44 protein-coding genes and 4 pseudogenes (2 of these 48 only partly in view) are annotated in these 57,671 nt (G+C 61.0%); 18 read left to right on the top strand and 30 right to left on the bottom strand.

Going from position 1 to position 57,671, the window contains the following annotated elements; all coding sequences use genetic code 11:
• On the top strand, positions 1 to 108 hold the 3' portion of the coding sequence (locus tag J2J98_RS24660) for an ABC transporter ATP-binding protein (RefSeq protein WP_207603742.1). It extends 705 nt beyond the left edge of the window; 108 of the gene's 813 nt are visible here — the last part of the coding sequence; its start codon lies off the left edge, out of view; it ends in the stop codon at positions 106 to 108.
• A 212-nt stretch (positions 109 to 320) separates the two neighbouring features.
• Here J2J98_RS24660 and J2J98_RS24655 read toward each other — a convergent pair whose 3' ends face one another.
• The 8 genes from J2J98_RS24655 to J2J98_RS24625 all read right to left on the bottom strand — a co-directional run bounded on the left by J2J98_RS24655 (position 321) and on the right by J2J98_RS24625 (position 12,310).
• Positions 321 to 3,446 (bottom strand): sacsin N-terminal ATP-binding-like domain-containing protein, encoded by a 3,126-nt coding sequence (locus J2J98_RS24655; RefSeq protein WP_207603741.1) that lies wholly within the window; start codon positions 3,444 to 3,446, stop codon positions 321 to 323.
• Between the two features lie 2 nt (positions 3,447 to 3,448).
• Positions 3,449 to 6,661, bottom strand: coding sequence for a DEAD/DEAH box helicase (locus J2J98_RS24650; RefSeq protein ID WP_207603740.1), 3,213 nt, complete (start codon positions 6,659 to 6,661; stop codon positions 3,449 to 3,451).
• The gene (locus J2J98_RS24645) at positions 6,658 to 7,188 is read right to left on the bottom strand and encodes a hypothetical protein (RefSeq protein ID WP_207603739.1); all 531 of its coding nucleotides are present in this window, start codon (positions 7,186 to 7,188) and stop codon (positions 6,658 to 6,660) included. The genes J2J98_RS24650 and J2J98_RS24645 overlap by 4 nt, the downstream gene beginning before the upstream one ends.
• 180 nt (positions 7,189 to 7,368) lie before the next feature.
• Positions 7,369 to 9,102, bottom strand: coding sequence for a DUF2326 domain-containing protein (locus J2J98_RS24640; protein WP_207603738.1), 1,734 nt, complete (start codon positions 9,100 to 9,102; stop codon positions 7,369 to 7,371).
• Positions 9,099 to 9,341 carry an ABC-three component system middle component 6 gene (locus J2J98_RS30790; RefSeq protein ID WP_311044220.1) on the bottom strand — a complete coding sequence of 81 codons (243 nt, stop codon included), beginning with the start codon at positions 9,339 to 9,341 and terminating at the stop codon, positions 9,099 to 9,101. The genes J2J98_RS24640 and J2J98_RS30790 overlap by 4 nt, the downstream gene beginning before the upstream one ends.
• Entirely contained in the window at positions 9,341 to 10,240 is a 900-nt protein-coding gene (locus tag J2J98_RS24635) for an ABC-three component system protein (RefSeq protein WP_207603737.1), read from the bottom strand. The genes J2J98_RS30790 and J2J98_RS24635 overlap by 1 nt, the downstream gene beginning before the upstream one ends.
• A gap of 149 nt (positions 10,241 to 10,389) precedes the next feature.
• Positions 10,390 to 11,256, bottom strand: a complete 867-nt coding sequence (locus J2J98_RS24630; protein ID WP_207603736.1) for a sensor domain-containing diguanylate cyclase — start codon at positions 11,254 to 11,256, stop codon at positions 10,390 to 10,392.
• Between the two features lie 151 nt (positions 11,257 to 11,407).
• On the bottom strand, positions 11,408 to 12,310 hold the full coding sequence (locus J2J98_RS24625) for a hypothetical protein (protein WP_207603735.1): 903 nt from the start codon (positions 12,308 to 12,310) through the stop codon (positions 11,408 to 11,410).
• A 135-nt stretch (positions 12,311 to 12,445) separates the two neighbouring features.
• Between J2J98_RS24625 and J2J98_RS24620 the strand changes: the two genes are divergently transcribed.
• On the top strand, positions 12,446 to 12,805 hold the full coding sequence (locus J2J98_RS24620; protein ID WP_207603734.1) for an exonuclease/endonuclease/phosphatase family protein: 360 nt from the start codon (positions 12,446 to 12,448) through the stop codon (positions 12,803 to 12,805).
• Between the two features lie 389 nt (positions 12,806 to 13,194).
• Here the strand turns inward: J2J98_RS24620 and J2J98_RS24615 are convergent.
• The 10 genes and pseudogenes from J2J98_RS24615 to J2J98_RS24570 form a co-directional block, all read right to left on the bottom strand.
• Positions 13,195 to 13,599: pseudogene (locus J2J98_RS24615) on the bottom strand (GGDEF domain-containing protein); the annotation flags it as partial.
• Positions 13,600 to 13,634: 35 nt separating this feature from the next.
• Complete coding sequence (locus tag J2J98_RS24610) at positions 13,635 to 15,041, bottom strand: NAD(P)/FAD-dependent oxidoreductase (RefSeq protein ID WP_207603733.1); 1,407 nt, start codon at positions 15,039 to 15,041, stop codon at positions 13,635 to 13,637.
• 4 nt (positions 15,042 to 15,045) lie between these two features.
• Positions 15,046 to 15,900 carry a PfkB family carbohydrate kinase gene (locus tag J2J98_RS24605; protein WP_207603732.1) on the bottom strand — a complete coding sequence of 285 codons (855 nt, stop codon included), beginning with the start codon at positions 15,898 to 15,900 and terminating at the stop codon, positions 15,046 to 15,048.
• Positions 15,900 to 16,769, bottom strand: a complete 870-nt coding sequence (locus tag J2J98_RS24600; protein WP_207603731.1) for a sugar phosphate isomerase/epimerase family protein — start codon at positions 16,767 to 16,769, stop codon at positions 15,900 to 15,902. The genes J2J98_RS24605 and J2J98_RS24600 overlap by 1 nt, the downstream gene beginning before the upstream one ends.
• A 4-nt stretch (positions 16,770 to 16,773) precedes the next feature.
• Complete coding sequence (locus tag J2J98_RS24595) at positions 16,774 to 17,634, bottom strand: carbohydrate ABC transporter permease (protein WP_207603730.1); 861 nt, start codon at positions 17,632 to 17,634, stop codon at positions 16,774 to 16,776.
• Positions 17,631 to 18,602 (bottom strand): carbohydrate ABC transporter permease, encoded by a 972-nt coding sequence (locus tag J2J98_RS24590; RefSeq protein ID WP_425505001.1) that lies wholly within the window; start codon positions 18,600 to 18,602, stop codon positions 17,631 to 17,633. The genes J2J98_RS24595 and J2J98_RS24590 overlap by 4 nt, the downstream gene beginning before the upstream one ends.
• The gene (locus J2J98_RS24585; protein ID WP_207603728.1) at positions 18,599 to 19,939 is read right to left on the bottom strand and encodes an ABC transporter substrate-binding protein; all 1,341 of its coding nucleotides are present in this window, start codon (positions 19,937 to 19,939) and stop codon (positions 18,599 to 18,601) included. Before J2J98_RS24585 ends, J2J98_RS24590 begins: the two co-directional genes overlap by 4 nt.
• Before the next feature lie 121 nt (positions 19,940 to 20,060).
• Positions 20,061 to 21,074 (bottom strand): SIS domain-containing protein, encoded by a 1,014-nt coding sequence (locus tag J2J98_RS24580; RefSeq protein ID WP_207603727.1) that lies wholly within the window; start codon positions 21,072 to 21,074, stop codon positions 20,061 to 20,063.
• A 277-nt stretch (positions 21,075 to 21,351) separates the two neighbouring features.
• On the bottom strand, positions 21,352 to 22,383 hold the full coding sequence (locus J2J98_RS24575) for a LacI family DNA-binding transcriptional regulator (protein ID WP_207603726.1): 1,032 nt from the start codon (positions 22,381 to 22,383) through the stop codon (positions 21,352 to 21,354).
• 136 nt (positions 22,384 to 22,519) lie between these two features.
• Positions 22,520 to 23,416 carry a GGDEF domain-containing protein gene (locus tag J2J98_RS24570; protein WP_207603725.1) on the bottom strand — a complete coding sequence of 299 codons (897 nt, stop codon included), beginning with the start codon at positions 23,414 to 23,416 and terminating at the stop codon, positions 22,520 to 22,522.
• A gap of 353 nt (positions 23,417 to 23,769) precedes the next feature.
• On the opposite strand from J2J98_RS24570, the gene J2J98_RS24565 reads away from it, so the two are divergent.
• The 7 genes from J2J98_RS24565 to J2J98_RS24535 all read left to right on the top strand — a co-directional run bounded on the left by J2J98_RS24565 (position 23,770) and on the right by J2J98_RS24535 (position 33,561).
• Positions 23,770 to 26,382: an AMP-binding protein gene (locus J2J98_RS24565; protein WP_207603724.1), complete on the top strand. Its 2,613-nt coding sequence runs from the start codon at positions 23,770 to 23,772 to the stop codon at positions 26,380 to 26,382.
• Between the two features lie 139 nt (positions 26,383 to 26,521).
• Entirely contained in the window at positions 26,522 to 29,512 is a 2,991-nt protein-coding gene (locus J2J98_RS24560; RefSeq protein WP_207603723.1) for an ATP-binding protein, read from the top strand.
• Between the two features lie 11 nt (positions 29,513 to 29,523).
• Positions 29,524 to 30,672, top strand: coding sequence for a YcaO-like family protein (locus tag J2J98_RS24555; RefSeq protein ID WP_207603722.1), 1,149 nt, complete (start codon positions 29,524 to 29,526; stop codon positions 30,670 to 30,672).
• Positions 30,662 to 31,423: a TfuA-like protein gene (locus J2J98_RS24550; protein WP_207603721.1), complete on the top strand. Its 762-nt coding sequence runs from the start codon at positions 30,662 to 30,664 to the stop codon at positions 31,421 to 31,423. The genes J2J98_RS24555 and J2J98_RS24550 overlap by 11 nt, the downstream gene beginning before the upstream one ends.
• 45 nt (positions 31,424 to 31,468) lie before the next feature.
• Positions 31,469 to 32,689 carry a gluzincin family metallopeptidase gene (locus J2J98_RS24545; protein WP_207603720.1) on the top strand — a complete coding sequence of 407 codons (1,221 nt, stop codon included), beginning with the start codon at positions 31,469 to 31,471 and terminating at the stop codon, positions 32,687 to 32,689.
• A 19-nt stretch (positions 32,690 to 32,708) separates the two neighbouring features.
• The gene (locus J2J98_RS24540) at positions 32,709 to 33,185 is read left to right on the top strand and encodes a hypothetical protein (RefSeq protein ID WP_064707271.1); all 477 of its coding nucleotides are present in this window, start codon (positions 32,709 to 32,711) and stop codon (positions 33,183 to 33,185) included.
• A 25-nt stretch (positions 33,186 to 33,210) separates the two neighbouring features.
• On the top strand, positions 33,211 to 33,561 hold the full coding sequence (locus J2J98_RS24535; RefSeq protein WP_207603719.1) for a hypothetical protein: 351 nt from the start codon (positions 33,211 to 33,213) through the stop codon (positions 33,559 to 33,561).
• A 133-nt stretch (positions 33,562 to 33,694) separates the two neighbouring features.
• Here J2J98_RS24535 and J2J98_RS24530 read toward each other — a convergent pair whose 3' ends face one another.
• Positions 33,695 to 35,788: a carboxy terminal-processing peptidase gene (locus J2J98_RS24530; protein ID WP_207603718.1), complete on the bottom strand. Its 2,094-nt coding sequence runs from the start codon at positions 35,786 to 35,788 to the stop codon at positions 33,695 to 33,697.
• Between the two features lie 235 nt (positions 35,789 to 36,023).
• Between J2J98_RS24530 and J2J98_RS24525 the strand changes: the two genes are divergently transcribed.
• Positions 36,024 to 36,320, top strand: a complete 297-nt coding sequence (locus J2J98_RS24525; protein WP_138396095.1) for a hypothetical protein — start codon at positions 36,024 to 36,026, stop codon at positions 36,318 to 36,320.
• Between the two features lie 65 nt (positions 36,321 to 36,385).
• Here the strand turns inward: J2J98_RS24525 and J2J98_RS24520 are convergent, their stop codons facing one another.
• The 4 genes and pseudogenes from J2J98_RS24520 to J2J98_RS24505 all read right to left on the bottom strand — a co-directional run bounded on the left by J2J98_RS24520 (position 36,386) and on the right by J2J98_RS24505 (position 40,957).
• Positions 36,386 to 37,585, bottom strand: coding sequence for a mandelate racemase/muconate lactonizing enzyme family protein (locus J2J98_RS24520; protein WP_207603717.1), 1,200 nt, complete (start codon positions 37,583 to 37,585; stop codon positions 36,386 to 36,388).
• 14 nt (positions 37,586 to 37,599) lie between these two features.
• Entirely contained in the window at positions 37,600 to 38,961 is a 1,362-nt protein-coding gene (locus J2J98_RS24515; protein WP_207603716.1) for a mandelate racemase/muconate lactonizing enzyme family protein, read from the bottom strand.
• Between the two features lie 66 nt (positions 38,962 to 39,027).
• Positions 39,028 to 40,194 carry a mandelate racemase/muconate lactonizing enzyme family protein gene (locus J2J98_RS24510; protein ID WP_207603715.1) on the bottom strand — a complete coding sequence of 389 codons (1,167 nt, stop codon included), beginning with the start codon at positions 40,192 to 40,194 and terminating at the stop codon, positions 39,028 to 39,030.
• A gap of 53 nt (positions 40,195 to 40,247) precedes the next feature.
• Positions 40,248 to 40,957: pseudogene (locus tag J2J98_RS24505) on the bottom strand (GntR family transcriptional regulator).
• 208 nt (positions 40,958 to 41,165) lie between these two features.
• On the opposite strand from J2J98_RS24505, the gene J2J98_RS24500 reads away from it, so the two are divergent.
• The 6 genes from J2J98_RS24500 (at position 41,166) to J2J98_RS24475 (ending at position 47,635) form a co-directional block, all read left to right on the top strand.
• The gene (locus tag J2J98_RS24500) at positions 41,166 to 42,644 is read left to right on the top strand and encodes an ABC transporter substrate-binding protein (RefSeq protein ID WP_064707278.1); all 1,479 of its coding nucleotides are present in this window, start codon (positions 41,166 to 41,168) and stop codon (positions 42,642 to 42,644) included.
• Between the two features lie 73 nt (positions 42,645 to 42,717).
• Positions 42,718 to 43,677: a carbohydrate ABC transporter permease gene (locus J2J98_RS24495; RefSeq protein WP_207603714.1), complete on the top strand. Its 960-nt coding sequence runs from the start codon at positions 42,718 to 42,720 to the stop codon at positions 43,675 to 43,677.
• The gene (locus J2J98_RS24490; RefSeq protein WP_207603713.1) at positions 43,674 to 44,564 is read left to right on the top strand and encodes a carbohydrate ABC transporter permease; all 891 of its coding nucleotides are present in this window, start codon (positions 43,674 to 43,676) and stop codon (positions 44,562 to 44,564) included. Before J2J98_RS24495 ends, J2J98_RS24490 begins: the two co-directional genes overlap by 4 nt.
• 11 nt (positions 44,565 to 44,575) lie before the next feature.
• On the top strand, positions 44,576 to 45,673 hold the full coding sequence (locus tag J2J98_RS24485; protein WP_207603712.1) for an ABC transporter ATP-binding protein: 1,098 nt from the start codon (positions 44,576 to 44,578) through the stop codon (positions 45,671 to 45,673).
• Positions 45,674 to 45,706: 33 nt separating this feature from the next.
• A complete protein-coding gene (locus tag J2J98_RS24480; protein ID WP_207603711.1) occupies positions 45,707 to 46,867 on the top strand; it encodes a mandelate racemase/muconate lactonizing enzyme family protein in 1,161 nt (386 codons plus the stop codon).
• A gap of 21 nt (positions 46,868 to 46,888) precedes the next feature.
• Complete coding sequence (locus J2J98_RS24475) at positions 46,889 to 47,635, top strand: ribonuclease activity regulator RraA (protein ID WP_207603710.1); 747 nt, start codon at positions 46,889 to 46,891, stop codon at positions 47,633 to 47,635.
• A gap of 579 nt (positions 47,636 to 48,214) precedes the next feature.
• Here the strand turns inward: J2J98_RS24475 and J2J98_RS30895 are convergent.
• Positions 48,215 to 48,294, bottom strand: a pseudogene (locus tag J2J98_RS30895) (Hsp20/alpha crystallin family protein); the annotation flags it as partial.
• 23 nt (positions 48,295 to 48,317) lie between these two features.
• Between J2J98_RS30895 and J2J98_RS24470 the strand changes: the two are divergent.
• Both J2J98_RS24470 and J2J98_RS24465 read left to right on the top strand, forming a co-directional pair.
• A complete protein-coding gene (locus J2J98_RS24470; protein ID WP_207603709.1) occupies positions 48,318 to 48,554 on the top strand; it encodes a hypothetical protein in 237 nt (78 codons plus the stop codon).
• A 53-nt stretch (positions 48,555 to 48,607) separates the two neighbouring features.
• Positions 48,608 to 48,950: pseudogene (locus J2J98_RS24465) on the top strand (LysR family transcriptional regulator); the annotation flags it as partial.
• A gap of 342 nt (positions 48,951 to 49,292) precedes the next feature.
• Here J2J98_RS24465 and melA (J2J98_RS24460) read toward each other — a convergent pair.
• From melA (J2J98_RS24460) to melA (J2J98_RS24435), 6 genes are all read right to left on the bottom strand, one after another.
• Positions 49,293 to 50,663 carry an alpha-glucosidase/alpha-galactosidase gene (gene melA, locus J2J98_RS24460; RefSeq protein WP_207603708.1) on the bottom strand — a complete coding sequence of 457 codons (1,371 nt, stop codon included), beginning with the start codon at positions 50,661 to 50,663 and terminating at the stop codon, positions 49,293 to 49,295.
• A 22-nt stretch (positions 50,664 to 50,685) separates the two neighbouring features.
• Entirely contained in the window at positions 50,686 to 52,353 is a 1,668-nt protein-coding gene (locus J2J98_RS24455) for an ABC transporter ATP-binding protein (RefSeq protein WP_064707285.1), read from the bottom strand.
• A gap of 10 nt (positions 52,354 to 52,363) precedes the next feature.
• Positions 52,364 to 53,500, bottom strand: a complete 1,137-nt coding sequence (locus J2J98_RS24450) for an ABC transporter permease (protein WP_064707286.1) — start codon at positions 53,498 to 53,500, stop codon at positions 52,364 to 52,366.
• A 1-nt stretch (position 53,501) separates the two neighbouring features.
• A complete protein-coding gene (locus J2J98_RS24445) occupies positions 53,502 to 54,509 on the bottom strand; it encodes an ABC transporter permease (protein ID WP_064707482.1) in 1,008 nt (335 codons plus the stop codon).
• 159 nt (positions 54,510 to 54,668) lie between these two features.
• Positions 54,669 to 56,756 carry an ABC transporter substrate-binding protein gene (locus tag J2J98_RS24440; protein WP_207603707.1) on the bottom strand — a complete coding sequence of 696 codons (2,088 nt, stop codon included), beginning with the start codon at positions 56,754 to 56,756 and terminating at the stop codon, positions 54,669 to 54,671.
• Positions 56,757 to 56,878: 122 nt separating this feature from the next.
• Positions 56,879 to 57,671, bottom strand: the 3' portion of a protein-coding gene (melA, locus tag J2J98_RS24435; RefSeq protein WP_207603706.1) for an alpha-glucosidase/alpha-galactosidase. It continues 674 nt past the right edge of the window; the window shows 793 of its 1,467 coding nt (coding positions 675–1,467); the start codon falls outside the window, past its right edge; its stop codon occupies positions 56,879 to 56,881.

Below are 57,671 nucleotides of genomic sequence, written 5' to 3'. Positions count from 1 at the left end.
ATTGTTGAACGTGGGCGGGCGCGGGCGGTGCTGGATGATCCGCAGCATGCGTATTCGCGGGCGCTGAAGGATGCGGTGCTGGCTGCGGATTTTGGGGCGGTGGGGTAGTTCGCCGCAGAACATATGGCGAATGGCTGCATTGCCCGCGCGCCCCGGCATCGTAGGGGGCGCCGATGGGAATGGTACTCATTCGCTGGATTCAGGTAACGATAAGCCACCGACAAACGGGCGTACTCGTAGGCAACTGGCACCATCATGATGATCTGCTGCGTCCACCCCGTAGTCGAGACGCTTCCACCGTACACCGTTCCCACCACAAATTAGCTGCCAGATGATGCCCGAGACGTGTCGGCTGTTGACGCGAAACCCGGCAGACCGATGCGCGCAACTGTGCGCAGATCATCAAGATGCATCTGAGTGAACCGAACTCTTGAGGATTCACCCGCTAGCTCGACTGTGATCTCCGGCACTGTCGCCGCGCTGATTCTCGCACGCAGATCAATGTCGTCTATAGGGTTGGCATGGCGCCACTTCGCAGCGCAAACTGGACATAATGCTAAATGGTTTTCCGCTTGCTCTCTCTCAAGCGAATCCAGGCATTCCACTGCCTCGAAATAGGGCGAGCCATCGGCAAGATTGAACGGCATCTTTCCGTGGCAGCCCTGGCACACCATCTCACCAACAGGGTTCGTGTAGTGATCTTCTAGATATGCCCGCGCGAGCGTTCGGCTTTCTGTATTGTTGGTACGCACGCTGCGTTCTCTGACCTCGGAGCTCTTGGTCGGCGCCGCTTGTGCGCGCGCAGCGAGCCGCTCAGCCCTTCGCGCAGGATTGCCAGATTCCCTCTCCGGAAATTCGATCGGTTCGAAAGATCGGCTGTTGATAGTTCGAATCATTTCTGCGCTGAAGGCAGCCAAAGCATCCGAGGAAAGGCTTCCCAACTGATCGACAAGTTCGGACGGAAGGCCGATAAGCTCCGCAGCCTGACGCCGTGCCTTGGCTAGCTCGCTACGCTGACGGTCCTGCTCTCCGAAACCAATGGCCCTCAGCCAATCTTCGTTTCCGCCGACCGTATAGCCCTTTGCAAGATCAGACTGGGTAATCTCATTTGGCTTCCGAAGTCGCCCGTCTTTCGTCGGAATCCAAGCGGCGTCCCGTAGAGCGATCGCCATTGACGAAGGCCGCTTACGCGCGGGGTAGGTTTGATTGGGCGAGAAGCTAGCAACCATGGTTGCAGCGCCGAACCGGTTCGCCGCGTCCCATACCAGCTTTGATATTGTCGGGTCTTGCCGTGCGAGGATCTCGGGAAGTTGGTCAATGCGATAATCGGAATTAGCACCCGTTCCGGTAAAGCGAGCCCCTCCCCAGCCGTGTCGAAGTTCGCCATAGTTTGGATGGCCGAATGGAATCGGGGATGACCAAACCACGAGGCGATCCTCCACGCCACATTTTTCCAGAAACGTCAAAAGGTCCTTACGAGGAAGCGACTTGTATCCTTCCCACAACGCCATCCTATCTCGACCTGCTATTTCCCCATCATAAATGCGTTGTAGGCCCGACTCGAGATAAGGCGATCCAAGATAGACGTTGCCGGCAACCTTGTAAGCGCCGTCTTCTCCCGCTCGAATGAAGGCGACGTTGTTGAAGAGGTTCACCTCTCCTGTGTCCTTCCACCACCGAACAAATCGACGCATGTGCCGCAAGTGTTGCTCACGATTGGGCCTTGGACCGTTACCCCTGTATTTGGTTCGGATGATTGCAGTGAGAAAGGCGCGCTCATCAAGATCGCGAACTCCCATCCTCCGAAGGAATTCTTCAACGTCCTTGCCTCGACCACGACCAAGCCTGATCAAGTTCTTCTTAACTAGATATAGCTCATCTTGCTCTGTCTCCTGGCCTAGGTCGCTATCGATCGGGGCAAAAACGGCATGTTTTGGGGAATGGCGCCGGCCATCCTCTAGTCTGACAAACTGCAGGTCCGAAATGTTGACTGACGGCCGTTGAACCTTCAACGCCGCCTCCAATGCGAGATAGAAATGTTGAAGCTGCTCGTCAGGCAATGCGTTGAACCACTTGAGACCACGCTGGCGCCAATCCTTGTCGCCATCGCGAACGAGGGGCTGAGCGCCGAGCACGTGCCGGAACGACGAGAAAAACCCCGACAAGCCGAATTCTTCCAGATTTAATGTGTTAATGAAGGTATCGATGCGGCTGTTCTTCGGCGCAGCAATGACCCAATGACGATCCGGCCGCTGACAGAACTCTGCGAGGCCGAGTTCGCCCAAGAGATCGCGGAGGTCTGCCGGTCCTCGAATCCCGGTGGCCGTCGTCGCAAAGCCGCCCCCGTGAACCGGGATTAATGCCTCGTCGGCAAATTTGGCGATAATCGCATCGAGAATAGGTGCGAATGTGGTTGGGAGTTCATCCGAGGCATTGGGCAAGATACCGAGGGCGGTGCGCTTGAGCATCCCGCGATCGCGCAATGAAGGAAGCGCATCAGCAATCATGCCAGCGATGGCATCAACCAATCCGGCATTCCAGCTATCTTCGCGTTTGATGTTACCGCGGTTATCGGTGAGCTGGAAAGGACCATGAATGATGAAGTGCAAGCCGGTGAGCTCTTCGGTCTCGAAGAACACCATTAGACGCGTTGGGGCTTCCTCGGGGATCAAGTCGCCAGCGCCATTGATCCGAAACGCGGCCTTAACTTCATATTGCTTGCGGTCCTTTTGGTGCTCAACGGCGCGCGCTAACACCAGGAAGCGATCAACGTGGTTGGTTCCGTCGGGCATATGGGAGTGGATCGAACGGATCGATCCATCGGCATCCGTAACTTGCGCACTGCCGCGTAGCGCTCCATCGGTCCATTCGAGCCGCTTTATATTACGAAGGAATAGAAGCGAGCGGGCGCCAGACGCGGTGAGACCCTCCCGCGCTCGCGTCAGCGTGAGATCAGCACGATCGGCTCGCAACGGAAGAACGATCCTTGTTGTGGCCTCCGCATGCCCGGATTCAATGAGACGGGGAACGACAAGATTCTCAATCGCAAAAGCCAAGGACTCATCCTCGACGAAAGAATGAATTTCTGGACGCTCGGTAACGACGTACACCGACTTGAACCCAATCCCGAAGCAACCAATCTTGTGGCCGTCATCCAGCTTCGTCGTATTTCCGATCCCAGTGATGCCCTCAATATCATCACGGTCGAAAGGGCGGCCGTTATGCTCAAATACAATGCGGGTTGGCTCGAGTGCGAACCGAACCCAAGTGGCTCCCGTATCCTCGGCGTTCTGGAGGAGTTCAAAAATGAAGTGGCTAGGGTCGGCATATTTATCGACCGTCGCGTTCCAGATACCACGATCAAAGTTGTTCTCATGATTCGCCAAGACCCACCGTTCACGCTTAGCGCGGAGGTTGTCGAGCCAGTCGTGAAAAGTGGTACCCATATTTAATGCTCCACTCTGAGCGTGCCCGAAGCGACACGGCGGGGAATGATATCAGCGCGGCGCTCTGCGGCAACAAGACCCTCAAGCGCCTCACCGCGATCTGCGTTCGCGCGTGCGAGCTGGCCAGCGCGCATTCGCCGAATACGATCTTCAGAAGCGGCCGCGAGCTGTTCTTCTAAAATTGCGACACGTGCGCGATGGCTGGCCTCCAGACTATCACGCCGGAATCTCGCGATCTCAGCCGCCTCCGCGACGTGCGCGGCACGCCGACGGGTCCAAAGGTCATGATGCCAGCTTTCAAGCCCTTCAATCGTAGCACTGTCCGGAGGCGCCACGTCGGCAGCATCTGCTGCCGACGTAAACACATCCATGAACGCGGCGCCGACAGTTGAGTCTTCTACAACGGGCACGAGCATCGCATCTTCGCGAAGCCCGCGCATCTGCCATTGATAGATCGCAAAAGGGTGATCGCCTAAAGTGAGCTCTGGGTCCTTAACGCGCAACGTGACCACCACCTCCTCATCGCCAGCAAATGACCGCGCGGCAGCCTGAGTGAGCGGGTGTACGGGTGTGATGAAGGCCAACGAACGGTCTTCGTTGGCAGTCTCTCGGTCGAAGGTCAAAGCAAGCGTTTGTTGATCGCCGCGCAGCCATGTTTCCCAATCTCGATCAGCCAGGCTAAGGCGCGTGCCGCGTGCACGTGGTGGGACAAGACGTCGTCGCGCGTCGGCCGCGAGCCGAAGACTCTTCACAGTACCCTGTCCGCTGATCGGATTACGACCGACGTCCAGCTCCCGCTCTAGGTGAAGCCCCACCAAACGCTCGATCGCGACCGGCTCCAGCCAGCGACTTGAAGCCTCGGCGATCTCATCATTCATGCGTGTGCGCTCAATGCGCACGCCAAACAGTTCTGCTTCCCGCTCCTCAAGCGCGTCGGCCTCAATTATCTGGCGGATTTCATTATCGGCAAGTTGCTGTAGGCGAGCCTGGCGCTCCACCTCAGTCAGAAGAAAGTCGTCGGCAACCGCCTGCAGGCGACCAGCGATCTCGCCCAATATCGCCTCGCTCCCTCCGATCGACCGTTCGAAAACGCCAATACGCTGCAAGCAACGCTGGAAGATATCGAAGTCTACGGTGCCAGGCGTGACAAAGTTATATATCGCGACCGTCTGGCTGCTTTGACCATAGCGGTCAATTCGGCCGATACGTTGTTCGATGCGCATTGGATTCCAAGGAATATCGAAGTTCACGAGCGCATCGCAAAACTGGAAGTCGAGACCTTCAGATCCAACCTCCGAGGAAAGAAGGATTTCGATAGCGTCCGGATGCCCCGGCGTTAGTGCGAATGCCTTGCGCAGCGCCCGCCGATCGTCGTCGCCGACTCCACCATGAATAAGCCCTACGCGAACACCGCGCGATCGCAATGCTTCATTGAGGTAAAACAGTGTATGTCGAAATGAACTGAAGATGAGCAAACGGCGGTTCACCATACCGCCCTTCTGACTAACGATGTCAATGAGCGCTGCCAACTTCGGATCATCATCCGGCAATCCGCGCGCGCGATTGACGATTGCCGCGATCTCTTCGCGTATACCGTCAATATCGCCATCGGCGTGGTCTAACGCTTCATCGTCCATTTCGACGAGTTCGAGATCGGTAAGACGCCGCGTTAGTATATCCTCGAGGAAGGGCACCAGTCCGTGCAACGAGCTCGCCGCCTGCCGGCGAATCGTTGTCATCAGAAAACCAAGTGGACCTGCCCCATGCGTTCGTAGATAGATACCCCGCTGAAGCGAGAGCAGATCATCATGAACCGCTTGTTGCTCAGGCGTAAAAGGCACTTCAACGGTACGGGCTTTTCGGCTTGTGAAGTTGCCAATATCGCGCCGCCGCGTACGGCTGATCATCGATGCGAAGCTGTGAAGCGACTCGGCGGGCCTGATAAGACGAACGCGGTCGTCATCGCTTGTGGCAGCACGCGTCGCTGCGATAAGATTGCGAAACTCGGGCGATGGCGCAAGCATAACCCGGCCCCAATCGGTGCTTGCAGCTTTGTTCATTTGTCCGATCGCGGCATCCTGCCATCCGGGGGCTGCCCCGCGAATCGCGGCGATTGCTTCGTTGATGGCTTCGTTGGGTTGGGCCATCCGCTCAAACGTTGGGCGGTCAATCACAAGATCTGGCCGCAACAGGTTGAGTAGCGAGAACAGGTCTCCTGTTCCAAGCTGAACCGGGGTCGCAGTAATCAAAACGACCGCCTCCGCGTTGTCGGCAAGAATGCGGAGGCCCTGATGCAAGCTCGTGTCAGCGTTTCGTGCGTTATGGGCCTCGTCAACGATCAACAGGTCAAAGCGCGGCGGCGTGTCGAGCGTACTGAGACCGGGGCCGCGGCCGCCTCTCCCTAAAGGGTAGCCTTGCAATAGCCTCTCATTAACGAGCGAAAAGGGCAGGATCGCACGCGAATAACGGTCTGGCCACTCGCCTTCGATATCACTCTGATCAAGGCAGTATCGAAGCTCATCACTACCGAGCGTCACAAACTCTTCGTCGAAACGACGCATCTCACGGTGCCATTTTTCTTCCGCCACAAGCGCCTTCGAACAAACGACTAGCACCGAACGCAGCGGCCGGCGCGCCTGCAACTCCCGAAGCAGAAGACCTGCTTCAATAGTCTTGCCGACGCCGACTTCATCGGCAACCAGCAACCTCGGACGATCAGCGCGTATGAATTTCAGAACTGGCCGGAACTGATAGGGGATGAAGTCAATACGACCTGCCTGCAACGAATAGAGATTCGCGATGCTTGGTTCGGCAAGTTGCAGGGCTGTCAGGCGTGCATGGAACTCACTCAGAGTTGCACGCACCGCGCCTGGCGCGAGATTTGCCCGTACAACCTGACTCAAATACAGGGTCTCAAGGCGCCCGTCGATGAACACGTTAAGCCGCGTTTCTCGATTACTTGGTGTGATCCCAGTAATGACGCCAATTCGTGTGGGATCCGATCGCAAAGCGACAGTCTCGCCGATCCGTAGCGATGGTGGCGGCTGGACCTCGGCGACACGGGCTGCGATAATCTCTCGTACCTTTCTCTCCAATGCGTCTACATCAACGCCGTGCGCGCGAGCGGTTTCGATAATTTCATCGTCGGTCGCTTCGAGAATGCTTTCCGCGATAAGTGCAAGAACTTGATCATTGGCAGGGCGGCTGGTCGTCATTTGGTCCATCCTGGTTTGAATCGGCGCCTAAGCGCGCGCGTCATCCGGCGGCGTGCGGTATCGTAACCGGTGGCGTCCAGGCCGAGTGCATCGCACGCCTGCTTGCGGCTCGTCTGGGTCATGATGTGATCGAAAATGCCTGTCGCCACCGGATCACCTGAGAGTGCCGCTCTCATGCGGTGGGCAAGGTCGGCTAAATCGAAGCCATCTTCCATGGCGGCATCGCAGTGCTGGCTGAGTTGATCCGCGACAAGCGGTTCGCGCATATCCTCATGACGCCATTGGCTGGCAATGCTGCGCATCACCTGAGAAAGGAAAGCATGGAGAGAAAGGCTAGCGGGCCACGGCCTGTCCCCTGCTAAAACCCTGGCAAGCGCCTCATTGAGCAAATCCGATGCTTGGCGACGTGGGTTGCCGCGGACCCAGGTCTCCGCGAGGGCGGCAAGGCGCAGCAAATCAGCCTGCCGTTGACGGCCTAGGAGCCGCCCAACCTCCAATAATGATAGATGTTCGACATCGTCTTCCATCAGCTTGCCACATGTCCATTCAACTACATTGCGCGAATGAACGACAAAATGGGAAGGACGGTAGAAATTTTTTTGCCGCGGCCCATAGCGGAGCAGCAGCACCCGTCTAAGATCAACCCATTCTGCTAGGCATTACATCGCGCCAGTTAGAAACCCTAACATCTGGCAGAAAAGTCCATTCTAGAATTTTATTCCAAACAACCCGCCGCCAGTATCATCGGATAGCCTTGTAGGTATAATGAAAGATGAAGGATCAAAAATTGGCTCTCCTCCCGCTATCTCTTCGTTTTTTATCTTGTCCAAATCATCCGAGTTCATCGCGACGATATATTGAACCCCAAGTTTCTTTGCTTTGTCATTTGCATAACTTAACGCCAAACCAACTTGCCGACCATCGACGCCGTCAAAGATATGGCTGTCGTGCACTAAGAAGTCGGGGCCCTTTCCTTGTCGCCTGGCGGCCTGGAGCAAGACCCAATCAAAACAAAACACCTGCATATGGCTTTTGCCGCCGCTCTTCTTCCCAACGATATCAGTGTCAATTTCTAATCCACCGACGCCTTTAGATCGCCCGAGTATCAAGTTTCCGGGGATGTCATAAAGCCATCGGGAAACCTCTGCGAAGGCCTGGACTGCGAACTTACGAGCTTCATCTCGTTCTTGGACATCATGGCCGATCAATTCGACCTGCTCACTGATCTGCCGCTTTAAACGAGCTTGCTCCTCTACGACGTCCCGCAAGCGCGGAATCTGCACATTCAGGTCAGCCATCTCGATCTCGAACGCATGCAGTTCCGATTGAAGTCGGGTCAGGCGATCAATCGCGATGCCAGATTGCAGTATCCCGAGCTTTTCTTTCAATCCCTTTTGAAATCGATCTATCTCCGTCCGGCGTTCTTTGATTCGTTGTTCGGCTCTTCGCTTTTCATCAGTGAGCTGAATATGTCTGTTCTCAGCCAGTTTGCGATGAAATTCCGCAACCTCGCTAAAGCGACGCTTCACCTGATCAGGGAAGAATACTCCAACTTGCTCGTACATCGTACGCACGTCCGCTAGGTTTGCATCCTCAACCTCCTGCAGCGCAAGGTTGATGCTCTCAACAAGATCGAGGTCCTTGAGGTTGGCTTCGTTCAACTCGCGAATGTCATTCGCGAAAGCATTAGCTGCTCTCTCATGGTCCCTGTAGCCGTCGATCACCTCAGAGGACGCAATCTCGCGCCGCTTCCTCTCCACCTCGACTTCTAGAATATCAAGGCGAGATTGCATTTTATTGAGATCGAGAGCACCGTTCGAAAAATACCCTTCTCTTATCATGCCTACTAGGTTGTCGGCCTTCTTCTTCTGCTCCTTAAGTAGCTGTAGCTTTTGAATGAGCTTCCAATCGAAACCGAGGAGGTAAGCAAGATTAATCTGGCTATCCCACGCATTTTGATCAGACGAATTTAGAATCGGGTTATTGAAAGCCCCGTTCCTCGCCTTGCGCACAAAATACGCAAAGAGAGCGCCGAATTTCGGCGCAAAAGTGCCATTCGAATCCTCATCGCTGAGCCCAAACCATTTCAGAGCAAGCTTCGACCGAAGCTCCTTGAATTCGATTGCTTTGCCGTCCAGAGAGGCTTCGTCACGATCCTTGCCGGTATTTGTTTTACGCGAGATCGTGTAATCTCGTCCTTCCTCACGGAACCTCGCCCCGAACGTTCGACCGACGAGCATCTCTTTGTGAAAATCGTCCTCAGGATTCTTCCGGTCTTGAACGAGCAGGTGAAGAAGTTCGACCATGCTGGTTTTGCCGGTGCCATTACGGGTATCTCGCGCTCCAGACGTCTCGTGCCTTTCGGCCAACAGGATGTTAAGACCTGGAGTGAATGTCAAAGTTCGAAAGCTCGCTAGGTCACTGTGGATGTCGGTGATCATTGGTTCAATTTCCTCAATGTACCTGCTTCGAACCGAAGGGCACCGACCGCAAAAAGAAAATCAACCGCCAGCAAAAACCAATCGAAGTGAATAGTCGCCATCCCATTCTCGCGCCTGCGCAGCTGAGTGTCGTGAAATAAGGTCGACACTGTCTTGGGTCGGCTAAGCTCCGCAAGAACCTCCGCTCCTACGCCGACGAGCGAGTTCTCCGTTTTAATGTGTTTCGTCGGCAACAGCATCAAATCACCGGAGCGTTCTGAAAAACGTCACACGAGTCAAAGAAGTAGGTCACAATAATGTGCGACGCCGCCACTTCTTCTGAAGTCGCACCGATTCGCACGTACTCGCAGAGCTTTCCAAAGATCTCATCAGGGTCGTAGCCGAGGCCGATGAGTTGTGCGTATTTCTCTCTCATAGCTGTTTGAATTATGCTGACATTTGCGGGGTTGTTCTGACCATTCAGAAAACGGCTGACCACATCAATTTTCGATCGAGCCCGCCTTATATCAAACTTCGACGCCGGACTTAGCTGGTTGTATTCTAATTTTTCCTCATTTGGAATTTCGCCGAACTCCAACGTGCCGAACTGCTTCGCGCATTCGGTTATGATCTTCTTCAACAGAGGCCGAACGTGCTCCATCTGGACCCCTTCAATGTCGATCGCAGCCCTGGGATAGAGATCGATCATCTGCTGAAGTGACAACTTATCGTGAAGCTCGTCCTTCAAAAATCGGCGAGACACCGCTGAGATAGTGACTTGAGGGTATGCCTCACGGAGTTCCTCTAATTTGTCGCTCGCGGATGTCGGCACTCCATCACGATTGTTATGCACAAAGACCCATGCCTTCATTTTTGGCCAGAAACTGAGAACCTCTGGGAAAGAATCCGCAATTTTCGTGGCGGCATTGCTCGCAAATTTGGCCGGTGATTCAGGTGCATAACACTGGTAGATGGTCTCTATGGAAACTCGGCGCCCGTCGCTCTTTTTGTCACCGCTCTTACCCCCTGCCTTGACGAGCTCGAAGTCCATTCCAAACACACAGGCAGCCAGATCAGCGAACCATTTTTCAAATTCGGTCTGATTCAAGTCTTTGAAGTTAAAATCGAAGAACAGGTCGAAATCGGACTTCTTTTTCATTGATAGCTCACAATTTTTCGTCGATCCAACGAAAGAATAAATGACCTCAATGGTTGTACTTGTGAAGGGCCGAAACTCAATTAACTGTGGAAGAACTCGTAAGTCGGCTCTGACTCTTCTGATACTTGACTCCGGCGCTGGCGACATGCCTACGCCGCCCGCACCCTGTCCCTTCCGCTCATCTTCGCATCATACAGCGCCTGGTCGGCCCGCCGATAGAGCTCGGACACGCTGTCCGTCGGCACACACCCTGCGATACCGGCGGAACAGGTGTAGCTGAAGTCGGGCGAGTCCGGCAGCGGCCGGGAGAAGCGGATCACCGTCAGCATGCGCTCGACCATGGCAAGGGCGTCTTCCGGCTCGGTGGCCGGCATGACGAGGAGGAATTCTTCGCCGCCGACCCGGCCGAAACAATCGTTGCGGCGGACATTCTGGTGGATGCGGTGGGCGAAATCGCGCAGCACGAGATCGCCGGCGTGGTGGCCGAGGCGGTCGTTGATGTGCTTGAAATTGTCGATGTCGAAGACGGCGAGACAGCCGCTGCTGCCATGCCGGGCGGCTTCAAGCATTTCTTCGACGCGCGCCATGACGAAGCGGCGGTTGGCGACGCCGGTGAGTTCGTCGGTATAGGAGGCCTTGATCGCCTGGTCGCGATCCTGCCGGACGGTGCGGCCATGGACCTTGAGACGGGTGATGTCGCTGGCGATGCACAGCATCCAGCCGTTACTCTGCACCGCCTCGGTCATCCACAGCCAGCGGCCGTCGGCAAGATCCGTCTCGAAGGCGCGATAGCCGATCTTGCCACGGCGCGACTGGGTGGAGCGCAGCCATTCCTCGAAATTGTCCGTGCGGATGACGGTGCCGCGGCCGAGCTCGAAATTGCGCCGCATCAGATCCGGCCAGAGCGGCGTCTCCTCCGGCTCGATGAAATAGGCCGCGCGGAAGGCGCTGTTGGCATAGCGCAGCCGGTCATCGCCATCATAGACCGCCATCGCAGTGGGCAGCCGTCGCACCATATTCGCCCACTCAAGGGCAAGACCTTGCGCAAATGTGACCGCCTCCGCAAAATCCAGAATATGGACATCCGTTCTTGTCGTCGGCGCTGGAACGACCTCCCTCGAAGATCCGCAGCACAAATCCACCGAGAGACGCCCCGCCCTTCGCCCCTCAATCGGCGATCAGCGCATAATCCTCATCCGCAAGCTCTAATCTCGGCAGCGTCTGCGGCAGATCATTGATCCCGTACATTTCCGTTATGATCGGGCTTTCGCCGATGATCACTGAGCCGCAGGGTGGGCCGTCGGGCTGGAAGATGGTGATCACGTCGGTCAGTTGCCAGCGCAGCACCAGACAAGCCTGATCGGTATAGGGATTGGTCAGCTCGTCGGCGAAATAGGCGGTGTTCTGCTCGCTCACGGTCACCTGCTGGAAAGAGCGCGAGGTCATGCTCAGGCTGGACGACACGCTTGCCGAGAACGGGCCGAAACCGACGTTCGCGTTCATGCCGAGGCTGGCCGCCAAGGTGCTTTCGTGGGTGGAAGTCTCCTGCCGGCCGGTCGTCACCGTGGTGGTGATCGTCTTTTTCTCGCCGGGCGCCAGGGTGCAGGAATCCCCCTGCCGATCCCAGAATTGTTCGCGCAGGACGGCGTTGCCGTTGGCAAGTGTCGAGCATCCCACCAGCACACGCGGGGAATCGGGCGGGACAAGCATGGTTGCTGTGGGCTGCGGCACCGGGCCGATGTCATTAGGCGAAGTCAGCAGCATGTAGTTGGCGGTGACGATGTCGCCCTCAGTTTGCATTATGATCGAGCACATAAAGGAGCCCGTCTGCGCTGCCTGCAGGATGCAGATATCATCCTGAATGAAGACCAGCTGACCGGGATATCCCGGAGCGAGGTAGGTCTTGCTTGCGGGCGAGAGCACGGAGCTGAGATAGATGGGGATGTCAAAGCCGTTGATGACAGTGAACCCTCCGACCGGCGGCGGCGGGGCGTCCGAGGTTGCCCCCGAATGCAAATCAGCCGGCAAGGGCCAGCTGCTGTACAGCGTTTTCCGATAAAGCGAGCGCATGCATCACCTCCGTTGCCTTTTCAGATAAACAACCATATATTGCATTTAATTGCAACACTACCTGAGTTAGTAACGATGAGGATTGTCGGCATCAATATGCAAGGCTCGAACGTGGGGACGGGCCAGAGCAAGTTCGTGGGGGTGATTTCACAATTCTTCCTCGACCGCAGGGTGGCAGCCGACATCGTCTGCATTCAGGAAGCCGGGCCGTCTCCGCCGACCGGCGGCTCCTTTACCGCATACAATCCCGCCAACTATCCGCCCTGGCTCGGAGGGCTGGCGCCGCCGCCTGCGGCGCTGATGTTCATCGGCAGCTGGGCAGTCGGGAGGCCGCCTCTGATCGTCAAAGTCTTCTGGCTGCAGACCGATCCGGGCGGCAATCGCTGCAATCTCTGCATCTGCATCCGCGACAACATCGAAACTCCGCATCTGATCTACATCCCCCCGCCGGCGCCGCGTCATCGCGCGGCGCGATCGGATTTGAAGTCAGGCTGACGGGCGGCGCCATTCGCCGTATCTATACGCTGCATGCCTTGAGCGGCGGCGGGGCCGACGCCCCCGCTCTTATGGCCGGCATATCTGTCGCCCCCTTGGCCCCGGGGGCTGCGGCACCTCCGCCCTGGATTGCGGTCGGCGACTACAACCGCGCTCCGTCGCCGGCAGCATGGCCGGTGCCGCCGCCCGGTACTATTTGCCCGCCCAACGCAGCGACATTGCCTTCTCATGATTCGAAGCTGGACTATGCCATCTGCTCGCCTGGGCTGGGCCCCGCGACGGTCATCGTCCAGCCAGCCGGAAGCGTCTCCGATCATCAGTATATCGTCTGCGATGTTTAGGGGCGCGGCTGAGTTCGGAGCCCGCGGAACTGAGCCAGCATCAGCGTCCTACGCCGCCCGCACCCTGTCCCGCCCGCTCATCTTGGCATCATAAAGGGCCTGATCCGCACGCCGGCAAAGCTCCGACGCTCTATCCGTCGGCACACACGCGGCGATACCGGCAGAACACGTGTAGCTGAAGTCTGGCGAGTCCGGCAGCGGCCGGGAGAAGCGGATCACCGTCAGCATGCGCTCGACCATGGCAAGGGCGTCTTCCGGGCCGGTGGCCGGCATGACGAGGAGGAATTCTTCGCCGCCGACGCGGCCGAAACAATCGTTGCGGCGGACATTCTGGTGAATGCGATGGGCGAAATCGCGCAGCACGAGATCGCCGGCGTGGTGGCCGAGCCGGTCGTTGATGCGCTTGAAATTATCGATGTCGAAGACGGCGAGACAGCCCCTGCTGCCGTGGCGGGGCGGCCGCCCCATGACAGTCGCAATACCACGCGTCAGCGGCCGGGCTTCAATTCGGAGATGTAGCGGACGATCGGGTTGACCTGCCGGTTCTCGATTTCGGCATCGTTGCGAAGGCGGATCGCCTTGCGGACGAGCCTGGCGCCGAGATAGCGGATCGGCTCCGGCGGCAGCTTCTTGCGCTTGCCAAGTCCGACAAGACCGCTGCGGCTCCATTGATCATCCCGGCCGAGAACCAGACTCGCGAGGATGCGGCCGGCGACGGGCGTCTGGGCGATGCCGGTGCCGTTGAAGCCGATGCCGAAGAAGATATTGGGCTGGCCGGTGAGATGGCCGAAGATCGGCAGGTGATCTGCGGTGCAGTCGATCGGCCCCGACCAGTCGTGCTCGATCTTCGCTGTTCTCAGTTCGGGATAGACCCGGTCCAGCTCGCGCCTGTTGTCGGCGCCCTTTTCCGTACCGCGGTTGAAGGAGGGACCGATCCGATCGCCGTAGGCGATCTTGCCGCTGCCGCGGCCGAAGATCACCCGCCCCTCCGGCGTGCGCTGGTAATAGAGCACATGCGCCTGCGCGTCGCAGATCGATTCGCCGCCCGTCCACCCCAGGCGCTGAAGCAGATCCGGCACAGGTTGCGTGGCGACGATCTGGCTTTCGACCACATAGATGTAGCGCAGGAGCTCGGGAACGGATGCAAGCCAGGCATTCGCCGCCAGCACGACGCGGCCGGCGCGCAGGCGGCCCTGCGGCGTGTGCAGCGTGATCACTGCCCCCGACTCGATCGCGGTGACGGGCGTCTTTTCGTGGATGATCACATCGCGCGCGAGAGCGAGCCGGCGCAGGCCTGCGGCGAGCTTTGCCGGCTGCACCGTTCCGGCCCGCATCTCGGCAATGCCCATGTAGGAGGCGCGAGAGCCGGTGCGGCGGGCAATCTCGCCGGCATCGAGCGGGGTGAAGCGCGCTTCGCCCCGGGCCTCCGCCATGTCAAGCGCCTTCCGCCATGCGCCTTCCTGGGCCCTGGCGCTTGCCGTCCACAGCCATCCGTCCAGCCTGAGATTCATGTCGATCGCGCCGCTTGCCTGCAGGGCCTCCAGCTCGTCGATCGCATCGGCAGTCGCCCGGCAGAGCGAAAGCGCCTCCGTCTCTCCCACCACGGCGGCGAGAAGATCGATCTCGGCAAACCAGGAATGGACCTGGCCGCCATTGCGGCCGGATGCCCCTGCCCCGCAGCAATCCGCCTCGAGCAGAACGATCTTCAGCCCGGGATCCTGCTCCTTCAGGCGCAGCGCCGTCCAGAGGCCGGTATAGCCGCCGCCGACAATGGCGACATCGGCGGCCTGATCGCCGGCGAGCGGCGTGGTGACGGGGCCGGCACCGGCGTCCTGGAGCCAGAAGGAGCGGTCCGCGCCAAGCGCCAGGACCGGCGGTCTCAACGTGTAGCGCATGATGTCAGCCCTCCGCGGCAGAGATTTCGTCGGCATATTTCTGCAGGAGCCACGGGGGAATGGCACTCAGCCTCTGCGGGAAGCCGCCTTCGTGCAGGCAGGTCCCGGCGGCCGCGTCGGTTGCAAGGCGCATGGCCACCCCGGCATTCATGCCTTTCAGAAGATGCGCGACGATAAAGCTGGCGATGAAACTGTCGCCGGCGCCGCAGGTATCGACGACATCGACTGCTTGCGCCGGCACATGGACGAGCTCTGCACCGTCGTCAAAGAAGGCGCCGCGCGGGCCGCAGGTCAGGACGATCCTCGCGGCGCCACGATCCCTCAAGGCTCCGATGACGGGCTCGACCGGCACATGCGGCTCATCCGGCCCGGCTGCGAAGACCAGCGGCACGCCCTTGAGATCCAGTGACTGGTGGGCCGTCGAGACGTCAATGCTGAAGCGAATGCGGTCCTCGATCAGCCGCTCGACGAGCTCGGCGCTGGAATTGGTGCCGAGGTGAACCCAGTCGGCCCGCCGCAGTGCTGCATAGCGCTCCGGAGACGGAACGTAATTGCGCCCGACCCCAAGATCTTCAAGCAGGAACCTGCGGTCGCCATCCTGCTCCAGGAGCAGGGTAACGGCGGTGGGGCCGTCCCGCCGCTCCAGGTCCGCCCCAGGCAGACCGACGGCTTCGATCGCTGTGGCGATCACGTCGCCCTCGGCATCCCTGCCGACAACGCCGAAATAGCGGGCGTCGCAGCCTTGCCGATGCCACTGCGCCGCCACATTCAGCGCATTGCCGCCGACAGCCATGCTGTTCTTGCTGAGGTAAACGTCCAGGCAGTTGTCGCCAACCGCAATCAGCCTCATCGCCGCCATCACGCGACCTCCCCTGCCTGCTGGAGATAAGGCGCGATCCCCTCAAGGCAGCGGCTCCAGGTCGTGACGGGGTCAAGAGCATAGGAGCCGTTGCCGAAGGGCTCAAAGGTGAGCTTGCCGCGGTATCCGGCATCCGCGAGCTGCTGCAGATAGCTGCCCAGCGTCAGGTTGCCGTCGCCCCAGGCAAGATGGCCTGCCGGGTTGCCGTCGACCAGCTGCACATGGGCGAGACGCTCGCCGAAGAGTCGGAGGTAATCTTCGACAGTATCGCCTGCCGTCGCCATGCCGACGGTATCCAGGACCACGTCGATGACGGGCGATCCGACATCGGAAAGCATGCACGAGAGCTCGGCGGCATTGGTCACGATATTCGTCTCGACCCGCTGCAGCGGTTCCAGCAGGCAGCGGATGCCGCAGGCGGCAGCGTGACCTGCGATCTCCCTCACCGCCTCGGCCGCATCCTCCCAGGCCCGCTCTCGGGGCGCGCTTTCAAAACCGCGGCCGGTGGTCAGGAACAGGTAGCGTCCACCAAGCTCGGCGCAGATCTCCGCCGCGTGGCGCAAGCGGTCGATGCTGTCCTGCCTGAACTGCCTGTCACCGGAGGCTATGTTGATCGGATAGATGACCTGCTCGGGCGTGAAACACCATGTGGAGAGGCCATTGTCGGCAAGGATGCCTCGCACCCAGGCAATGCGGGCTTGATCGGCATGGAAGAGGTCGAGATGGGGGGCGATCCCCCAGAGCTCGATTTCGGCGAAGCCGAAGCCGCGGATGATTTCCGCGACCTTTTCGAAGGGATAGTGCTGAAAGCTGAAATTGGCGCCGATCAGCTGCCTGGCCGAGAGTTTTGGCACTTCCGGTTTCCTCATGAAATCATTTGCCGATGCCTTCGGTGAGGCCGCGGATGAAATAACGCTGTGTGAAGAAGAAGATGACGACGATGGGCAGCGCCGAGATGGTCATGGCGGCGAAGACCTCGGCGAAATTGGTGCCATGCTTGGCCATCAGCGAGGTCAGGCCGACCGGCAGGGTCTGCACGTCGATCTGGTTGGTGAAGATCATCGCGAAGATATATTCGTTCCAGGCAAACAGGATGTGCAGGATGATGCAGGAGACGATGATCGACCGGCAGAGCGGCAGCATGATCTTGCGGAAGATCTGCCCCTCGCTGGCGCCATCGATCATGGCCGCCTCGTCCAGATCGCGCGGCAGATCGAGCATATAGGCGCGGATCAGGAAGGTGGTGAAGGGCACGCGGAAGGCCGTGTAAAGGATGATCAGCGCCCAATGCGTATTGTAGAGGCCAAGGCTCTGCATCATCTGCACGAGCGGCACCAGCGCGACCGTCGGGCTGAGCATCATGCCGCCGAGCACGAAACCGACGATAACAGGCTTGCCGAACATCTGCGTCCGGGTCAGGCCATAGGCGGTCCAGGCACTGATGAAGACCGTGGTGATTGTGGAAACGACGGTCACCAGCAGGCTCGAGAACAGGAAATTGCGCACACCCTGGTTCCAGGCCGCGACGTAATTGTCGAAAGACCAGCGGTCGGGAAGCGCGAAGGGATCGCTGAAGATCTGGCTGTTCGACTTGAAGCCGCCGAGCGCCATCCAGACCAGAGGATAGACGACGAGAATGCCCGCCGCCACCAGCAGCGCCATCAGCACGCCCTTGCCGATGACCAGCCAGGGGTTGCGCAGCGGCGCGCCCGCAGGAATGACCACCGCGCTCATGCCTCCACCCTCCGCCTCTTGGTGTACCAGAGCTGGAGCAGGCCTGTCGTCAGCGTGGCGAGGAAGATGACCACGCCGATTGCGGCCGCATAGCCCATATCGTTCTGATTGAAGCCCTGCTCGTAGAGCCATGTGCCCAGCACCTGGCTGGAATTGTTCGGCCCGCCGCCGGTCATCACCATGACTTCGTTGAAAACCTGGAAGGCGCCGGCAATGGTGACGATGATCATCATGCCGGTCATTTCGCGTGTGAGCGGAAAGGTGATGCAGAAGAGCTGGCGGAGCGGTCCGGCCCCATCGACAGTGGCGGCATCGTAGAGTTCGCGCGGGATCTTCTGGATGGCGATGGTAAAGAGCAGCGTGGAATAGCCGAAGCCCTGCCACTGGCTCATGGCGATGATCGCGTAGATCGCCGTGCGCTCGTCACCCAGCCAGGTGTAAGACAGGTTCTGCAGCCCGAGCAGATGCAGCAGGGCGTCGAGAAGGCCGATATCGGGCTGGTAGATGAAATAGAAGAGCAGGCCGGTGACGGTGGTGGAGATTGCCGAGGGAATGAAATAGACGGCCCGCCAGAAATTCCGCCAGGCGCGGCTCCTCAGCCCCTCGATGATGGCGGCAAGCACGAAGGCGGCGAAGACCTGGAAGATGACGGAGAGCACGGCATAGAGGCCGTTATTGGTCAGCGCCCGCCAGACGACCGGATCGTCCAGCAGCCGGCGATAATTGTCGAGCCCGACGTAATCGACCTCGCCGGTGAAGATATCCTGGGTGGTCGTGCTGACAAACAGGTTGTCGACGATCGGATAATAGACGAACCAGCCGACGATGATCAGCGCCACGATGCCCCAGCGCAACGCCGCCAGCTGCTGCAGCAGGCCGTGCCGCAGCCATCTGCTGCGGTTGGAGACGGCGCCGCGCAGGGCGGCACCGTTCCTTGTCGGGGTTGCCGTCACGCTCGCCATCGTCATTGCCTGGCGGCAGCCGCGGCGGCTTTGCGAACGGAGGCGAGAAGATCTTCCGCCGACATGGAGCCGCCGGCGAAGGCCTGCAGGCCGGAAAGCCAGGCAGCGGCGACACGCGGATGGTTGACCGTGTCGAGCCACGGCATGAGATAGCTTGCCTTGGCGATCTCTTCCATGCCTTCGGCGACATTGGGATTGATCCTGGTCTTATCCGCGCCGCCGATGACGGCGCTCGGCTGGCCATAGGGCGGCGCCGACAGCGTCCTGCCGTTTTCCTGGCTGGTGAGGAATTTCAGGAAGTCGATCGCCAGGGGAACGTTCTTCGCCTTGGCATTGACCATGTAACCCTCCGGCGCGCCTTCGAGCGCCGTCACCGAGCCCTTGGCATCGCTCGGAGCGGGCAGCTTGAAAAAGCCGAACTCCTCCGGCTTCAGGGCCGTTTCCTTGGTCGCGGCCTGATCGAACTCGATGATCTCCTGGTAGTACATGGCCGCCTTCCTGTCGCTCATCGACTGGAGTGCGGTCTGGTAGGAGAGGCCGTTGACCTGGGCGCCGCCGGCGCAGCGCTCCTGAAGCGAGCGGTACTGCCCGAGCGCCGCGATATAGCCGGGATGATTGAAGGTCGCCGTCTTCGGGTTGAAATCGCGCTCCAGCGTCTCGGTCGGCACGTTATAGGCCAGCAACTGCCCGAGATAATGGACGAGCGGCCAGGATTCCTTGTTGCCGATCGCGATCGGAACGACGCCCGAACCCTTCAGCGCATCGCACGCCTTCAACAGCGCGTCGAAATCCTTCGGCGGCTCGATGCCGAGATCGGCGAACATCTTCTTGTTGTAGCCCATGAATTTCGCATCGAGATAAAGCGGCACACCGAAATACTTGCCGTTATACGAAAAGGCCTTCACGGCCGCCGGGCTCAGCGTCTTGCCCCATTCGGTTTCCGGCCCGATGACCTTGGACAGATCGACGGCGCGATTGCCGCGGATGAAGTTCTCGCCCCAGGTCCCCGTCCAGGAGAAATAGATGTCCGGCAGCGAGTTCGAGGCGACCAGGGTCTTGGTCTTGCCCTTGATGCTGTCGTCATTCTCCTGGATGAGCTCGATCTTCACGCCGGGATGCTGCGCCTCATAGGCCTTGGCGACATTGACGAAATAGGGGGAAAGCAGCTGCAGGCCGAACTTAGTCAGGATCGTCAGCTTGCCGCTGTAGTCGACCTTGGCGGCCGGATCGGCAACCGGCGCATCGCCGGCCGCAGAGGCTGTTGCCGGGAAGGCTCCCCAGGACATCGAGATGACGGATACTGCCGCAATCATCGCAGCAGTGGAGTGGATGGACCGTTGCATGTTTCATTCCCCTTTTGCTTGTTGATCGTGCGGCAGATCGCGGTGTCCTACCGTCCGCCATCCGCCGGTCAGAAGCGGCGAGCCTCTTTCGCCGCTGCGGCGAAGAGGCTCGCGGCATGCATCAATACTCGACCCGCTTGTAGTAGCGGCGGGTCGTCAGCGGGTGCTGGCGCAGCACTTCGAGATGGGCGCTCAGCCGCTCCAGCAGGGTGGCGAGGACCACCGGCGAGATCAGACTGCGGACCTGCGGCGAAATGCCGGGAAGGGCGACAGACGCGGAATCGAGGATCCAGACCTTGTCGGTGTAGCGATGGACGAAGCGCTCGACCCGCTCGCCGAGCGGCCGCAGCGCATCCTCGCCCTTGAACAGGAACACGCTGACGCCCGGCTCGACCAGTTCCAGCGTGCCGTGGAAGAAATCGGCGGCATGAACGGGCCGCGTGCGGATCCACTGCATTTCTTCCAGGATGCACATTCCGTAATAATGCGCCTCCGGCCAGACCGAGCCGGCAGCGGTGAAGATATGATAGGGCTCGTCCTTGATGGACTGGGCGAGCTTCGCCGCCTCGTCTTCATAGGCGGCCTTGGCCTCTGCGAGCAGCCCCGGCAGCCTCTTCAGCTCGGAAACGATCGCGTCGAAATTCGCGATCCTGCCGGTTTCGGCCAGCAGCGCGAGGACGATGATCATGGTCTGCAGGTAGAAAGACTCCGACGACGTGTCGTCTTCGGCGAAGTTGGTATAGGTATGATCGGCCTGCTGCGCGAGCGGCGTGTCGGCATGGCCGGTGAGCGTCAACAGGCGCACGCCGCGTTCCTTGAGGAAAGGCAGAAGCGCGACGCTCTCCTTGGTCGTGCCCGACAATGACGGCATCACCACCAGCGCCTTTTCGTTGAGGCCGGCCGGCGGATCGAGGATCACCTGGGCCGGGAAGCAGGCCGATACCGGAAAGGTCGTATGGCGGGCGGCGAGCTCGATCGCAGGAAAGGTCAGGAGCTGCACGCCGCCGGTGCCCATGAAGTAAAGCCGCTCGATCCCCGCATCGAGCAGTTCGCGCATCAGCGGGCGGATCCAGTCCGCAATCGCCACGGCGCCCGTCTGGATCTTCAGGAAGCGGGCTTGGTCAAAGTTCAACATTCGGGTCCCTTGTCTGTCAGTAGTAAGCACGCACACGTCCCCCACTTCAGGCGGCAGACTGCGGCGCGCCGGCATGCAGTCGCCAATTCGAAAATGTGATATCGATCTCACACGAAGATCAAAAGAAAGACCGGCCGCCCCTCGGGAGTGATGAGAGACCGATCTCACACGCGGATTAATGCATGCTCCGGCCGGCATGGCAAGCCAATTTTTGCAGAAATTTCACCTGATGTTGGAAAGAGTGTGTCCCGGGCAGACCAGGAGAGGCGCGAGCGGATCAGCGCCCCGGCGTGCGGGACGGCCGGGAGACGGAGCCGCGAACGACCAGGCGCGTCGGGAACTGCTCCCTGTGCGGCGGCTCACGGCTGCCGTTGATCCGCTGCATCAGCAGCTTCACCGCAAGCGGGCCGATCTGCGCGATCGGCTGCGCCACGACGGTGATCTGCGGGTCGGTGAAAGTGGCGAGGTTGAAGTCGTCGAAGCCGACCAGGGACACGGCATGCGGCACGGCAAGGCCCATCGAGCGCAGCCCGAGAAGCGCCCCCTGGGTCATGAGGCTGTCGACGGTGAAGACCGCTGTCGGGCGCGACGGCCGGCTGAACAGCCGGATGGTGGCGTCGATCGCATATTCCACGGTCGATCGCGAGACGATGATCAGCGATTCGTCCACCTCGATGCCATGGCCCTGCAGCGCCTGGATATAGCCGGCGAGACGGCCGCGGGCGGTCGTGATGCGGGAATCGTCCTGAATGAGGCCGATGCGGCGATGGCCGTTGGCGATCAGATAGCTCACCGCCTCGCGGGCGCCGCCCTCATTGTCGACGGTGACGCTGTCACAGGCAACCTGCGGCAAGGCGCGGTCGATGAGGACGAGGGGCGTTCCGTCCCGGACCAGCCGAACCAGGTGCTCCTTGTTGTCGGCCGAGGTCGGCGCGACGATGAAGCCGCGCACGTTGAGAGACCTCAGGCTTTCGAGCAGTTCCACTTCCTGCTCCGGATCCTCTTCGCTGCTGGCGATCAGCAGGTTGTGGCGAAAGGCGCGCAGATCGACATCGACATCATGAGCGATCCGGGCAAAAAACGGGTTCTGGATGTCGCCCGGCATGAAGCCGATGAGCGGCAACTGCCCCCGCCGCAGAGCCTGCGCCACGCGATTGCTGCGATAGCCGAGCCGATCGGCCGCTGCAAGCACCCGCTCTGCCGCGTCTCCGCCGACATAGCCGTAACCGTTCAATGCGCGGGCGGCGGTCGCGCGCGACACGTTCGCGGCGCGCGCAACGTCTATCAGCGTCACTGCCTTTGGCGCCACTTCCCTCGGTCCCCGCTGGATCTTGTTCGGCTTTCAAAGCCAGGATGACGCCTAGCAGAGGACGCCCGACCAATTCAAGAGCGGCATCTGGAATGCGCACCTACCAGACTGGCTCGGCCGGACCTCGGTATCTCTCCTAAGCCGCCCGCACCCTATCCCGCCCGCTCATCTTCGCGTCATAAAGCGCCTGATCCGCACGCCGGTAAAGCTCCGACGCGCTGTCCGTCGGCAGACACGCGGCGATGCCGGCGGAGCAGGTGTAGCTGAAATCGGGTGAATCCGGCAGCGGCCGGGAGAAGCGGATCACCGTCAGCATGCGCTCGACCATGGCAAGGGCGTCTTCCGGGCCGGTGGCCGGCATGACGAGGAGGAATTCTTCGCCGCCGACCCGGCCGAAACAATCGTTGCGGCGGACGTTCTGATGGATGCGGTGGGCGAAATCGCGCAGCACGAGATCGCCGGCGTGGTGGCCGAGCCGGTCGTTGATGCGTTTGAAATTGTCGATGTCGAAGACGGCAAGGCAGCCGCTGCTGCCATGCCGGACTGAAGCCAGCATGTCTTCGACCCGCGCCATGACGAAGCGGCGGTTGGCGACGCCGGTGAGTTCGTCGGTGTAGGAGGCCTTGATCGCCTGGTCGCGATCCTGCCGGACGGTGCGGCCATGGACCTTGAGACGGGTGATGTCGCTGGCAATGCACAGCATCCAGCCGTTAGTCTGCACTGCCTCCGTCATCCACAGCCAGCGGCCGTCGGAAAGATCCGTCTCGAAGGCACGATAGCCGATCTTGCCGCGGCGCGACTGCGTCGAGCGCAGCCATTCCTCGAAATTCTCCGTGCGGATGACGGTGCCGCGGCCGAGATGGAAATTGCGCCGCATCAGATCCGGCCAGAGCGGCGTTTCCTCCGGCTCGATGAAATAGGCCGAACGAAAGGCGCTGTTGGCATAGCGCAGCCGGTCATCGCCATCATAGACCGCCATCAGCGTTTCCGTCTGTGCGGAAAGATGGAGAAGCTGTTCGATTGTCTCGTCCATAAAGCACCCTGTCTGGTTGCCCCGGCAAGAGATGGCGCAGAAATCCTATGAGAAAAGAGCCGCCCGGCAAGCAAAGGCGCTTGCCGTGATTACGGAAGCGTCAACGCGCCGCCGCGCCCGATGGTGATTGGCATCGGCTGCGCCCGGATTGGAACGAACAGCCATCCGGCGCTGCAGGGCTGGTCTTGCCGCCGAAGTGATACAGCCGCCGAGGGGGTGGCGACCCATCTCCCAGCGCGTGCCAGGGCCGAAACAGTTGGCGCGGCGCAGATATGCACCTGCAAATTACTTGACTGCGATAATCAAGGATTATACGCCCTTCGGCCAGTTTTCTGCCAATCCGAAGCGCGAGCATGATCCCCGCCGACCTCATTTCTAAAATCGCTCGCGCCGATCAGCGCCCGGCCCTCATCTTCGCCGATGGACGGACGCTCTCCTATGCCGACCTCAACACCCGCACACTGCGCTTTGCCGAACGGCTGGGACGCGGCGAAAAGCGGCTTGTGGCGATTTCGGCCGATCTCTCGGAACATGTGATCATCGCCTATCTCGGCGCCTTGCGCGCCGGCCATGCAGTGGCCATGCTGCCGCCCTGCGACGACAGGCTGTGGCGAGAGTTCCTGTCAGCCTTTCAGCCGGACTTCACCTTCCGCTCGGCCGATGGCCGCTGGCGGCTCGTCGAGGAAAGCCGGCCGGGGCAGAGCGCTGGGCCGCTGCATCCGGATCTCGCTCTGCTGCTGATGACATCGGGCAGTTCGGGGCTGGCGAAGGCCGTTCGCCTGTCTCATGCCAATCTTGACGCCAATGCACGCTCGATCGCTTCCTATCTCGAGCTCTCCCCTGCCGACAGGACCGCGCTCGTCCTGCCGCTTCACTATTCCTACGGCCTCTCCGTGCTGCATTCGCATCTGGTTGCCGGCGGCAGCATCTTCATTCCCGGCGTCTCCGTGGTCAGCGAGGATTTCGCAAGACTGCTCGGCGACAGCGGCTGCACCAATCTTTCGGGCGTGCCCTATTCCTATGAGCTGATGGAGAAGACCGGTTTCCGGACGAAGGCGCTGAAGACGCTGCGCTTCATGACGGTGGCGGGCGGCCGGCTGGCGCCGGAACTGATCCGCCTCTACCGCGACCATATGCGCGCGAGCGGCGGCCGCTTCTTCGTCATGTACGGTCAGACCGAGGCCGCCGCCCGCATCGCCTTCGTGCCGCCGGAAAGCTTGGGCGACCATGAAGAGCGGATCGGCATCGCCATTCCAGGCGGCAGCCTCAGCCTCGTTGGCGATGACGGGCGTCCGCTCGACCGAGCCGGTGTTGCCGGAGAGCTCGTTTATGCCGGCCCGAACGTGATGATGGGCTACGGTACGGACCGCGCCGATCTTCAGCGGGGGGCCGAGGTCGCGGCATTGATGACCGGCGACATCGCCATGCGCGACGAGGACGGTTTCTACCGGATCGTCGGCCGCAAAAGCCGTTTCGCCAAGGTCGCGGGGCTCAGGATCGGCTTCGACATCATGGAGCAGGTTCTGGCCGAAGCGGGGATCGCAGCCGCCGTCGTCGGCGACGATCACGGGCTGCAGGCTTATGTGACCGATGCGGGTGACGCCAACCGGGCGCTCCAGGTGCTGGTCGAGGCGAGCCATCTTCCCGCCAGCCTTGTTACCGTCAGGGTACGACGCGAGCTTCCGAGGCTTGCCTCCGGCAAGGTCGACTATGCGGTCCTCGGCGAGGAGATGCTGGCGGCGCGCGAGACGAGCCGTGCGGCTGTGCTCAGCGTGCTCGATGCCTATGCGGGGGTGTTCTACCCCCACACGGTCAGCCGCAACGACAGCTTCGTCTCGCTCGGCGGCGATTCGCTGCGCTTCCTGCAATTGACGATGGCGCTCGACCGGCTTGGCGTCGAGCTGCCGGAAGGCTGGGAGCAGAAGCGGATCGCCGAGCTCGATATAGCCCCGCGGGTCACCGCGCCGGGCCGGAGCGCGGAGTTGAGGGCGCTGCCGACCGATCTGGTTCTGAGGGCTATCGCCATCCTGCTCGTCGTCACCCATCACGAGATGCTCTGGCCCATTCCTGGCGGATCGGGCGTGATGCTGCTCCTCGTCGGCTTCAGCCTGGCGCGCTTCCAATCGGGCCATTTCCTCGCAGGCAATTTCAGCCATGCGCTGCGGCCGGCGGTCAATGTCCTCATTCCCTATTTTCTGATCATCGCCACTTATGCGCTCGCCTGGGGCACCATTCCCTGGGCCTCGATCACGCTGACCGGCAATTTCGGCTATGCCGAGCCGGAGCGTCACGAGATGCTTCCCTATCTCTACTGGTTCATCGAAGCCTATGCGCAGACGCTTCTCGTCTTCTCGCTGATTTTTGCGGCGCCTCAGGTGCGCAGCCTGGCGCGGGCGCGGCCCTTTGCCTTCTCGCTCGTGCTGCTGGCGCTGGCGGTCACCGCGCGGTTTTCGCTGCCGTTCGTCTTCGATATCGGCAATCGGCAGATTTTCACCCTCTACTGGGGGCTGCATCTCGGCATGTTCGGCTGGTGCGCGGGGCTCGCCGGCAAGCCGGCGCAACGGATCATGTTGACGGTCATTGCCGCCGCCGTGCTCGGTTATCTCGCCTTCTGGGAAACGCTCTGGATCGGCACGACGGTCAAATATCTGACGATCTTTTCCGCACTGATGGCGCTTCTCTACCTGCCGCGCATTCCCCTGCCAGTGCGGCTGGGGCGCCTGGTGACACTGATCGCGGTCTCGGCCTTTCCGATCTACCTGCTGCACCGTTTCGTGCCGGAACTGCTGATGCCCCAGGCAGCGGGCCTGCTGCCGGCTCCCCTCTTCCATCTGCTGGCGATATCAGGCGGCCTGGCGGTCGGCATCATCGCCAACAGAACCGCGGCGGAGCTTCGCGATGTGCTTGGCGCGCTGGCTCTGGCTCGCGGCACGGGCGGGCGCGCCATGGCGGCAGAGACGGTCTGAGCCGGTTCCGCGCGTCGCCCGGCTGGTGCAGGCTGAGGCGAAACGGCGGATATATCAGCAACCCCACACGAAAAGCTTGCATGCAAGCAATAAATCGGATGTCCTGAACAAGGCTTCCGTGGTGGTGGGGCGACGCCAAATGAAAACGCTCGACACGCGAATTCGGTTCACAGGTGAGCGGCGGCAGGTTACCGCCCTCTTCTATGACATTGTCGGCTCCACGGAGCTTTTGCTGCGCAGCGAGCCGGAGAAATTCTTCCGATCGGTTTCGGCGTTACATCAGAGTGCCGAAACGATCATCAACAAGCACGGAGGCTTTCTTCATCAGCGGCTCGGCGATGGCGGCTGCTGTTTCTTCGGATTTCCCGAGCAGTCCGAAGATGCCGCCGAAAGCGCGGTGCAGGCCTCCCTTGAGCTGCTGCAGATCGCCACCGGCAGCAAAGCCAGAGGGCGCACGCCGTTCCGCCTGCGGATCGGGGTTGCCACCGGCCTGGTGGTCTTCTCCACAGAAGGCGATGAGATCGTCGGCACGGCGCCGGTGCTGGCCGCGCGCCTGCAGGCGGAGGCCGAGCCCAATTCGGTGCTCGTCGCCGATTCCACAGTCCAGCTCACCCGGCACAAATTCGATTACAGCCTGCTGCGCGAGGCAAGGCTGAAGGGTTTCGACGATCCGGTTGCGCTCTGGCGGCCGCAGCAGCGGCGCCGCTCGGCCGCCGAAGCTTCGCCCTCCCGGGAGCCCGAACGGCCGATCCGGGGCAGAGACAAGGAGCTTGCCGCCCTCTCCATCGCCTGGAATTCGGCGCTCCGCGGCAAGGGGAGCCTGATCGCCGTCGTCGGCGAGGCAGGCATCGGCAAATCCAGGCTGGTCGGCGAATTCGCCGGGCATTTGCGGCAGACCGCGCATGAGACCATCGTCCTTCAGTGCGGCAGGCGCCTGGAGAGCCAGCCGCTGCATCCCTTCCTTTCGTTCCTCGAGACGCTGGTCGGCGAGGCTTCGGCGCTCAGGGATGGCGACAGTGAGCCCTTGCTGCAGGCGCTTCGGACATCCGGTCGGGAGATTGAGGCAGGCGTCGCCGAGGCGATCCTCACCTTCACGACCGAGCGTTCCGCAGCGCCGTCGCGCAATATCCGCGTCTCCGACCCTTCCGGACTCGCCTTCCGGCGGAAGGTGATCGAGGCCGCGGCCGAGATCCTGACCTGCAAGTCGCCCGCCGTGCCGACGCTGCTCGTCTTCGAGGATGTTCACTGGGCCGACGACATGACGCTGGAGCTGATCGACAGGCTGGGATCGCTCGCCGCCGGGCTGCCGCTCCTCGTGGTGCAGACATCGAGAATCCGGCGGTCGCTCGCGGTTGCAACCGAGATCGAGCTGTCGGGGCTGAGCGCTGCCGCGGTGCGCGATCTCGTTGCCTCGATCTGGGGCGAACATCCGCCGCCCGGCCTTTCGGATTTCATTCTCGATCAATGCGACGGCATGCCGCTCTACGCCGAGGAACTGGCCAATTTCTTCCGCGGCAGGCAGCCAACGGGCCAGTCGCCCTCCGAATGGAAAGGGCTGCTGCGGGAGGGCAGCGTCACCTCGCTCAACGATCTGCTTTCGGCCAAACTCGCGGCCACCGGTTCGGCCCGGCGGGCAGCGCAAATTGCGAGCGTCATCGGCCGCGAATTCAGCATTTCGCTGCTCGTCTACCTGCTTGAAGGCGTCAGTCGCCGCAGTGTCGACGTCGATATCGACCGGCTGCTTGCGCAGGGAATCATCGAGCGTTCCGCCGTCGTCCACGGTTCCTTTCAGTTCCGGCACGTGCTGACGCAGGAGGCCGCCTATGCCAGCCTTCTGAAGAGCGACCGGCGCCGCATCCACCGGCGGATTGCCGATCTGCTGATCGCAGAGTCAAAACCCAGCCTGCCGGCTGCAATCGCCGCCTGGCAATGCGCCGAGGCGGGCCTGCATGACGCCGCCGCCCGGTTCGCCCTGGCGGCGGCGGAAGCAAGCGTGCTGCGCTTTGCCATGCACGAGGCAAAAGTCTCGCTCGAACTCTGTGCGCGCGAGGTCGCAAGCCTCTCCCGCCGCCACCCCGAGCGCACCGAGCTCGCCCTCAGCCTCAGCGAATTGCAAGGCGTCGTGGCGACCGCCCTCGAAGGCGAGGGATCGGAGAACGCGCGCCGGATCTATTCCCGCGCCATGCAGCGTCTGCGCAGACAGCCGCCCGCCGTGCGAACGAACCATTTCCCGGTCTATTGGGGCTGGTGGTTCACGGCGCCGAACATCCTGACGCAGCAGTCGCGCGCGCGCATTCTCGTCGGCGACATGCAGGCGGTCGAGGATCGGGAGACCAGGCTTCAATCCTATCATTGCGGCTGGGCCACCAGCTTCCACGCCGGCGAGCACGGCTTCTGCCTCGATTGCGTTGCCGACGGCCTTCAGCTCTACGATCCGGAACGCGCGGTCAGGAATCGCGCCTTTTTCGGCGGGCATGACGCGAAGGTCTGCGGGCTCGGCGAGAGCGCCCTCTCCTATCTGCTGCTCGACCAATCCGAGGCGAGTGAAACAGCGATCGGGCGGTGCCTGGAATGGGCGGCCGCGACCGATCACGCCGGCAGCATGGTGCATGCGCTTTATTACGCCATCGTGCTCCGCCGCTGCCAAAGCCGCTACGACGATGTGCAGGCGCTCGGCGAACGGATGCTGGCCCTTGCCGAGCGGCACGGGCTGGCCGCCAGCCGGGCGCGCGCCAACATGTATTGCGGCTGGGCGGAGCTGATGACCTCGACCGGTGAACGCGGCCGGGAGCGTTTCGAGGACGGTCTGCTGCAGCAGCAGCAACTGGGGACGGACGATAATGTCTCGATGCACAGCGACATGCATGCGCAGGTGCTGCGGCGGCTCGGCAAGCCGGCCGAGGCGCTCGCCATCATCCGGAATGCGATTACTGTCGGCCGCAGCAGCGGCCAGCGGTTCTGGCTGGCCGAACTCTATCGCCTCAGCGCCGAACTGAGGCTCGAACTGCACGAGCCTTTCTCGGTGATCAGGAGAGATCTGACGCGCGCGATGCAGGTTGCCGAAGGGCAGAAAGCCGCCTGGCTCGTCGAACGCGCCAGCGGGGCGCTCGCCGAAATGACGAGGCCTTAGGGAGAAGCGCGATGGACGACGGGGGGCTCGACGCCATCTTCGACATGCCCCTCGCCTCGCCTGCGGATCCATGGCGGACGGTGCAGCGCATTCTGGCGCGCAGGCGCGAATACGGCATCACCCGGCTCGGTTCGGTCACAGAGCTCGACCGGATCGGCATTCCCGTCGTCCAGGTGGTCAGGCCGCGGGCGCTTTCCGTCGCCGTCAGCCAGGGCAAAGGCCTGACCGTGCCGCTGGCGGCGATCTCGGGCCTGATGGAAGCGCTGGAGGGATGGGCCTCGGAACGAATTGCCGCCGACCGCGTCTTCACCGCGACCTTCGGCGCGATGAACCGGGAGAATGACTGGTCCTATCTTGGCGCCGGGCGAGACGTGGAGAGGCTTGGCTGGATCGACGGGTTCGATCTCCTTTCCGGCCGAAGAATGGCGGTGCCGCTGGCGCTTGTCGATTCCGCCTATACCATGCCGTCGCCGCATCCGCATTGGCTGCCGAGAGATACGACGGGTCTTGCGGCCGGCACCAGCCTGACTGGCGCCGTCCGGCATGCCTGCCTGGAAATCCTCGAGCGGCAGGCGCGCTGCACGGCGATGAAGACGCCGCATTTCTTCGACCGCTTCCAGATCGACAGCCGCACGGTTCGCTCCGGCAGCGCCGGTCAGATCCTGCAGCGGCTTGCCAAGGCCGGTTTCGTCACCGGCATCTGGCAGATCCCGGCGCCGCACGCCCTGCCGATCTACTGGTGCCACGTGATGGAGGATGAAAGCAGAGCCCCCTTTGCGCCCCTGCCGGCCGAAGGCTTCGGCTGCGACGTCAGCCACGATCGCGCGCTGACCAGCGCCTTGCTGGAAGCCTGCCAGTCCCGCCTCGGCGTCATTTCGGCGGCGCGCGACGATATCAGCACGGAGCTTTACGCCTATCCCGACGCGGGAGAACTGGCGGCCTGGCGAGGTCAGCTGGCAAGAGGCGGCCGCTCCTTCTGCGACGACGGGGCTGCCGGCGAAGAGCGGCCGATCCGGCCGATCGTCGAGGCCTTGGCGCTGGCCGGCGCCAAGGCGGCCGTTCTTGTCGTTCTGCATGCGGATGATCAGATCCCGCTTCACGTCGTGCGGGTGGTTGCGCCGCCGCTGGAAACCAATCCGGAGGCCGATCTTGCGCGATGACATCGTGGTGTTTCTCGGCCCCACACTCTCCGAGGCGGATGCCCGGGCTCATCTGGATGCGATCTACCTTCCGCCGGCCGGCTGCGCCGATATCGTGCGGGCCGTGGCGCGCTACGCGCCGGCGGCGATCGTCCTGATCGACGGCGCCTTCGCGCAGCGCCCGGCCGTCCGCCACCAGGAGATCCTCTGGGCGATCGCCCGGGGTGTGGCGGTCCATGGCGCGGCCAGCATCGGCGCGCTTCGGGCCGCCGAACTCGCCCCCTACGGCATGATCGGGCATGGGCTGATCTTTCGATGGTATCGCAGGTTCCCGCTTGCCGACGATGCCGACGTCACCGTCCCGATGGCGCCGGCCGCACTCGGGTCGCGCGCACTCGGCGACGCGCTCATCGACATCAGGCTGGCGCTCAGAAAGGCCGAACGCCTGGGGCTGATCGAAAGCCCCTTGAGATGGCAGCTTGAATCGATGGCGCGCTCGCTTCACTTCAGTGAAAGATCATTCTCCAGGCTTTTGACGGCCGCTGAAAAATACTCGGAACTCAGTTGCCAGCGTGAAGCACTAAAAGGCTGGCTGAGAGCCGAAGCGGAAAGCCAGAAGCGGGTCGATGCGGTAAATCTTCTGAAATATCTGGCTGATCCGAAGATCAACAGATCGAACGAGCACCATCCTGGCGATTTTGAACTTACGGAGTCATTTGCCAACGATATGGAGTATTTTGATCTGCTAGACACGCTATTGTCGAATGACTGATAATACTGCTATAGTCCGAGATCGCTTGACGTTGGGCAACGAGCGGTGGGGGCAGCATTGGATGCCATCACACATCCGCAGGGCGCAGGTGAGGCAGCCGCTTCGGAGCGGCGGCTGGGCACGCGTTTCCTCGTCTTTCCACAACCACCCTTCATTCCCGGCTATGAAAAGCCCGAAGTGGTGTGGATCGGGCCCTCAGCGGGGCCGATCCTGGCCGGGCCATCCGACGGCAGGATCTATGTGGCCAATCCCGTCGAAGCGAAATCGCCCTATGCCGCGCCCTATATCCCGCCCTATCCGGGCCTGCTCAGGCCACCGGCCGAGCCGGATGCCGAGGGGCATTTCGATCACATCGGGCCCGGCTCGCCGGCATTCCTTGCGGCGCACAGCTATGCCTGCGCCCGCCGCGTTCTCGACATCTGCGAGAGCTATCTCGCACGCCCGCTCGTCTGGTTCTTCCAGCCGACGCTCGAACGGCTGGAAATCATTCCGCGCATCCCTCATTGGCAAAACGCGCAATCCGGCTTCGGCTTCCTCGAACTGGGTGAGAGTGAAGGCAAACGCCCTGCCTCCTGTTTCGCGCTGAATTTCGACGCGGTCGCCCACGAAATGGGCCACCTCATTCTCTTGAGCGAACTCGGCATTCTCGAAGGCGACGGCGCCGGCAGCGATTTCTTCTCCTACCATGAGGCGATCGCCGATTTCATATCGCTGCTGGGATTGCTGCACTTCGACACGGCGCTCGACCGGCTGCTGCGCCGCACCGGCGGAAATCTGCTGTTGCACAACGAACTCGACAAATTCGCCGAGCTCAGCCAGGAGAAACAGCTGCGGTCACTCAACAACTCGCTTCGCATCGGCGATGTCAGCCGCGAGGTGCACGACCAGTCGAAACCCTTTGCATCAGGCCTTTTCGACTGCCTCATCGAGGTCTACCAGTCGCTGCTCTTCGAGCGCGGCCTGTCGGATATCGATCCGAGGCGGTTCAGCGATCTGCGCCGGCAGATGGCGCCGGTGCTGATCGAAGAAGGGCTGCAGACCCCGGGGGCATCCTATGAACTGCGGCATTTCGCGGTGAAGGCTGCCCTGCAAGAGGCGCGCGACATCGTCGGCGAGGCGATTGTTCCCTCGTGGCAATATCTTGACCCCGACAGCCTGACCTTCGAAGCGGCGGCGTCAGCCTTCCTCGAGGCCGCCAGCCGCGGGCGCGGGGTCGCCTTTCTCGATCAGCTCGAAGATTGCATGAGGTGGCGCGGCATTTTTTAACCAACGACGGGAGGCATCGATGGCAGACGACAGCGTTCCAGCACCTTCACCTTCTGGCTACCCCTATGTGGCGGGCCAGATCATACTCTACGGAATAGACCTGAATGACGACAATCAAGTTGCCACCTTGGACGTTGGGCTTCCGGGTCGAACGGCACTGCTATTGAGGCTGGGAGGTCCAACGAAGATAACCGGATCGACCGTGCTCGCCTATGGCTACGCCTTCGACGGTCACTGCTATCGGTTCGACTCCATCCGGATCTTTATTATCACAGGTCCCAATGCTGAAGCCGCAGTGGGTTGTGGCTTCGATAGAATACCGGGCTACCAGATGTGGCGCATCGGCAGTGCCGAGCAGATCCTGGAGATCTCGACAGCCCTGGGTGACGCGAAAACATTGATTCTGGATTCGCAGCTACCGGGTAAAAGATCGCCCAGCTCCTACGCCATCACCCTTAGAATGGCCCATCGCAATGGTCGCCTCAGCAACGACTAGCTCGATCTAACGAGGAGGAGCAGCCATGCCATATAGAGTGAAAGTTCACTTCGAAGAACAATACACAGAGCTCACGGTGAGCAACGGGCATTATCCGTATTCCGACATAGGCGGTAAAAAGCTTGAAAAACTAGATGTGAACCCTGGTGATATGTATGAAATATCCGTGCCGCTCATCAGCGGCGCAGGTACGATCGTCGTCAGTGCGACAGATGGCGCTGCCCAGCTTCGCTTCAGATACGCTATCCCCGATGATTGTGATGACTACGGGAACATCGAAGTCCCCAAGACAGAAGCCGCATCGCAAAGCGATGTCGACAAGCTTACCGAAGAGATCCAGGCGATAAAGCAGCAGATCGCAGCTCCAAGGGAGTGAATTGGAACCGATATGCGGCACTCCCGGGAGGTACAGAGCGTGACGACATCCCCTTCACAATCGCAGTAAATAGATCGTCGTCGCGCTTTCAATCGCGTCAGCATGCCTCACGGTGCAACCGTTTTCTTCCCGCCTACTGCGCGGCTGCCTTTACGGTGCCGCCCTGCAGATCCGCCTCGTCCGCAACGATGGCGGCGGCCTCGTCGAGCAGGATGTCCTTGGCCTTCTTGCGAGCATTTTCCATGGCGATATCGGCGCTCAGGCTGCGCTCGTCCGCCTGCAGGCCGTCGTCTCCGGTGAGGTTTTCGCCATCGCCGGCTTCGGCCCGCGCCTTGAAACGGGCCTCACGAGCCGCCGCTTCCTTGCGGCGTTCGGCTTCATTCAGGGAGACGACGCCTTTCTCGCGCTGCGCCTTCAGATCCGCAATATCCTGCAGCAGGCGCTGGAAGTCCTGATCGTCTTTGACCCGCGCCTCGTGGCGGCCCTGCAAGGCCGGCAGCAATGCCGTGATATCGCCTTCGGGCTTATATTTCGCCGGCTTGATCTCCGCCCATGGCAGGGCATTGTCAAAGCTGGTCTCGCCGAAGCTCGCGGGATCAGACAGTCCGGGCAGGCTGATATCAGGGGTGACTCCGCGCAGCTGCGTCGTGCCGCCATTGACCCGGAAAAACTGGGCGATCGTCACCTTCAGCTCCCCGTATTCGGGTTTGCTGTTGCGGACGATCTGGTCGAGATCGACGACGGTCTGAACCGTGCCCTTGCCGAAGCTGGGTTCGCCGATGATCACGCCGCGCCCGTAATCCTGGATCGCCGCGGCAAAAATCTCCGAAGCCGAGGCCGAGCCGCGATTGATCAGGACGCCCATCGGGCCTGTCCAGGCGGGTTTTCCAAGGTCGGCGCTCCTGACGTCGATCTTGCCGTTGCCGGCGCGCTGCTGAACGACCGGGCCCTTGCCGATGAAGAGGCCGGTGAGATCAATCGCCTCCTCCAGCGAACCGCCGCCATTGTTGCGCAGGTCGATGAGAACGCCGTCGACCTGTTCCTGGTTCAGCTCGGCAAGAAGCTTGGCGACATCGCGGCTGGCGCTCTTGTAATCCTTGTCGCCCTTGTTCTTGGCTTCGAAATCCTCGTAGAAGACCGGTAGGGTGATAATGCCGATCCTGCGCGTGGCCTCGCCCGCCTTGACCGAAAGCACTGTCTTCCTCGCCGCCTGTTTATCGAGGCTGATCTTGTCGCGCACCAGGCTGATGACGCGATGCACGCCATCGGCGCCGGCATCGGCAGGCAGGATGTCGAGGCGCACGATGGAGCCTTTCTTGCCGCGGATCATCTGCACGACTTCATCGAGGCGGGTGCCCACCACTTCCTTGATCGGCCCGTCCTTGCCCTGGCCGACGCCGGTAATGCGGTCGCCGACGGCGAGCTTGCCGGAGAGCTGCGCCGGCCCGCCGGGCACGAGCTCGCGGATCGTCGTGTAATCGTCGCGCTCCTGCAGCACCGCGCCGATGCCGAACAGCGACAGCTTCATCGACACATTGAAGTCGGCAGAGGCGGCCGCGCCGAAATAATCGGTGTGCGGGTCGGTCGACGTCGCATAGGCATCCATGAAGGACTGGAACACGTCGTCGCTCTTGAATTTGTAGGCGCGCTCGAGCGTGTTTTCATAGCGTTTGTCGAGCGTTTCGCGAATGGCCGCGTCGTCCTTGCCGCCGAGCTTCAAGCGCAGCCAATCGTTCTTGACGCGCTTTCGCCAGAGATCATCGCTCTCGGCTTTCGACTGCGGCCAGGGGGCCTTTTCGCGCAGCACCGCATAATCTTCCTTGCCGCTGAAATCGAAGCCCTGCTTCAGCAGGCTGCGCGCATAGGTCATGCGGTCGACCACGCGCTGCTGATAGGCGTTGAACATCGCAAACGCGATCTTCAAGTCCTGCCGCTCGATGGCATCGTCGATCTCGCTGCGGTCGGCCATGAACTTGTCGATGTCGGCCTGCAGGAAGAGCATGCGGTCGGGATCGAGCGACTTGATGAACTGATCCATGACCCTCGCCGACAGGGCGTCGTCGAGCGGGACCGGCTTGTAGCTGTATCGCGAGAGAAACTGCGCGCTCAACTCGGCGGCCTGCGCCTGCCGCGCCAGAGGCTTCAAGACAGGCGGCGCTGCGACCTCAGCATAGGCGGACTGTGCAATTGCAAGAAATGCACCGATAAGAAAACAGGCTATGCGCATCGAACGAGAATCCAATTCTTATGCCGAAGTGTCGTTAGAGTGATTTAAGTGGGGCAATTGTGGTTTTTTGGCAACCGGCCGGCAAATGGGATGGCCGGTAAAGCCGGGGAAAACGCTCCGGCACCAATTTTGGGACGCCGGGGATCGCCTGCACCAGCGCGCTTACAAAGTTTGGGTTGACCGCTTTCGACGGCGAGGCGACAGTTGCAGCTGCAGCAAGGCAGGAGGAAAGACGATGGACGAACCGGACCGCTGGCGCCCCATGGCAAGCGCACCGAGAGACGGCAGCCGGATCCTGGTGACGATCCGCGCCTCCGAACAGGGGCCGGCGGAAGTCGACCTCGCCTATTGGTCGCATGGCGATCAGTTCGCCGGAGAAGGCTGGCGCGCGTCCGATTCCTCGCCGGGCCACATCATCGAATATGCCGAGCCGGAGTTGAAGTGCTGGATGCCGATGCCCTCGGCCAACCGCACCTCGATGCCCTCGCCCTGGGAAGGCGACGACGAGCAGCTCGACGGCTCGGGGATTTGAAGACAGCCAGATAGTCTACTATTTCCTGGCGCCCGACAGGATAGGAACGGCAGGTGGAGGGAGGTTCAGTCGAAAAACCCCGCATCCTCTTCCATCAGATATTTCCTGGCCCCTTCGGCGTCTATGTCGAGCCCCAGCCCCGGCGCTTCCAGCAGGTCGATCATGCTGTCCTTGACGATCTGCGACGGCAGGCCGATGACAAGATCCTCCCACCACGGGTCGGACGCAGTGGGATATTCGAAAGCGATGTAATTCGCCGGCAACGTGGCGCAGACGTTGATCAACGCGCCGAGGCCGAGCAGCCCATTAGCCGTGCCGTGCGGTGCCATCAGGATCGAGTGCATGTAAGCGTGCTCAGCCACCCATTTAAGCTCGGCAATCCCGCCAATGTCGGCTGGGTCGGGGCCGATGACGCGGACCGCCTGCGTCTCGATCAATTCCTTGAAATTGTGCCTGAGGTAGATCTGCTCACCGGTATGGATCGGGGTCGAGGTGGAGGTCGTCAGCTCCCGATAAGCCTGCGGGTTGACCCACGGCACGTAGTCTCCTGTCAGCATGTCCTCGAGCCACATCAAATTGTACTTCTCCACCGCGCGAGCAAATCTGATCGCATCGGGCAGCATCCAGCCCGGGCCGCAGTCGAGCGCCAGGCTGACTTTGTCGCCCAGCACTTCCTTCATCGCGATCACGCAGTCGAGCATATGGTTGAAGCCGCGCTCGCTGATCACGCCCTGGTCCATGGCACCGTGATAACCGGCCTTCTTCTGCGTCACACCGTAGTGGAAGTCCTCAATGCTGTCCTTCATGTTGGAGTGGAACGAGATTCCTTGCTTGATCATGAAGAAGTTCTGGGGCTGCTCCATCATCCACTTGACGTCAGCGGCGTAGTCTTCCGGCCGATCGCCAGTGCGTTTCTGGCGAACCGAGCCGTTGTAGACGCGCACTTTGTCCCGCACCTTGCCGCCGAGCAGTTTATAGACGGGCACGCCGGCGGCCTTGCCGGCTATATCCCAAAGCGCATGCTCGATCGCGCTCACCGCCGCACCGTACGGCTTGAAGGAGCCGCGCTGGCGGATTTTCAGCATTACTCTTTCGACGTCGGTCGGGTCCTCGCCGATCAGCGCCTCACGAAAATGCAGCACAAAAGGCTTGAGGTATGACTTGGTGAATTCGACTTCGCCCAGGCCATAGAGGCCCTCGTCCGTGATGATCCGGACAATCGGGTGTCTGCCGATAACGGCACAGCGGAGATCGGTGATCTTCATCTTCTTTCGTTGCCTCAGCTCCAGGTGCGATCCCAGGAATACTCATCGTCCCAGTGATCCGTAGGTTGCCAGATGCCGGCGACGCCCGGCTGCAGATGCTCTGAGATCACCTCGTCGACGACATCGTCGATGCCAAGGCCCGGCTTGTCCGAAACAGTGATGAAGCCGTTTTTTACCAGCGGCTTGGGAAGGCCGGTGACGATATCGTCCCACCAGTCGACATCGGCGGAATGGTATTCGAGCGCCATGAAATTTTCGGTCGCGGTCGCGACATGTGCGGCCGCCATCGCGGCGATCGGGCTTTCTGCCATGTGGATGGCCATGGCGACACCTCGGTCCTGCGCCATGTCGCCGATCTTCTTGGTCTCGAGGATACCTCCACTGGAGAGCAGGTCAGGGTGGATAACGGAGACACCGCCGCTGTTCAGCAGCGGCTCGAAGCCCTCCTTAAGGTATATATCCTCGCCGGTGCAGATCGGCACCGTGGTGGCGTCCTGGAGTTGTCGGTATTGCTCGGTATACTGCCATGGGATCACATCCTCGAGCCAGGCCGGCACATATTTCTCGATTCGCCTGGCAAGGCGGATGCCATTCTGCATCGAGATATGGCCGATATGATCGATCGCCAGCGGCACATCCATGCCGATGACCTCGCGGACTTCGGCGATGTATTGCTCGAGCAGATCGAGGCCTTTGTCCGAAAAGTGCAGGCCGGTAAACGGGTGCGGGACGTTATGCAGATCGTATGAAGCGTTGCGCATACGCCGCTCTTCCATGGTCTTCAGCGGCCCCCGAAGGGGACTGCTTCGATACCCTTCCAGTGAACCGGCAGGGAAGACGACCGCACCGGGCACATCAGCGATCTGCATCAGACCCAGATCCATCTTGAGGAAGGTGAAGCCGAGCTCCATGCGCTGCTTGAGGCGCCTTCCGGTTGCGGTGCCGCTCGCCACCGCGGCGTCGGTATCGCAATAGAGGCGCACTTTCTCCCGAAAACGGCCGCCAAGCATCTGGTAGATAGGAACGCCGTAGGCTTTTCCGGCAAGGTCCCACAAGGCGATTTCAACCGCCGATACGCCGCCACCTTGCCGGCCGTGGCCACCGAACTGCTTGATCCGGCGAAACAGGCGGTCGATGTCGCAAGGATTTTCACCAAGCAACCGGCTCTTCAGCATCAGCGCGTAGGTGGCGCTGGCGCCGTCGCGCACCTCGCCCAGCCCGACGATGCCCTGGTTCGTGTAAATCTTGAGCAGCACTGAGGCGAACGGCGCTCCGGTAATTTCGGCTACCCGCATGTCGGTGATGCGAAGGTCTGAGGGCTTGGAATGCGTGTTCACCCGATTGAGCGCCTCGTCGGCTGAATATGCCTCTGGCATGACTTTTCCTCGTTCTGGTGGGGAGCCCATCGCCGCGTACGCTGGGGCGGCCGAGAGCGGTGTTGGCTAGTCGAGTTCTATCTCGTGGTTTTGAAGATATTCGCGGTTCATCTCAACGCCGAGACCAGGCTTGGGCGTAAGCGTGAGGTTGCCGTTGGAAACATCGAGTGGTGTGTCGATCAAGTGATCGTATTTGCCGAGGTTCCACTCTGACGTTTCAAGCTTGTAGAAATTCGGAACGGTCATCATCACCTGCGCTCCGGCAACCACGTTGATCGGCCCTGCGGCGTCATGCGGCGAGACGGGAATGTAGTAGGCTTCGCACAGGGCAGAAATCTTCTTGAGTTCAGTAATGCCGCCGGTCCAGGTGACATCAGGCATGATGTAGTCGGCGAGCCTTTTTTCGAGCACCGGCACGAAATCCCATTTCGTGTGGCCGCGCTCGCCCCACGAGATAGGGGCGCTGACCTTCTCGCGGACCTGTCTGAGAGCGTTGAGGCTCTCGGGCGGACAGGGCTCCTCGAACCAGTCGATCTGACCGGCTTCCTCGAGACTGCGGCAAAGGCGAATGGCGGTGGGAACGTCGAACCGGCCATGCGCATCGATGAGGATGTCGACATCAGGGCCCGCCGTTTCGCGGATCAGAGCAGTGAGTTCGGCGGCCTCACGCTCATCCCTGCGCGTCATGCTGCCATCGAGGTAGCCATTTCGTTGTTCGCGAGGCTGTCCATCGGCGGCGCTGCCCTGGTACGGGAAAGGATCGAATTTGAGCGCCGTGTGGCCGGACTCGACGATGTCTCGAATTTCCCTTACCACCGCCTCCTTGCTGGTAAACTTGGCCTGGTTGGGATGGGTGTAGAGGGCAATTTGGTCGCGTACCGGTCCGCCCAAGAGCTCATATATCGGCTTGCCGAGGACTTTGCCCCGGATGTCCCAGAGGGCTATGTCGATGGCGCTTACGCATTCGACGGCGGCGCCGCGGCTGCCCATGTAGGTGAAGCTACGGAAAACCTTGTGCCAAAGATACTCGATGCGCGCCGGGTCCTCGCCCATCAAAGCGGCGCCGATCTGCCGCAAGATTGTGCAGAGGGCCCGATTGGCAAGCCTTGTCGTGGTGGTGATCTCTCCCCAACCGCTCACCCCTTCGTCGGTCGTGACTTCGACAAACAGAAACTCTCCCCAATAAGATGCATCCGATCTGATGAGCCACGGCCGAACGTTGGTGATTTTCATCTCAACTGCCTCTACCTGAATTGTTCGCGGTAACGTTATTCATGACGGATATTCTATCCTGCGCGAGCGGCGTTGCGGGCACGCATGTGTTCGAGGATGTGCCGGCCTGAGCCCTCGACGTGGCTTGCAATAAGTTCGGCGGCCTCGTTCGCCCTTCCGGCTTTGACATGCGCGATAAGTTCGCGATGCTCGCTCAGGATCGCTGCACGCCGGGCAAGCGTGAAATCGAAGCGGCGGCTCACGGCTCGAAGCACTTCGCGATGCTTCCACCAAAGCTCGGCAGCATGACGGTTGTAGTGCTTCCGGTACATGACGGTATGAAAGGCGGTATCCAGTTCGCTGTGTCTTACCGTGTCGGTAAAGTTGTTCTCTTCAATGAGGCCTTGGATTCGTTCGAGTTCAGCGATGTCCTCCACCGTGGCCATATTCACGAACCAGCGCGTCAACGACGGCTCGATCAAAACGCCGATCTCGTAGATATCCCGAACAAAGTCCTGATCGATGGGCCGGACGCGCGCTCCGCGGTTGGGAACAAAGGTGACAAAACCCTCTCCGCGCAAAAGTTGCAAAGCCTCCCGCACGGGGTTGGTCGAGGTGCCGTGGCGCCGGGCGAGATCGGTGATGACGAGCCGCTCGTTGGCCGCGAGCCGCCCTTCGATGATGTCGTCCCTGATCAGTTGGTAAACAGACGCGCCCTCGCTCGAGGCCCCTGTAGCGTCGATCCCCTCGGGGGCTGTGCTTTGAATTCGCTTGTTTCGGCCAAGACTGTCCCCAATCCATACATGCATTCATCGGATATCATGCGAAACTTCCCAAAACAATGTACGATTTCTCCAGTTGACAGACAATCTTCGACATGAAAATGTATGATAAGGTCGAAGGGATACATTAGGTGGGAGAATCCCACGGCCTGGGAGCAAGACCGCTCGCCTCGATGCAGAGCGGCTTGGAGAAAACCTGGGAGGATCCCTATGACGAGTCTTTCACTCGGCGGTGTCGTCGTGCGCGGCACCGTATCCACTGCTTTGATGGTATCGTTGATGTCCGTGCCTGCGCTCAGCGCGCCGGTCGACTTGAGCCAATGGTCACCGCAATATGTGCGCTCCATCGCCGGCACGCAGGAGTTCGACACGGCGGCCGATTGCGGTAAGGTCACCCCCCTCGACTATAAGGGGCGGCTGACATTCTGGTATCAGGGCGTGTTCGAGGGCGACCCCGACCTCCTGCGCCAGTATTATAAGGAGTTCTTCGAGAACTTCCGCAAAACCTACCCAAACATCCAGCTTGAGGAACAAGCTCTCACCTATAACGACCTGCTGGACAAGTTCCGGACCGCGCTCCTTGGCAATGCAGCGCCCATGGCGGTCCGCCTGCAAATCCTGGGCGGCACCGAGTTCGCCGCAAAGGGCTATCTCGAGCCGCTCAAGCCCGAAGATGTCGGGTATTCGACCGAGGATTTCTGGCCGGGCGCCATGAAGGCCGTAACCTGGGAAGGGGTAACTTACGGCATCCCGACCAACAACGAGACGATGGCGTTCATCTGGAACGCCGACATCTTCAAGCGTGCAGGCCTCGATCCCGACAAGGCTCCGGCGACCTGGGACGACGTCGTCAAGTATTCCAAGCAGATCCACGACAAGCTTGGCGTTGCCGGTTACGGCCTCGTGGCTCGCAAGAATGCCGGCAATACGCCGTACCGCTTCATGCCGCAGCTCTGGGCCTATGGCGGCGGCGTCTTCGACGAAGCGACCGCCAACCCAACCTATAAAGAAGTCCAGCTCAATAGCCCGCAGAGCAAGGCGGCATTGCAGGCCTCCTACGATATGTATGTTCGCGACAAGTCGGTTCCGGTTTCGGCGCTCACCAACCAGCAGGCCGACAACCAGCCCCTCTTCCTCGCTGGCCAGCTCGGCATGATGATCTCGCACCCGTCCGACTACAACGTCATGCTCGACCTGCAGAAGAAGACGACGGGCAGCGACAAGGAAAAAGCGCAGACCGTCATCGACAACATGCGCTACGGCCTCATTCCGACCGGCCCCGATGGCAAGCGTGCCGTCGTGTTTGGCGGCTCCAACATCCACATCCTGAAGCCCGAATATGTCGAGGGCGGCAAGGTCGACGAGCCGGCTGCAAAGGCTATCATCTGCATGTGGACGAGCCCCGAATGGTCGCTGAAGATGGCCTACGCCGGCTCAAACCCGGGCAACCTTAACGGCTTCAAGACCAAATGGATGAAGGAACGTCTGGACAGTATCAAGTTCCTTGATGTCACAACATCGATGCTGCCTTACGGAATCCCGTTCCCGGCGCTGCCACAGTCCCCCGAGATCATGAACATCATCGTCCCCGATATGCTGCAGAATGCCCTGACCGGAGCCATGACCGTCGACCAGGCAGCGGACGACGCGGCCAAGAAGGTCAAAGACCTGATGGACGGCGGACTCTAGTCCAAGCCTGACGATCTGACCGGCTGCACCTCGATTGCAGCCGGTTTGTTCCGAAGAATAAGGGCACCGCACAGTGACGATCTTGACTGGCAAGGCCGATGCTCGGCGAAGACTGCAACCCGATCGGGCCGGCGCGCTGCGAAAGATTTGGGAGCATCGCGCTGACTACGCGTACGTGCTGCCTTCGCTCGCCGTAATGCTCATCGTCATTGCCTACCCGATCTACTACACGATCGAGCTGTCGTTCTTTAATACACCGCCCGCCTTGCAGCTCCGGGACAAAATCTTCGTCGGTTTCGACAACTACATCGCCATCCTCACAAGTCCGGTGTTCTGGACGGTTACCTCGAACACTCTCATCTGGACACTGGCATCCACTTTGATCGCATTTGTCCTGGGATTTGCCTGCGCACTGGCGCTTAACCGTGACTTTGTCGGCCGCGGCGTCCTGCGCGCCGTCCTCATCATTCCCTGGGTCATCAGCGCGGTCGCCGCGTCCTATATCTGGAAGTGGATCTACCATTCGGACTTTGGAATAATCGGCGCGGTGCTGGTCGGCCTCGGATGGGCCGACCGGCCGCCGAATTTCATCGACAGCGTCAGCACAGTGCTGCCCTCTCTGATCGTCGTCAATATTTGGCGCGAGTTTCCCTTTGCAATGATCATGATGATGGCTGGCCTGCAGACGGTTCCCGACCAGTTGCTGCGCGCCGCAAAAGTCGACGGAGCCAATGCATGGCAGCGATTCTGGCACGTCACATTTCCGCACTTGAGAAATGTCTCGACGGTGACGATCCTTCTGCTGGCAGTTGCCAACTTCAATTCTTTCATCATCCCCTGGATCATGACCGGCGGCGGACCGTCGAACGCATCGCATATCTGGATCACCCACATTTATGAACTCGCCTTCGGCCGCCAGCGCTGGGGGGTGGCATCGGCCTATTCGGTGCTGCTGTTCTTGATCCTGATGTCGCTCGGTTACTTCTACGTCCGTGCACTGAGCGGCAACGAGCAGAAGGATGGGAGCAAATGAGCATAATTGCCGAGACTACTCATCGGCCCCTGACCCATCGCCGTATGCGCATCGATGGGTGGCGGTGGGGCGGACGTATATTCCTTGTATTCATGCTGCTTTACACCGCATTACCGATGATCTGGATGCTGAGCACCTCGATCAAGTCCGGCTTCGCGGCCATGCAATTTCCGCCGCAATGGTGGCCGGACCAACCCACCCTCGCCAGCTACCAGAAGCTGCTCGATCCGCAAAACAGCGTCGGCCAGGACTTCTTGCGCTTCTTCTGGAACAGCCTTTTCGTGTCCACCGCCACGACCATCCTTTCAGTGATCGTGGCGGTTCCTGCGGCCTACGCGTTTTCGCGCTTCACCTTCCCGGGCCGGAACTTTCTGTTCTTCTCCGTCTTGCTTCGCAACATGTTCCCGGCAGTGATCTTTCTCGTGCCGCTCTTCATCCTGATGCGCGCGATCGGGCTCGTGAACACGCACGGATCGCTTGTCCTCACCTACCTCACATTCGGCCTGCCGCTGGCAATCTGGCTCCTCAAGGGATTCTACGACAACATCCCGGTGCAACTCGAGCAGGCGGCGCGCATCGACGGGGCGACGCGGTTCCAGGCCTTTGTCCGGATTGTGATGCCGCTCTCGGCGCCAGGAATCATCGCCACGGCAATCTATTCCTTCATCGGCGCGTGGAACGAGTACATCTACGCCTACACCTTCCTCTCCAAGAACGAGCAGCTGACTCTGCCGGTCGGCATCCAGCGCTTCTTTTCGGAAAATACAACGGACTTTCCGGGCCTGATGGCGGCCAGCTTCATGATGAGCGTGCCCGTCGTCGTCCTGTTCCTCGTCCTACAACGATACTTCGTACGCGCCCTCACCGAAGGCGCAGTCAAGCACTAGGGGAGTTGCCGGTGGCCCACGTGGTCCTCAAAGATCTGGTCAAGACCTATGGCAGCTTCAAAGCTGTCAACAAAGTTTCGCTGACGGTCAACGACGGCGAATTCGTTGCGCTCGTCGGCCCTTCAGGCTGTGGCAAGACAACCACGCTCAATCTTGTAGCGGGGCTCATCCCCATCACATCTGGCGACATCGTCATCGGCGACCGGGTGGTCAATGACCTCGACCCCAAGGACCGCGACATCGCAATGGTGTTCCAGAACTACGCGCTCTATCCGCAGAAATCGGTCTACAAAAATCTGGCGTTCCCGCTGCAGATGCGCAAATTGCCAAGGGACGAGATCGACAAGAAAGTCAAGGAAGCAGCGCGAGTGCTCGACATGACGCAGCTGCTCGAGCGCAAGCCGCGCGAACTTTCGGGCGGGCAACAGCAGCGCGTGGCGCTGGGCCGTGCCCTCGTTCGCGATCCGGCGGTATTCCTGATGGATGAACCGCTGTCCAACCTCGACGCAAAGTTGCGCGTGCAGATGCGGTCGGAGATCAAGCGTTTTCACCAGGACCTCAAGGCGACGATCATCTACGTGACGCACGACCAGCTCGAAGCGGTTACCATGGCCGACAGGATGGCGGTGATGAACGGCGGCTACCTGCAGCAATACGATTCACCGGCGCAGATCTTTGCCCATCCGGTGAACATGTTCGTCGCCAGCTTCGTCGGCAGCCCGGCGATGAGCCTTATCCCGCTGGAGGCATCAACGGCAAACGGCAACACCGTGTTGACCAGTGCGGAGGGCTGGCGCCTCGATCTTTCGCCAACCAACGCCCGGAAGGTCGACAGGGCAACAACCAGGAAAGTCGTGCTCGGCGCACGTCACTCGACGATCAAGCTGCACAAGAGTGCGGTGCCTGGAAGCATCCCTGCCAAGGCCTACACAGTGGAGCCGACCGGAGACGTCACCTTCGTACAGGCGTTCCTGTCCGGCGCCCTCGTCAATGTCAGCGTACCGCCGACAATCGCCGTCGCGCCCGACGAACAGATTTGGCTCGAGTTCGATCAGGAGCGGATGCATCTGTTCGACGGCGAAACAGAAATGGCGCTGAAGGCCAACTGAGACAAAGCGGATGCGTGCGAAACGAGGGCGTGGATGACGAAGCTTAAAATCACGGCGATCAAGTCCTATCCTGTATGGGTCGGAACGCGCAACCAGATGCTGGTCAAGGTGGAGACCGACGACGGCATCTTCGGTTGGGGCGAGAGCGGTTTGAGCGGTCGCGAGAAGGCCGTGGCCGGGGCGATCGAGCATTTTCGCGAATTTCTCATCGGCCGCGACGCGATGCAGATTGGTCGGATTTGGCAGGAAATTTATCGCAGCCAGTACTTCGAAGGCGGGCGCGTTCTGCAGGCGGCGATTTCGGCCATCGACATTGCCCTTCACGACATCAAGGGCAAGGCGCTGGGGGTTCCGGCGTACGAACTGCTGGGCGGCAAGCAGCGCGACCGCATTCCTACCTTCGCCTCGACCGGCGACGAGGCGGAGGGCGAGGTCGCCATCGAACGCGCCCGCGAACTCCGAGCACAAGGGTGGCAGGCGATCCGCTTCTTCCCCATCGGGCAAAACAGCAAGGACATCTTTGAGCCGCGGGAGTCGATCGGCGCTACCGCAGCGATGCTGAACAAGGCGCGCGAGGCAATGGGCGACGACGTCGTCCTCGGCATCGATTATCATCATCGCCTGTCGGTGGCAGAGGCGGCGAGCTTCTGCAACAAGCTCGGCCGTGGCGTGCTTGATTTCCTCGAGGAGCCGATACGAGACGAGACACCAGAGGCCTACGAATCCCTGCGCACGATGACCGACATCCCGTTCGCGATCGGCGAGGAATTTGCCAGCAAGTGGCAATTCCTGCCTTACATCGAGCGAGGCATCCATCAGTTCAACCGGCTCGATGTTTGCAATGTGGGCGGGCTCACCGAAGCGATGAAGGTCGCTGGTTGGAGCGAGGCGCACTACGTGGACCTGATGCCGCACAATCCCCTCGGCCCCGTCTGCACGGCCGCGACCATTCATCTCGCCGCAGCGGTACCGAATTTCGCCTGGCTCGAGACCAGGTCGCCCGAAGCAAAGCTAGGCTTCGACAATTTCGAATTCTTCCCCGTGCAACCACGGCTCGACGGCCCCGAATATCCGGTCAGCCATCTGCCGGGGCTTGGCGTCGAGGTCAACGAAGAGGCCGTCAAGGCTGAGAGTTTTCGTTTCTGGGAAGCGCCTCACCTGAAGCGCCGCGACGGTTCTGTCACTAACTGGTAGTTTCATCCACCGGAGCCTAAAATGACGCATACGCCCGATATTACGCGACCGCCGAGAGACTTGATCGACGCACTGAAGGAGATCGGCGCCGCGACCATTGCCGGTACGCTCGGCCACATGGGCTTCCGCAATCCGCATATGCTCGGCCCTGTATCGCAGAGCCGCGGGAAGTCGATCGTCGGCCCGGCCCTGACGCTTCAGTTCCTGCCGCAGCGGCCGGACCTTTTCACCGAGGGAGAATATGCAGATCCGGAGACGCAGTTGCACCGGCACGTGCTTTATCACGTGCAGGAGGGGGATGTGGTCGTGGTCGACGCGCGCGGCGACATGAGCTCGGGCGTCTTTGGCGATATGATGTCGACGTATTTCAAGGGCAGAGGCGGCGCTGGAATCGTGATCGATGGGTGCATGCGCGATCGGCCCAATGTCGAAAAGCTCGATCTCGCGCTCTGGCTACGCGGCTGGACGCCCAACTACCATGTCCAGACGAGCATCTATCCGAACGCCGTCAACGTTCCGATTGCCTGCGGAGGTGTCACCGTTATACCCGGAGACATCATCGTCGCCGACGATGACGGGGTGGTGGTGCTTCCGGTCGCTATGGCCCCGATGGTAATCGAAGAATCCCAAAAGCATCACGATTGGGAGGAGTTTTCTCGGGCGAAGCTTATGGAGGGCGGGTCGCTGCAGCGCTACTACCCGCTTCATGACGATGCCCGCGCAGAGTACGAAGAGTGGCGCAAAACAAACCGCTTAGGCACAGCTTAGCCGATGGATTGCCCCAGGTGGACGGCGAACGTTCTGGAACAGCGCCGGATGAGCCGATGTCACCTAACGGATTCCAGCTGTCGTCGCAGCGTGGGCTCGCCTACATCTACCGAACGAACGGCGAAGGGATAGGCAAGAAACTTTTGAAAGAAGGCTTCGCGCGCACCTAGAGCCCCGAAGCAGCGAAACGACTGATGTCACTAAGTGGAACCACGGGCAGCCTTGTTTGTCCGCCATCGTACGGGAACTGCATTGGTACAATCAGGTTATTTAACCGGATCGCGGGAGAAAGACAGTAATTTTCGATCGCTGGCTGCCTTCCTCCTGGCGATCCACCCCTGCCAGAGTTGGGTCGTGCGGAGGCAATTTCTCGGTCCGCTCCCAAGCGACAATCGCGCGACCCTCCTCGGCAACGGCACTCAGCCGCGGTGGATGGACACCATCACGCCGGCCTCTCAAAAACATCAGTCGAACCAACGGGGAAGATCGGGGCCAACTTGCTCACGGAAGGCTTCGCTCGAGCGTGTCCTTACCAAAACGAATGCCGGCAAAGTCCCGGCCGCGGCGTGCTCGTTTCGATCAGCTTCTGATGGCGATGCGTTTGACCTGTGACTGCGCCTTTCGGTCTTAGGCAGAGTGACGGTGAGAACGCCGTTTCTGCAGGATCGATGCCGAGCGGGCAGTGGCGAAAAACTCGGCCTCGATCTGCTCTCATAATGCCGAGATTGTTGACGAGGATATCGACCGAACGCTCGGCCTTGGCAATGATCGCGGCACCCTCGGCGCTGGCTGCATCCGCGACAACCCCGATGATGTCAGAATCAGCGGACGCCTTGATATCGGCAATCGCGCTGTCGAGTTTCTTGCGGTCGCGTCCCGTAATGACAACGCGAGCGCCCTCGCCGGCACTATTGCCTGAACGGAGGATCATCAATGCCGCGGATTCCGATGGAACGCTCCGGCGAAATGTAAGTGTTTGCACGCGTCGTGCAGGACGGGGGATTCTCCGCTGCCGCCCGCAATCTCGACATCGCTCCGTCGGCTGTGAGTAAATTGATCGCACGCCTGGAAGCGAGGCTCGGCACGCGTCTTCTGGTGCGGACAACTCGCGCTCTGACGCACACGGAAGAAGGTGAGGCCTATCATCATGCCGCGCTGAGGATCCTGCAGGCTGAATGACGCGGATCAGCAGGCGGCGGGAGGCGCCGCGCGAGGGCGGCTTAGGATCAAAACGACAATTCCGTTCGGCACGATGTTCGTGGCGCCGGTGGTGCCGGAGTTCATCGCGCGGAAGCGCTTCGCGATAATTCCAATGCTCCCAGGAGGCAAACCGACGCGGTAAGTCGACCATGTTGCTTCATCCGTTGAGGAGGTTACCTTGCCAGAACGTGATCGCCAAAATCGCCGAATAGGTGAGATGATGAGCCAACTGATCGGCGCCATGCAACACCCAAAATGAACGCCCAGCCGGCCGGCGAACTTCTCAGGTATCTGGGCGTCTACTACACGATAAGCACGGCGTCGCATTTCGCCGTCGGCGCGCGCTTCATCTGCCAGCCGGGTGCAGCCGAGTTCGCTCGATTTCACCACTAAATCGCAAAAAGCCCCGCGGCCGTTGCCACCGCGGGGCTCTCGACGCCTCACCCGGGAGAGGGGATCAGGCCGCCTGGACTTTACGGTTTGTGCGGGCCCATTCGGGCAGCCAGTCGCCGTGGGCGGCGAGCAGGTCGTCGACCAGCGACCAGATCTGGTCTAGGTCGAGTTCGGCCGCCGTATGCGGGTCCATCATCGCGGCGTGGTAGATGTGCTCGCGATTTTCGGTCATCAGCGCCTGCACCGTCAGTTCCTGCACGTTGATATTGGTGCGCATCAGCGCCGTCAGCTGCGGCGGCAGATCGCCGATGAAGGTCGGCTGGATGCCAGAGGCGTCGACCAGGCAGGGCACTTCGGCAGCGCAATTTTCCGGCAGCGAGGTGATGCAGCCATTGTTGCGGAGATTGCCGTAGATGACAGAGGGTTCGCCGGTCCAGACCGAGTTGATGATCGAGGAGGCATATTCCTTCGACGGCTTGACCTCGATCTTGTCGGCGCTGCGGTAGGCCTCGGCCTGGCCCTTCCAGCGCTCGATCTGCTCGATGCAGCGCTTCGGGTATTCATCGAGCGGAATGCCGAATTTCTCGATCAGGTCCTCGCGGCCCTCCTTGATGAAATAGGGCGTGTATTCGGCGAAATGCTCCGAGCTTTCGGTGACGAAATAGCCGAGCCTGGTCAGCATCTCGTAGCGCACCTTGTTCGGGCAGCGCGGGTTCCAGCCTGGCTTCGGCGCCCTGCCCTCGCGATAGGCGCGCAGGAGATCGGGATAGAGGTTGCGGTAGGAGCCGTCGCCCTGGCGATGCTCGAATTTGAGATAGAAGGCCATGTGGTTGATGCCGGCGGCGCGGTAGCGGATCTCCTCGTAGGGAATGTCGAGATCGTGGGCGAGCTCCATCGCCGTGCCCTGCACCGAATGGCAGAGGCCGACCTGGCGGATCGTCGGATATTTCTCCGATATCGCCCAGGTGTTGATCGCCATCGGGTTGACATATTGCAGCATGATCGCCTCGGGGCAGACGGCCAGCATGTCCTCGCAGACCTTCCAGAGATGCGGCACGGTGCGAAGCCCGCGCATGATGCCGCCGACGCCGAGCGTATCGGCGATCGTCTGGCGCAGCCCGTATTTCTTCGGCACCTCGAAGTCGGTGACGGTGCAGGGTTCGTAGCCGCCGATCTGAAAGGCGACGACGACGAAATCGGCGCCTGAAAGCGCCTTGCGCTGATCGGAATAGGTCTCGGCCTTGGCCTTGACGCCGAGCGTCGAGATCAGCTTGTTGACGACGATGGCGCTTTCCTCAAGCCGCTGCGGATTGAGATCCATCAGCGCGATCGTCGCGCCCGAGAGTGCGGGACGCTGCAGCACGTCGCCGATGATGTTCTTCATGAAGACGGTGGAGCCAGCTCCGATGAAGGTGATTTTGGGATTTCCTGCCATTATAGCCTCCGGCATTCGATAATCATGCTACCTCGAAAGCGGCCTTGACGAGCCGTTCGGTGTAGGCGGTCTTGGGATTGGTGAGAACTTCGTTGACGGGCCCCTCTTCGACGATCCTGCCATGCTGCATGACGATGACGCGATGGCAGAGCGCCCGGACGACCTTGAGGTCGTGGGAGATGAAGAGGTAGCTCAAGCCCCGCTCGTCCTGCAGCTTGCGCAGCAGTTCGATGATCTGCGCCTGGACGGACAAGTCGAGTGCGGATGTCGGCTCGTCGAGCAGGATGAATTCCGGCTCCAGCGCGATGGCGCGCGCGATTGCGATGCGCTGGCGCTGGCCGCCGGAAAATTCATGCGGGAAACGCGACAGGATATTACCCGGCATGCCGGCGGCGACGAGCGCCTCGCGCACCCGGTCCTGCCGTTCGCCACGGGTGGCGCCCAGCCGGTTGACGACGAGGCCCTCCTCGATGATCTGGCCGATCGTCATGCGTGGGTTGAGCGAGGAGAACGGATCCTGGAACACCACCTGCATGCGGGCGCGCAGAGGCCGCATCCCGGCGCGGGAAAGGCCGTGGATCGGCTGACGGTCGAAATGGATCTCGCCCGCCTGGGGCGTGTTCAACCGCAGGATCGCCTGGCCGAAGGTCGTCTTGCCGGAACCGGATTCGCCGACAAGGCCGAGCGTCTCGTGACGGCGCAGCGAGAGATCGAGGCTGTCGACGGCGACGAGCTCGCGCATCTCCGGTTTGAGGAAGGTGCCATGGCGCAGCATGAAGGCGACCCGCACACCCTTGGCATCTAGGATGACATCCGATCCCGCCGGCAGCGGATTGGCTTGCCCACGCGGCTCGGAGGCGAGCAGATGCCGCGTGTAGGGGTGCTGGGGATTGGCAAAGAGCGCCTCGGTGACATTGTGCTCGCGCACCTCGCCATGCTGCATCACATAGACGTAATCAGAGAACTGCCGCACCACCGTCAGATCATGCGTGATGAGGATGACGGCCATCCCCAGCTCTTTCTGCAGGTTGCGGATGAGGTTCAGGATCTGCGCCTGCACTGTGACGTCGAGCGCCGTCGTCGGCTCGTCGGCGATCAAGACGTCGGGATCGTTGGCGAGCGCCATGGCGATCATCACGCGCTGACGCTGGCCGCCGGAAAGCTGATGCGGATATTGCTTCAACCGCGCGGCGGGATCGGGGATCTGCACATGTTCGAGCAGTTCCAGCGCCCGCTTTTCCGCATCCCTCCGGCTCACGCGGCGGTGCACGCGGATCGCCTCGACGATCTGGCTGCCGATCGTATAGATCGGGTTCAGTGAGCTCATCGGCTCCTGGAAGATCATCGAGATGCGATCGCCGCGGAGCTTGCGGCGGGCCCGCTCGGAGAATTTCAGGATGTTGCTGCCGTCATAGGAAACCGTCGACTTGTCGGAGACGACGGCGCGCTTCGACAGGAGCCCCATCACCGTGCGCGCCGTCACCGACTTGCCGGATCCGGATTCACCGACGATGGCGATCGTCTCGCCGCGGTAGAGCTGGAAAGAGACGTCCTTGACGGCTTCGACGATGCCATGCTCGACCTTGAAATTCACCGCCACGTTGCGGGCGTCGATGATCGGGGTATCCGAGCGGCCATCATGGTCGTGACGGACGGGCGGGGCGAAGGAATTGACAAGTGCAAGAGCCATATCGATCACCTCAATAAGGATCGACCGCGTCGCGCAGTCCGTCGCCGAGCGCATTGAAGGCGAAGACGGTGACGAGCACGAAGCCGACGGGAGAGAGAATCCAGGGGTAGGAACCGATGACCGAATAGGTCGCCGTATCCTGCAGCATCAGCCCCCAGGAAATCAGCGGCGGCTTGACGGCAAACCCTAAGAAACCGAGGAAGGATTCGAGCAGCACGACGCTCGGTATGTGCAGCGTCACCGCGACGATGACATGGCTCATCACGTTCGGCAGGATATGCTGGATGATGATGCGCTTGTCGGTGGCGCCGACGGCCATCGCCGCCCGGACATAATCGATGCGGGCAAGCGCGAGCGTCTTGCCGCGGACCTCGCGCGACATCTGCGCCCAGCCGAGCGCCGACATGACGACGATGACGAAGGCGAGGAAGACATTGGTCGGCGCCGTCACCGGGATCAGCGAGGTCAATGCGAGATAGAGCGGCAGCTGCGGGAAGGCGAGCACCAGTTCGACGAAACGCTGCAGCCAGATGTCGAAGGTGCCGCCGAAATAGCCCGACACCATGCCGACCGTCGTGCCGATGAGCGTGACGATGAAGACCACGGTCAGTGCGATCATCAGCGAGATGCGCGAGCCGATGATGGCGCGCGACAGCACGTCGCGGCCGAATTTGTCGGTGCCGAGGAAATGCACCGGCTGGCCGTCGACCGAGCCGAAGAAGTGTCGGTTCGCGGGGATCAGGCCGAACAGCTTGTACTCAGCGCCCTTTACAAAGAAGCCGAGCAGCCGCGGATTGTCGTAATCGACGCCGACGATCGGCTGGAAGGTGACGGGATCGAGCTCCTCGGAATCCGACAGCGCATAGACGCGCGGCTGGAAGACGAAGTTTCCGTCCTTGTCGTGGAAGCTCATCACCTGCGGCGGCGCGAAGCCGACATCGGTCGCCTTCGGATCCATCGGCGCGAAGAAATCAGCAAAGACCGCCATTATGAGCAAGAGCCCGACAAGCACGAGCCCGGCCACGCCAGTCCAGGAGCGCCGCAGCCGGCGCCAAACGAGCGCGAGATAACTTTCGCTGCCATGCGAAGGCTTTTTGATCGCGGGTTCGGTTGTCGGGGGCGTGTCGGAAGAATCGAAAGCAAGCATCTCAGGCTCCTCCGAACTGGCGCACGCGGGGATCGAGCAGAGCGAGCAGCATGTCGGCGATGATATTGCCGACGATCAGAGTCGCGGACAGCACCATCATGAAGGTCGCCGTGACATAGACGTCGCCGATCGCCATCGAGCCGACGATCGCCGGGCCGACAGTCGGCAGCGCGAAGATGATCGCGGTTTCGATCTCACCCGTCAGCATGTAGGGCAGCACCACGCCCTGATACATGACGAGCGGATGCAGCGCGTTCGGCACCGCATGGCGCATCACCACTGCGCCGCCGGAGAGCCCCTTTGCCTTCGCCGTCTCGACATATTGCGCATTCAGCGTGTCGAGCAGATTGCCGCGCATGACGCGCATATTGTAGGCGAGCCCGCCGAAGGTGGCGATCGCCACAACAGGCCAGACATGGCTGACGAGATCGACGAATTTCGCCCAGGACCAGGGCGCGCCGCCATACTGCGGCGAGAAGAAGCTGCCGATCTCGGTCACGTTGAACTGAAAGACCAGGAGATAGACGATGATCAGCGCCATCAGGAAGCGCGGCACCGTCATGCCGAGAAAGGAGATTCCCGAAAGCATGCTGTCGATCCAGCTATATTGGCGCGTCGCGGCCCAGATGCCGAAGCCGATGCCGAGCAGGGAGGCGAAGATGTGGCAGACGAGCGCCAGGAGCAACGTCCGCGGCAGACGCTCGCCGACGACGTCGGCGACCGGCTTGTTGTAGAACATGCTGTAGCCGAAATCGCCGCGTGTGACGATGCCGCCGATCCAGTTGACATATTGGACTACCATCGGCTTATCGAGGCCGTGCTCGATCCGGTAGGCTTGCGCCTGCGCTTCGGCCTGGGCGTAGGATGCGCCGCCCTGATTGATCAGCTGGGATCTTATATAATCGGCATAGTCGCCGGGCGGGGCCTGGATGATCGCGAAAGTCACCACGCTCAGGATGAAGAGAACGGGGATCGCGGAGGCTATTCGCACGAGCAGGAATCGTAACATCGAACGGTTCGCTTCTCCTTGCAGCCAGTCGCTCCTTGTCAGCGCGGCCGGCTCGTTGGTCATATCAGGCCGCGCGCGGCACGCGCGGCCCGAACTCACTTCAGCTGGGAGGGAACTCCAGCGCGTCGCATCAGCTGCGACGCGTCTTTGTTTCATGCATCAGTTGATCGGGCCCTTGTCGCCGGGCTTGCCGGGCAGCTGCTCTGCGAACAACTCGTATTTGCCCTGCTTCTCGGCAGCCACCCACAGGCGTTCGCGGATGATCGAGTCTTCAGCCCAGTTGAACATCATGATCGGCGTGCCCTGCGGCACGTTCGAGAAGCGCTTGTTGATGATCAGGGCGCCCGGATATTCCGTCAGGCCCACAGTGTTGACGTGCGCGGTAGAGATCTTCTGATACTGCTTCATCAGGCCGACCCGCTCGTCATTGCTCTGGCTCGCCCTGAACTTGTTGACGACGTCGACAAGCTCCTTTTCGAAGGGCATAAGATCGAGCTGGTCATCCTTGCCGGCCCGATGGTGCCAGCTGGTGCGCGGGCCGACAGGGGCGAGCTGCTCGGTGTTCTGCACCACCGAAGACAGCTCCGTCGTGTTGCGCTGGATCAGCCAGTCGAAGCGGCCGGCATAATGGGCGTCGTCACGCTTGGCGCCGTCGAGCGCATTGATGACGATCTTCAGGCCGAGCTTCTCCATCTGGCCGACAACACCTTCGGCAAGGCTCTTGTCGGTCGTATACTGATTGTTGATCAGCATGACGATTTCGACATCCTTGCCGCCCGCCGTGCCGGCAGGGAAGTTCACGATGCCGTTGCCATCGGTGTCCTTGAGGCCGGCCTTGGCCAGTTCCGCCTTGGCGCCGGCGAGATCGAAGGGATAATAGACGGTAGAGTTACGGTCGTAGAAGCTGGTGCCGGAGGAAAGCCCGCCGGGATAGATCGCCGTGAACGGCCCCTTGACCAGCGAGTCGCCGATCGCCTTGCGATCGAGCGCCATGGTGACGGCCTTGCGGAAATCCTCGTTTCGATTGAGCTCGCGGATCGCCTGGCCGCGCTCGTCCGGGTTGCCCCAGCCATTGGCGGAGAAGTTCATGCGCAGGTTATAGCCGATCAGGCGCGGACCAAAGGCAAGCCGGGCGGGCGCGGTCTTTTCGGCGGCGCGCTTCAGCGAAGCGACGAAGTTTTCCGGCTGCTCCAGGTTGGAGATATCGGCGGAACCGGCCACTGCCTGAACGTCACGGTCGGCCCAGGTCGAGAGCTTGTAATGCAGCTCGTTGAGGTAGGGCAACTGATTGCCCTTCTCGTCGACCTTCCAGTAATAGGGGTTGCGGCGCATGACGATGATGTCGTCAGGACGATATTCGACAGGCACCCAGGCGCCCATCACAGGCATGTTCATGAACTCCGGCGGGAAGGCGTTCTTGAACTGGTCGTAGGTGTTCTTCGAATACTTCGGATGCTGGGGCTTGAGGATATGCGACGGACCCGGGCAGAAGTTCGGGTAGGACATCGTGTAGAGATATTGCTTCGGGAAGGCTTCCTTGAAGGTCCATTCGATGGTGTAGTCGTCGATCTTCTTCAGCGTCGTGCCGACACCGAAGGCCTCCGGCGAGGCGCCGCCGCCAAGCGGCGAGACGTTCGGATCGATGACTTCGTCCTCCCAGTAGAACATGATGTCGTCGGCACTGAACGGCTGGCCGTCGGACCACTTGGCGCCTTCGATCAGATGCATGGTGAGCTTATGGCCGTCCTCGGACCACTCCCAGCCCTTGGCGAGATTTGGCAGCGGCTCGGTATCCTGAGCCTTCACCTGAAAGAGCGGCGCGGTGCGCGTCAGGCATTCGGAAAGGCCGATATCGATGCCGCCCCAGCCCTGCGTCTGACCGGCGCCGTAGTTCCAGCCTTCCGGCCGGCCGCCGATGACGTGGCGCATCGTATCGCCGTATACGCCGATACCGTCGGGCATATTGCCTGTCTTAAAGACCAGCGGCTCCTTCGGCAGCCGCTCCTTGACCGGCGGTAGCTTGCCGGCGGCGACGAAATTCTTCGTGACCCAGTCGGGCTCGTGATATTCGGTCAGCGCCTTGAACTCCAGGATGGAGTCACGCGCGACATAGTTGATCTTGCCTTCGGCCGGAAATTCCGGCGGCACCGGCGGCACGGTCGGTTCGGAAGCATAGGCATTCAGCGCCATGACCGACACTCCGAGCGCCAGACCGGCGAGAATGCCTGTTTTGCGGAAATTCATCATCGTTTCTCCCTCTTTTTCGGAGCGCGGCTCACGCGGCTCCCTTTCCTCGCACGATGTGAAAACGGGCCCGGTGTCATGGATTTCCCTCCCGGAAACCGATGACGACCCATCGTTCACGCGATTCACACGGCCTGTTTCAGAGCCGCCTTTTCCGCACGCAGCTCCTCGATCGAGCGGACGTTGCGGCGTGCAGCACCCGCCCAGTCACGGGTCTGCACCTTCGATCTCGACAGCCGCTCCTTGGCGGCCGGCACGGCGTCGGCATATTGCGGCAGCCAGCGCGCCTGGGCGACGACCATCTCGTCGACCATCTGCCAGACCTCCTCAGGCGTCGCCACGGCGCCGACCAGCGGATCGTGCAGCACTGCAAGCTTCAAGAGCTCGATATCGCCCGATATGGCCGCATGCACCGACATGCGCTGGACGTTGATCGAGGCGATGCAGGTCGCCGCACAGGCTTCCGGCAGGGTGACGCCGGAGACCATATTGATGCCGAAGCGATCGACGAAGCCGGGCGATTCGATGATCGCATCCGACGGCAGATTGGTGATGACGCCGTTGTTCTTGACGTTGAAATGGCCGCGATAGACCCGGTTGGTCTCCAAAGCCTCCAGAATGTGGCTCGCATGTTCGTTCGAGCGCCTAGCGGGATCGATCGGCTTGGAGGCGGATTCGAGGAATTGCGGGAACTCCGTCTCGAACCAGTTGCGCGTTTCCGTCGAGTGACGGAGGTAGCCGCCGGTCTCGCCATGGATCCAGTCGGACATGTCGATCCAGCGGGTGATCTCCTCCGGCCGCTTGCGGTACCAGGGCAGATATTCCGAGAGGTGGCCGTTGCTCTCGGTGGAATAGACGCCGAAACGCTTCAGCACGTCGATGCGCAATTTCTCCTGCTGCGAATAGACGGGATGCGCC

Source organism: Rhizobium bangladeshense, assembly GCF_017357245.1.
Taxonomy (GTDB): Bacteria; Pseudomonadota; Alphaproteobacteria; order Rhizobiales; family Rhizobiaceae; genus Rhizobium; species Rhizobium bangladeshense.
Note: the sequence above shows the minus strand (reverse complement) of the source record. Positions and strands in the feature narration are given on the sequence as shown.

Bases quoted from the DNA above. Each gene is read 5' to 3' on its own strand.
- J2J98_RS24440 (WP_207603707.1), bottom strand. From the start codon at position 56,756: ATGATGAATTTCCGCAAAACAGGCATTCTCGCCGGTCTGGCGCTCGGA.
- J2J98_RS24605 (WP_207603732.1), bottom strand. From the start codon at position 15,900: ATGGCGGCGATGAGGCTGATTGCGGTTGGCGACAACTGCCTGGACGTT.
- J2J98_RS24445 (WP_064707482.1), bottom strand. From the start codon at position 54,509: ATGTTACGATTCCTGCTCGTGCGAATAGCCTCCGCGATCCCCGTTCTC.
- J2J98_RS24530 (WP_207603718.1), bottom strand. From the start codon at position 35,788: ATGCGCATAGCCTGTTTTCTTATCGGTGCATTTCTTGCAATTGCACAG.
- melA (WP_207603708.1), bottom strand. From the start codon at position 50,663: ATGGCAGGAAATCCCAAAATCACCTTCATCGGAGCTGGCTCCACCGTC.
- J2J98_RS24540 (WP_064707271.1), top strand. From the start codon at position 32,709: ATGGCAGACGACAGCGTTCCAGCACCTTCACCTTCTGGCTACCCCTAT.
- J2J98_RS24535 (WP_207603719.1), top strand. From the start codon at position 33,211: ATGCCATATAGAGTGAAAGTTCACTTCGAAGAACAATACACAGAGCTC.
- J2J98_RS24520 (WP_207603717.1), bottom strand. From the start codon at position 37,585: ATGAAGATCACCGATCTCCGCTGTGCCGTTATCGGCAGACACCCGATT.
- J2J98_RS24555 (WP_207603722.1), top strand. From the start codon at position 29,524: ATGGACGACGGGGGGCTCGACGCCATCTTCGACATGCCCCTCGCCTCG.
- J2J98_RS24475 (WP_207603710.1), top strand. From the start codon at position 46,889: ATGACGCATACGCCCGATATTACGCGACCGCCGAGAGACTTGATCGAC.
- J2J98_RS24630 (WP_207603736.1), bottom strand. From the start codon at position 11,256: ATGGTGCGACGGCTGCCCACTGCGATGGCGGTCTATGATGGCGATGAC.
- J2J98_RS24490 (WP_207603713.1), top strand. From the start codon at position 43,674: ATGAGCATAATTGCCGAGACTACTCATCGGCCCCTGACCCATCGCCGT.
- J2J98_RS24595 (WP_207603730.1), bottom strand. From the start codon at position 17,634: ATGAGCGCGGTGGTCATTCCTGCGGGCGCGCCGCTGCGCAACCCCTGG.
- J2J98_RS24500 (WP_064707278.1), top strand. From the start codon at position 41,166: ATGACGAGTCTTTCACTCGGCGGTGTCGTCGTGCGCGGCACCGTATCC.
- J2J98_RS30790 (WP_311044220.1), bottom strand. From the start codon at position 9,341: ATGCTGTTGCCGACGAAACACATTAAAACGGAGAACTCGCTCGTCGGC.
- J2J98_RS24480 (WP_207603711.1), top strand. From the start codon at position 45,707: ATGACGAAGCTTAAAATCACGGCGATCAAGTCCTATCCTGTATGGGTC.
- J2J98_RS24510 (WP_207603715.1), bottom strand. From the start codon at position 40,194: ATGAAAATCACCAACGTTCGGCCGTGGCTCATCAGATCGGATGCATCT.
- J2J98_RS24600 (WP_207603731.1), bottom strand. From the start codon at position 16,769: ATGAGGAAACCGGAAGTGCCAAAACTCTCGGCCAGGCAGCTGATCGGC.
- J2J98_RS24655 (WP_207603741.1), bottom strand. From the start codon at position 3,446: ATGGGTACCACTTTTCACGACTGGCTCGACAACCTCCGCGCTAAGCGT.
- J2J98_RS24565 (WP_207603724.1), top strand. From the start codon at position 23,770: ATGATCCCCGCCGACCTCATTTCTAAAATCGCTCGCGCCGATCAGCGC.
- J2J98_RS24525 (WP_138396095.1), top strand. From the start codon at position 36,024: ATGGACGAACCGGACCGCTGGCGCCCCATGGCAAGCGCACCGAGAGAC.
- J2J98_RS24585 (WP_207603728.1), bottom strand. From the start codon at position 19,939: ATGCAACGGTCCATCCACTCCACTGCTGCGATGATTGCGGCAGTATCC.
- J2J98_RS24515 (WP_207603716.1), bottom strand. From the start codon at position 38,961: ATGCCAGAGGCATATTCAGCCGACGAGGCGCTCAATCGGGTGAACACG.
- J2J98_RS24640 (WP_207603738.1), bottom strand. From the start codon at position 9,102: ATGATCACCGACATCCACAGTGACCTAGCGAGCTTTCGAACTTTGACA.
- J2J98_RS24450 (WP_064707286.1), bottom strand. From the start codon at position 53,500: ATGCTTGCTTTCGATTCTTCCGACACGCCCCCGACAACCGAACCCGCG.
- J2J98_RS24570 (WP_207603725.1), bottom strand. From the start codon at position 23,416: ATGGACGAGACAATCGAACAGCTTCTCCATCTTTCCGCACAGACGGAA.
- J2J98_RS24580 (WP_207603727.1), bottom strand. From the start codon at position 21,074: ATGTTGAACTTTGACCAAGCCCGCTTCCTGAAGATCCAGACGGGCGCC.
- J2J98_RS24645 (WP_207603739.1), bottom strand. From the start codon at position 7,188: ATGGAAGACGATGTCGAACATCTATCATTATTGGAGGTTGGGCGGCTC.
- J2J98_RS24560 (WP_207603723.1), top strand. From the start codon at position 26,522: ATGAAAACGCTCGACACGCGAATTCGGTTCACAGGTGAGCGGCGGCAG.
- J2J98_RS24635 (WP_207603737.1), bottom strand. From the start codon at position 10,240: ATGAAAAAGAAGTCCGATTTCGACCTGTTCTTCGATTTTAACTTCAAA.
- J2J98_RS24590 (WP_425505001.1), bottom strand. From the start codon at position 18,602: ATGACGATGGCGAGCGTGACGGCAACCCCGACAAGGAACGGTGCCGCC.
- J2J98_RS24610 (WP_207603733.1), bottom strand. From the start codon at position 15,041: ATGCGCTACACGTTGAGACCGCCGGTCCTGGCGCTTGGCGCGGACCGC.
- J2J98_RS24650 (WP_207603740.1), bottom strand. From the start codon at position 6,661: ATGACGACCAGCCGCCCTGCCAATGATCAAGTTCTTGCACTTATCGCG.
- J2J98_RS24455 (WP_064707285.1), bottom strand. From the start codon at position 52,353: ATGGCTCTTGCACTTGTCAATTCCTTCGCCCCGCCCGTCCGTCACGAC.
- J2J98_RS24625 (WP_207603735.1), bottom strand. From the start codon at position 12,310: ATGCGCTCGCTTTATCGGAAAACGCTGTACAGCAGCTGGCCCTTGCCG.